Annotated in this window: 62 protein-coding genes (1 of these 62 cut by a window edge); 20 read left to right on the top strand and 42 right to left on the bottom strand. The window is 63.6% G+C overall.

Translation table 11 applies throughout. The features are described 5' to 3' along the window. The 3 genes from NKH02_RS10110 to ykgO form a co-directional block, all read right to left on the bottom strand. Positions 1-1,043, bottom strand: the 5' portion of a protein-coding gene (locus NKH02_RS10110; RefSeq protein ID WP_352878356.1) for an alpha/beta fold hydrolase. 25 nt of this gene lie to the left of the window's left edge; the window shows 1,043 of its 1,068 coding nt (coding positions 1-1,043); the start codon lies at positions 1,041-1,043; its stop codon lies beyond the left edge, outside the window. Between the two features lie 132 nt (positions 1,044-1,175). Then, complete coding sequence (locus NKH02_RS10105) at positions 1,176-1,781, bottom strand: tetratricopeptide repeat protein (RefSeq protein WP_352864759.1); 606 nt, start codon at positions 1,779-1,781, stop codon at positions 1,176-1,178. Positions 1,782-1,892: 111 nt separating this feature from the next. Beyond that, entirely contained in the window at positions 1,893-2,018 is a 126-nt protein-coding gene (gene ykgO, locus NKH02_RS10100) for a type B 50S ribosomal protein L36 (RefSeq protein ID WP_006327841.1), read from the bottom strand. A gap of 229 nt (positions 2,019-2,247) precedes the next feature. Here ykgO and NKH02_RS10095 point away from each other — a divergent pair, with 229 nt between their 5' ends. Further along, a complete protein-coding gene (locus NKH02_RS10095) occupies positions 2,248-2,670 on the top strand; it encodes a lysozyme inhibitor LprI family protein (RefSeq protein ID WP_352878355.1) in 423 nt (140 codons plus the stop codon). A 4-nt stretch (positions 2,671-2,674) separates the two neighbouring features. Here NKH02_RS10095 and NKH02_RS10090 read toward each other — a convergent pair whose 3' ends face one another. The 18 genes from NKH02_RS10090 to NKH02_RS10005 all read right to left on the bottom strand — a co-directional run bounded on the left by NKH02_RS10090 (position 2,675) and on the right by NKH02_RS10005 (position 18,812). After that, a complete protein-coding gene (locus NKH02_RS10090; protein ID WP_352864753.1) occupies positions 2,675-3,751 on the bottom strand; it encodes a 5-(carboxyamino)imidazole ribonucleotide synthase in 1,077 nt (358 codons plus the stop codon). Further along, positions 3,748-4,245: a 5-(carboxyamino)imidazole ribonucleotide mutase gene (gene purE, locus NKH02_RS10085; protein ID WP_352878352.1), complete on the bottom strand. Its 498-nt coding sequence runs from the start codon at positions 4,243-4,245 to the stop codon at positions 3,748-3,750. The genes NKH02_RS10090 and purE overlap by 4 nt, the downstream gene beginning before the upstream one ends. Before the next feature lie 102 nt (positions 4,246-4,347). Continuing rightward, a complete protein-coding gene (locus tag NKH02_RS10080; RefSeq protein WP_352878351.1) occupies positions 4,348-5,241 on the bottom strand; it encodes a ribokinase in 894 nt (297 codons plus the stop codon). Next, on the bottom strand, positions 5,238-6,113 hold the full coding sequence (locus NKH02_RS10075) for a MurR/RpiR family transcriptional regulator (RefSeq protein WP_352864744.1): 876 nt from the start codon (positions 6,111-6,113) through the stop codon (positions 5,238-5,240). The genes NKH02_RS10080 and NKH02_RS10075 overlap by 4 nt, the downstream gene beginning before the upstream one ends. Continuing rightward, positions 6,110-7,078 carry an ABC transporter permease gene (locus tag NKH02_RS10070; RefSeq protein ID WP_352878349.1) on the bottom strand — a complete coding sequence of 323 codons (969 nt, stop codon included), beginning with the start codon at positions 7,076-7,078 and terminating at the stop codon, positions 6,110-6,112. Before NKH02_RS10070 ends, NKH02_RS10075 begins: the two co-directional genes overlap by 4 nt. 10 nt (positions 7,079-7,088) lie before the next feature. Then, the gene (locus NKH02_RS10065) at positions 7,089-8,603 is read right to left on the bottom strand and encodes a sugar ABC transporter ATP-binding protein (RefSeq protein WP_352878347.1); all 1,515 of its coding nucleotides are present in this window, start codon (positions 8,601-8,603) and stop codon (positions 7,089-7,091) included. 69 nt (positions 8,604-8,672) lie between these two features. After that, positions 8,673-9,725 carry a sugar ABC transporter substrate-binding protein gene (locus tag NKH02_RS10060; RefSeq protein WP_352864736.1) on the bottom strand — a complete coding sequence of 351 codons (1,053 nt, stop codon included), beginning with the start codon at positions 9,723-9,725 and terminating at the stop codon, positions 8,673-8,675. Between the two features lie 44 nt (positions 9,726-9,769). After that, a complete protein-coding gene (locus NKH02_RS10055) occupies positions 9,770-10,759 on the bottom strand; it encodes a sugar phosphate isomerase/epimerase family protein (protein ID WP_352878344.1) in 990 nt (329 codons plus the stop codon). Positions 10,760-10,952: 193 nt separating this feature from the next. Then, positions 10,953-11,867: an anti-sigma factor family protein gene (locus NKH02_RS10050; protein WP_352878342.1), complete on the bottom strand. Its 915-nt coding sequence runs from the start codon at positions 11,865-11,867 to the stop codon at positions 10,953-10,955. Continuing rightward, positions 11,864-12,403: a sigma-70 family RNA polymerase sigma factor gene (locus tag NKH02_RS10045; protein ID WP_352878339.1), complete on the bottom strand. Its 540-nt coding sequence runs from the start codon at positions 12,401-12,403 to the stop codon at positions 11,864-11,866. Before NKH02_RS10045 ends, NKH02_RS10050 begins: the two co-directional genes overlap by 4 nt. Positions 12,404-12,449: 46 nt before the next feature. Beyond that, positions 12,450-12,794: a cupredoxin domain-containing protein gene (locus NKH02_RS10040; protein ID WP_352878337.1), complete on the bottom strand. Its 345-nt coding sequence runs from the start codon at positions 12,792-12,794 to the stop codon at positions 12,450-12,452. A 24-nt stretch (positions 12,795-12,818) separates the two neighbouring features. Further along, a complete protein-coding gene (locus tag NKH02_RS10035; RefSeq protein WP_352878335.1) occupies positions 12,819-13,766 on the bottom strand; it encodes a metallophosphoesterase family protein in 948 nt (315 codons plus the stop codon). A 156-nt stretch (positions 13,767-13,922) separates the two neighbouring features. After that, entirely contained in the window at positions 13,923-15,128 is a 1,206-nt protein-coding gene (locus NKH02_RS10030) for an aminotransferase class V-fold PLP-dependent enzyme (RefSeq protein ID WP_352878333.1), read from the bottom strand. A 23-nt stretch (positions 15,129-15,151) separates the two neighbouring features. Next, positions 15,152-15,613: a RidA family protein gene (locus NKH02_RS10025; protein WP_352605817.1), complete on the bottom strand. Its 462-nt coding sequence runs from the start codon at positions 15,611-15,613 to the stop codon at positions 15,152-15,154. Between the two features lie 37 nt (positions 15,614-15,650). Beyond that, a complete protein-coding gene (locus NKH02_RS10020) occupies positions 15,651-16,445 on the bottom strand; it encodes an amino acid ABC transporter ATP-binding protein (RefSeq protein ID WP_352878331.1) in 795 nt (264 codons plus the stop codon). A gap of 2 nt (positions 16,446-16,447) precedes the next feature. After that, the gene (locus tag NKH02_RS10015; RefSeq protein ID WP_352878329.1) at positions 16,448-17,098 is read right to left on the bottom strand and encodes an amino acid ABC transporter permease; all 651 of its coding nucleotides are present in this window, start codon (positions 17,096-17,098) and stop codon (positions 16,448-16,450) included. A 1-nt stretch (position 17,099) separates the two neighbouring features. Further along, positions 17,100-17,765: an amino acid ABC transporter permease gene (locus NKH02_RS10010; protein WP_352878327.1), complete on the bottom strand. Its 666-nt coding sequence runs from the start codon at positions 17,763-17,765 to the stop codon at positions 17,100-17,102. Positions 17,766-17,939: 174 nt separating this feature from the next. After that, complete coding sequence (locus NKH02_RS10005) at positions 17,940-18,812, bottom strand: transporter substrate-binding protein (protein WP_292643047.1); 873 nt, start codon at positions 18,810-18,812, stop codon at positions 17,940-17,942. A gap of 121 nt (positions 18,813-18,933) precedes the next feature. Between NKH02_RS10005 and NKH02_RS10000 the strand changes: the two genes are divergently transcribed. After that, on the top strand, positions 18,934-19,722 hold the full coding sequence (locus NKH02_RS10000) for an IclR family transcriptional regulator (RefSeq protein ID WP_352878325.1): 789 nt from the start codon (positions 18,934-18,936) through the stop codon (positions 19,720-19,722). A 23-nt stretch (positions 19,723-19,745) separates the two neighbouring features. On the opposite strand, the gene NKH02_RS09995 is transcribed toward NKH02_RS10000, so the two are convergent. Then, positions 19,746-19,949 (bottom strand): YdcH family protein, encoded by a 204-nt coding sequence (locus tag NKH02_RS09995; protein ID WP_023757446.1) that lies wholly within the window; start codon positions 19,947-19,949, stop codon positions 19,746-19,748. A 240-nt stretch (positions 19,950-20,189) separates the two neighbouring features. Here NKH02_RS09995 and NKH02_RS09990 point away from each other — a divergent pair, with 240 nt between their 5' ends. The 4 genes from NKH02_RS09990 to NKH02_RS09975 all read left to right on the top strand — a co-directional run bounded on the left by NKH02_RS09990 (position 20,190) and on the right by NKH02_RS09975 (position 23,769). After that, the gene (locus NKH02_RS09990) at positions 20,190-20,369 is read left to right on the top strand and encodes a YdcH family protein (RefSeq protein ID WP_013529217.1); all 180 of its coding nucleotides are present in this window, start codon (positions 20,190-20,192) and stop codon (positions 20,367-20,369) included. A gap of 333 nt (positions 20,370-20,702) precedes the next feature. Continuing rightward, the gene (ispG, locus tag NKH02_RS09985; protein ID WP_352878323.1) at positions 20,703-21,953 is read left to right on the top strand and encodes a flavodoxin-dependent (E)-4-hydroxy-3-methylbut-2-enyl-diphosphate synthase; all 1,251 of its coding nucleotides are present in this window, start codon (positions 20,703-20,705) and stop codon (positions 21,951-21,953) included. Positions 21,954-21,958: 5 nt separating this feature from the next. Further along, entirely contained in the window at positions 21,959-22,813 is an 855-nt protein-coding gene (locus NKH02_RS09980) for a transglycosylase SLT domain-containing protein (RefSeq protein WP_352878322.1), read from the top strand. A gap of 128 nt (positions 22,814-22,941) precedes the next feature. Next, a complete protein-coding gene (locus NKH02_RS09975) occupies positions 22,942-23,769 on the top strand; it encodes a Stf0 family sulfotransferase (RefSeq protein ID WP_352878320.1) in 828 nt (275 codons plus the stop codon). On the opposite strand, the gene NKH02_RS09970 is transcribed toward NKH02_RS09975, so the two are convergent. From NKH02_RS09970 to NKH02_RS09960, 3 genes are all read right to left on the bottom strand, one after another. Continuing rightward, positions 23,738-26,074, bottom strand: a complete 2,337-nt coding sequence (locus NKH02_RS09970; protein WP_352878318.1) for a response regulator — start codon at positions 26,072-26,074, stop codon at positions 23,738-23,740. The two genes, NKH02_RS09975 and NKH02_RS09970, sit on opposite strands and share 32 nt — an antisense overlap. 231 nt (positions 26,075-26,305) lie before the next feature. Then, positions 26,306-27,112 (bottom strand): class I SAM-dependent methyltransferase, encoded by an 807-nt coding sequence (locus NKH02_RS09965; RefSeq protein ID WP_352864705.1) that lies wholly within the window; start codon positions 27,110-27,112, stop codon positions 26,306-26,308. Positions 27,113-27,272: 160 nt separating this feature from the next. Continuing rightward, a complete protein-coding gene (locus NKH02_RS09960; RefSeq protein WP_352864703.1) occupies positions 27,273-28,190 on the bottom strand; it encodes a polyprenyl synthetase family protein in 918 nt (305 codons plus the stop codon). Between the two features lie 77 nt (positions 28,191-28,267). Here NKH02_RS09960 and NKH02_RS09955 point away from each other — a divergent pair, with 77 nt between their 5' ends. The 3 genes from NKH02_RS09955 to NKH02_RS09945 all read left to right on the top strand — a co-directional run bounded on the left by NKH02_RS09955 (position 28,268) and on the right by NKH02_RS09945 (position 29,996). Further along, on the top strand, positions 28,268-29,029 hold the full coding sequence (locus NKH02_RS09955; RefSeq protein ID WP_352878316.1) for a biosynthetic peptidoglycan transglycosylase: 762 nt from the start codon (positions 28,268-28,270) through the stop codon (positions 29,027-29,029). A 140-nt stretch (positions 29,030-29,169) separates the two neighbouring features. Next, positions 29,170-29,352 (top strand): 50S ribosomal protein L32, encoded by a 183-nt coding sequence (gene rpmF, locus NKH02_RS09950; protein ID WP_008834724.1) that lies wholly within the window; start codon positions 29,170-29,172, stop codon positions 29,350-29,352. 242 nt (positions 29,353-29,594) lie between these two features. Then, positions 29,595-29,996, top strand: coding sequence for a hypothetical protein (locus tag NKH02_RS09945; RefSeq protein WP_013529226.1), 402 nt, complete (start codon positions 29,595-29,597; stop codon positions 29,994-29,996). 73 nt (positions 29,997-30,069) lie between these two features. Here the strand turns inward: NKH02_RS09945 and NKH02_RS09940 are convergent, their stop codons facing one another. The 3 genes from NKH02_RS09940 to NKH02_RS09930 all read right to left on the bottom strand — a co-directional run bounded on the left by NKH02_RS09940 (position 30,070) and on the right by NKH02_RS09930 (position 31,495). Next, positions 30,070-30,501, bottom strand: coding sequence for a GlcG/HbpS family heme-binding protein (locus tag NKH02_RS09940; protein ID WP_352878314.1), 432 nt, complete (start codon positions 30,499-30,501; stop codon positions 30,070-30,072). Positions 30,502-30,661: 160 nt separating this feature from the next. Further along, positions 30,662-30,895 (bottom strand): hypothetical protein, encoded by a 234-nt coding sequence (locus NKH02_RS09935; RefSeq protein WP_352864693.1) that lies wholly within the window; start codon positions 30,893-30,895, stop codon positions 30,662-30,664. A 78-nt stretch (positions 30,896-30,973) separates the two neighbouring features. Next, a complete protein-coding gene (locus NKH02_RS09930) occupies positions 30,974-31,495 on the bottom strand; it encodes a winged helix-turn-helix transcriptional regulator (protein WP_352878312.1) in 522 nt (173 codons plus the stop codon). A gap of 99 nt (positions 31,496-31,594) precedes the next feature. On the opposite strand from NKH02_RS09930, the gene NKH02_RS09925 reads away from it, so the two are divergent. Further along, positions 31,595-32,431 (top strand): alpha/beta fold hydrolase, encoded by an 837-nt coding sequence (locus NKH02_RS09925; protein ID WP_352878310.1) that lies wholly within the window; start codon positions 31,595-31,597, stop codon positions 32,429-32,431. A gap of 118 nt (positions 32,432-32,549) precedes the next feature. After that, a complete protein-coding gene (locus NKH02_RS09920) occupies positions 32,550-33,206 on the top strand; it encodes a glutathione S-transferase family protein (protein WP_352878308.1) in 657 nt (218 codons plus the stop codon). A 146-nt stretch (positions 33,207-33,352) separates the two neighbouring features. Here NKH02_RS09920 and NKH02_RS09910 read toward each other — a convergent pair whose 3' ends face one another. From NKH02_RS09910 to NKH02_RS09900, 3 genes are all read right to left on the bottom strand, one after another. Then, entirely contained in the window at positions 33,353-33,616 is a 264-nt protein-coding gene (locus NKH02_RS09910; protein WP_352864683.1) for an ArsR/SmtB family transcription factor, read from the bottom strand. A 31-nt stretch (positions 33,617-33,647) separates the two neighbouring features. Next, entirely contained in the window at positions 33,648-34,895 is a 1,248-nt protein-coding gene (locus NKH02_RS09905) for an MFS transporter (protein ID WP_136618343.1), read from the bottom strand. A gap of 90 nt (positions 34,896-34,985) precedes the next feature. Then, positions 34,986-35,177 (bottom strand): DUF1192 domain-containing protein, encoded by a 192-nt coding sequence (locus NKH02_RS09900; RefSeq protein WP_023757432.1) that lies wholly within the window; start codon positions 35,175-35,177, stop codon positions 34,986-34,988. Positions 35,178-35,290: 113 nt separating this feature from the next. On the opposite strand from NKH02_RS09900, the gene NKH02_RS09895 reads away from it, so the two are divergent. From NKH02_RS09895 to NKH02_RS09885, 3 genes are all read left to right on the top strand, one after another. Then, positions 35,291-36,301 (top strand): NAD(P)H-quinone oxidoreductase, encoded by a 1,011-nt coding sequence (locus tag NKH02_RS09895; RefSeq protein WP_352878306.1) that lies wholly within the window; start codon positions 35,291-35,293, stop codon positions 36,299-36,301. Between the two features lie 182 nt (positions 36,302-36,483). Then, positions 36,484-36,624 carry a DUF1127 domain-containing protein gene (locus NKH02_RS09890; RefSeq protein ID WP_352864678.1) on the top strand — a complete coding sequence of 47 codons (141 nt, stop codon included), beginning with the start codon at positions 36,484-36,486 and terminating at the stop codon, positions 36,622-36,624. Between the two features lie 277 nt (positions 36,625-36,901). After that, positions 36,902-37,600 (top strand): DUF1013 domain-containing protein, encoded by a 699-nt coding sequence (locus tag NKH02_RS09885; RefSeq protein WP_352878303.1) that lies wholly within the window; start codon positions 36,902-36,904, stop codon positions 37,598-37,600. Positions 37,601-37,676: 76 nt separating this feature from the next. Here the strand turns inward: NKH02_RS09885 and NKH02_RS09880 are convergent, their stop codons facing one another. The 4 genes from NKH02_RS09880 to NKH02_RS09865 form a co-directional block, all read right to left on the bottom strand. Then, positions 37,677-38,396: a helix-turn-helix transcriptional regulator gene (locus NKH02_RS09880; protein ID WP_091578656.1), complete on the bottom strand. Its 720-nt coding sequence runs from the start codon at positions 38,394-38,396 to the stop codon at positions 37,677-37,679. Positions 38,397-38,476: 80 nt separating this feature from the next. Continuing rightward, positions 38,477-38,875, bottom strand: a complete 399-nt coding sequence (locus tag NKH02_RS09875) for a hypothetical protein (RefSeq protein WP_352878301.1) — start codon at positions 38,873-38,875, stop codon at positions 38,477-38,479. A gap of 74 nt (positions 38,876-38,949) precedes the next feature. Further along, complete coding sequence (locus NKH02_RS09870; RefSeq protein ID WP_352878299.1) at positions 38,950-39,540, bottom strand: DJ-1/PfpI family protein; 591 nt, start codon at positions 39,538-39,540, stop codon at positions 38,950-38,952. Between the two features lie 95 nt (positions 39,541-39,635). Then, on the bottom strand, positions 39,636-39,803 hold the full coding sequence (locus NKH02_RS09865) for a hypothetical protein (protein WP_352864666.1): 168 nt from the start codon (positions 39,801-39,803) through the stop codon (positions 39,636-39,638). 311 nt (positions 39,804-40,114) lie between these two features. On the opposite strand from NKH02_RS09865, the gene NKH02_RS09860 reads away from it, so the two are divergent. Then, positions 40,115-41,062 (top strand): ring-cleaving dioxygenase, encoded by a 948-nt coding sequence (locus tag NKH02_RS09860; RefSeq protein WP_352878297.1) that lies wholly within the window; start codon positions 40,115-40,117, stop codon positions 41,060-41,062. A 98-nt stretch (positions 41,063-41,160) separates the two neighbouring features. Then, positions 41,161-41,340: a hypothetical protein gene (locus NKH02_RS09855; protein WP_352871938.1), complete on the top strand. Its 180-nt coding sequence runs from the start codon at positions 41,161-41,163 to the stop codon at positions 41,338-41,340. Between the two features lie 25 nt (positions 41,341-41,365). On the opposite strand, the gene NKH02_RS09850 is transcribed toward NKH02_RS09855, so the two are convergent. From NKH02_RS09850 to tkt, 7 genes are all read right to left on the bottom strand, one after another. Next, complete coding sequence (locus NKH02_RS09850; protein WP_352871936.1) at positions 41,366-42,082, bottom strand: SGNH/GDSL hydrolase family protein; 717 nt, start codon at positions 42,080-42,082, stop codon at positions 41,366-41,368. Positions 42,083-42,141: 59 nt separating this feature from the next. Then, positions 42,142-42,882: a DUF899 domain-containing protein gene (locus tag NKH02_RS09845; RefSeq protein WP_352878294.1), complete on the bottom strand. Its 741-nt coding sequence runs from the start codon at positions 42,880-42,882 to the stop codon at positions 42,142-42,144. A gap of 251 nt (positions 42,883-43,133) precedes the next feature. After that, positions 43,134-44,159, bottom strand: coding sequence for a class I fructose-bisphosphate aldolase (locus NKH02_RS09840; RefSeq protein WP_352871933.1), 1,026 nt, complete (start codon positions 44,157-44,159; stop codon positions 43,134-43,136). 162 nt (positions 44,160-44,321) lie between these two features. Further along, positions 44,322-45,518: a phosphoglycerate kinase gene (locus NKH02_RS09835; protein ID WP_352878292.1), complete on the bottom strand. Its 1,197-nt coding sequence runs from the start codon at positions 45,516-45,518 to the stop codon at positions 44,322-44,324. Positions 45,519-45,662: 144 nt separating this feature from the next. After that, positions 45,663-47,552, bottom strand: a complete 1,890-nt coding sequence (locus NKH02_RS09830; RefSeq protein ID WP_352878290.1) for a potassium/proton antiporter — start codon at positions 47,550-47,552, stop codon at positions 45,663-45,665. Between the two features lie 217 nt (positions 47,553-47,769). Then, the gene (gene gap / locus NKH02_RS09825) at positions 47,770-48,780 is read right to left on the bottom strand and encodes a type I glyceraldehyde-3-phosphate dehydrogenase (protein WP_352871930.1); all 1,011 of its coding nucleotides are present in this window, start codon (positions 48,778-48,780) and stop codon (positions 47,770-47,772) included. A 153-nt stretch (positions 48,781-48,933) separates the two neighbouring features. Beyond that, positions 48,934-50,925, bottom strand: coding sequence for a transketolase (tkt, locus tag NKH02_RS09820; protein WP_352878287.1), 1,992 nt, complete (start codon positions 50,923-50,925; stop codon positions 48,934-48,936). A 263-nt stretch (positions 50,926-51,188) separates the two neighbouring features. On the opposite strand from tkt, the gene NKH02_RS09815 reads away from it, so the two are divergent. The 4 genes from NKH02_RS09815 (at position 51,189) to NKH02_RS09800 (ending at position 53,746) form a co-directional block, all read left to right on the top strand. Beyond that, on the top strand, positions 51,189-51,461 hold the full coding sequence (locus NKH02_RS09815; protein WP_013529251.1) for a DUF4164 domain-containing protein: 273 nt from the start codon (positions 51,189-51,191) through the stop codon (positions 51,459-51,461). A gap of 20 nt (positions 51,462-51,481) precedes the next feature. Further along, positions 51,482-51,847, top strand: a complete 366-nt coding sequence (locus tag NKH02_RS09810) for a cell division protein ZapA (RefSeq protein ID WP_352871927.1) — start codon at positions 51,482-51,484, stop codon at positions 51,845-51,847. Positions 51,848-52,068: 221 nt separating this feature from the next. After that, positions 52,069-52,728 carry a peroxiredoxin gene (locus tag NKH02_RS09805; RefSeq protein WP_352871926.1) on the top strand — a complete coding sequence of 220 codons (660 nt, stop codon included), beginning with the start codon at positions 52,069-52,071 and terminating at the stop codon, positions 52,726-52,728. A 145-nt stretch (positions 52,729-52,873) separates the two neighbouring features. Then, entirely contained in the window at positions 52,874-53,746 is an 873-nt protein-coding gene (locus tag NKH02_RS09800) for an MBL fold metallo-hydrolase (RefSeq protein WP_352878284.1), read from the top strand. The last annotated feature ends 324 nt before the right edge of the window (positions 53,747-54,070 follow it).

The following is a 54,070-nucleotide window of genomic DNA, read 5'->3' as shown; positions in this document are numbered from 1 at the left end:
GGCGCCTTGATATCAGCACATCCGCCGGCGCCGTAAGCGTCGCCGGCGACGCGCGCTTCCACAGCCTTCGCAATCGCCTGCAGGTCGATGTTCTTGCCGGCGACCTTCTCGATGGCGCCGACGGCCAGGTCGGGCGCGATCCAGTCCGGCTTGTGGCCGAGATTGTGCACCCAGATGAGTTCGGCGCCGGCAATGTCGCGGGCGAGGCCGATCGAGTGAATCTCCGCATAGACGACTTTGTCGCGATCGCCCGAAATGACCACGGTTGGCGCCTTGATCTGGTTGTAGTGCGGTGCGGCGCCAAGGGCGTAGCGATAGAGCCCGGCGACATCGGCGGCGTTGGCACGAAAGGCCGATGGTCGCAGTACCAACGGGATAGAGGCCGCGGCGAGATAGTTGTCCGGCACCTTGTTGGGCGAGAAGACGCAGGTCGTGGCGTCTTCCATCCGCAGCCTTCCCGTCGGATAGGTCAGCGTCTCGGAAAACAGCCAGCCGATCACCGGAATGGTCGTCAGATGGTAGTACCAGGAGGTTGCGCCGCCCGGCCACGGATGAGTTGCCGGCGCGAGAAAGACCAGGCCAAGCGTCCTGTCGGGATGCTCGCGGCCGAAAGTCGATGTCACCACACCACCGAAAGAATGACCGACGATAACAGCCTTCCTGATGCCCAGACGGTCCATCAACGCGGCGATGGTGTTGGCCTGAGCCGACGGGTCCTCGTTGTTGCCGGGACCACGACCCGACCAGCCGTGGCCTGGTCGGTCGAAGAACAGCATTTCGGCGCGACCTTCGAGCAATGGCCGCAGCGGCAGCATCTGATCCCTGAGATTGGCGCTGGCGCCGTGGATGAAGACGATCGGCGGTAACTCGGCGTTCGCGGATCCCGGAATATGGACATAGTGGATGCGGGCGCCATCGATGTCGGCGAATTCACCAAGCGACGGATTGCGGCGTTCGATCAGCCATGAACCGGCGCGGGTGACGCCGACAAAGCCGAAGGCAAGCGTCATCAGGAAGGCAAGAGCGGCGTAGATCAGGTTCATGGAGATGCGGGGGTGGAGGGGGATAAGTTGTGGAGTAGGGAATAGCGAATAGGGAATAGGGAATAGGCAGTGGGAATGTCCGCACGCTATCTGCACCTACTGCCTACTGCCTACTGCCTAATCCCTACTCCCTTAAATGCCTTCTCCGGCAAGCTCTTCCGAAAGCGTGCCAACCTGGTCCTGGGCGCTGCGCATCATCGGATAGATGGCCAGCACTTTCTGCCAGGCCTCGAGTGCCGATTGCTTGTGGCCGGTCAGCGCCATGATCTGCGCCAGGCCGGACAGCGCGCCGAAATGGCGCGGCTCGAGCTGCAGCGTATGGTCGATGTCGGACATCGACTTGCCGTAGTTTTTCATCATGAAATGCACGGTGGCGCGCCGGTTCCAGCCTTCGGCATAGGTTGGCTGCAAGGTCACCACCTGGTCGAGGAAATCGAGCGCGACGTCGAACTTCTGGCCTTCGACAGCCTTCTGCGACCACTGCATCATCAGATCGATCGAGGCGCTGCCGGATTGCGACCACTCATTCCAGATTTCGCCGGCAATGCGCTCGGCCGCCTTTTCGTTGCGCTCGCGCTTCAGGTCGTTGAACAGCTGGTCGAGACGGGCCTGCTTCGTCGTTGCGACCGGCGGCGCGTCCTGGGTGGCTGGCGGCGCGACAGCATCATCCGCCCGTGCCGGGCCATAAATGGCGCCGGAAACAAGCAGAGACGTCAAAAATGCAAAAAGAATCCGCATCGCGGGACACTAGCCCCGGGCGGCGGAACGTCAAAGTGATTTTAGCGTGAGAAGGCCGGCAGGCCGGCGACAAGCATCAACTGGTGGAGGCGATGCCTCCAGCCCGAAAACTCAGCCTTGGCGTGCCTTGTAGCGCGGGGCGGTCTTGTTGATGATGTAGACGCGGCCCTTGCGGCGAACCAGCTGGTTGTCGCGGTGACGCGCCTTCAGCGCCTTGAGCGAATTCTTGATCTTCATGGTCTTGCCTGTCGGTGTGGACCCGGTCTGGGTCGAAATTTTAAGGCGCGCCAGAAGACGCGCCTTTGAACTGTGGGTGGCTCATAAACGAGGAGCCTTGTCCGTGTCAACCGCAAGCGTGCTCCGTCTCTCCATATCATCAAATATCCGCCATGTCCGCCTTGCGGCATTGCGCGGGCTCCAGCCGGCTGGGATGATGCGGCCATCATGAAGTGATTTGGGGATGGATATGCGCCGAATTTTCCTGTCTGCCTGCATTCTCGTGCTGGCGGGAGCTTCGGTTGCCCGCGCGCAGGAATGCGATCGCGGCGACGACAGCCAGCAGATGATGAACATCTGCGCCGGGGAGGATTACCAGGAAGCCGACTCCAGGCTCAACAAGGCCTACCAGGACCTCATCAGCGCGGATGACGCCGACGACAAGAGACTGCTGCAGGTGGCGCAACGCGCCTGGATCGCTTTTCGCGATGCAGAGTGCGCGCATTCCACCGCGGCCAGCGCGGGCGGTTCGATCCATCCGATGGAAGTTTCGCAATGCCTGGCCAGGCTTACCAATGATCGCATCGAGCAGCTCGCCGCCGCCGCCAATTGCGAGGAAGGCGATGCGAGTTGCGCCAGCCCGGACGAGGACGAGAGCGACGAGGTGCAATAGGGAGTTAGGCGCGACGGCTGATCCGGGTGAAATGGCCCATCTTGCGGCCGGGGCGTGCCTCGGCCTTGCCATAGAGGTGCAGCATCAGGTCCGGCTCGGCGAGCAGGGCCGGAACACGCAGCACATCGTCGCCGATCAGGTTCTCCATCACGCAATCGGAATGACGGTGGGGATTCCCCAGCGGCAGGCCGGCAACGGCGCGGATGTGCTGTTCGAACTGCGAAACGATGCAGGCTGCTTCCGTCCAATGGCCGGAATTGTGCACACGCGGCGCGATTTCGTTGGCCAGCAGCGAGCCGTCGGCGAGCACGAAGAACTCGACGCCGATGACGCCGACATAGTTCAGCGCCGACAGGATCTTCGATGCCGCCATTCGTGCCGCTTCCGCGGTTTCGGGCATAATGGCGGCCGGCAAGGTCGATGTGTGGAGAATGCCGTTGCGGTGGATATTCTCGGCCGGATCGTAGGCGACGACCTCGCCGTCCAGCCCACGCGCCGCGATCACCGAAATCTCGCGCTCGAACGGCACGAAGGACTCCAGGATTAGCGGCACATTGCCCATTGCCTCGCAGGTGCCGGCGAAACCACCCGTTTCCATGTTGCGGAAGACGCGCTGGCCCTTGCCGTCATAGCCCATGCGGCGGGTCTTCAGGATGCCGCTGCCGTCGAACGCTTTCAGCGCTGCCGTCAGTTCGTCATCATTGTCGACGGCGTGAAAATCCGCAGTGGCAATGCCGATGCCGTTGAGGAATGTTTTTTCGCCCACCCGGTCCTGCGCTACTTCCAGCGCGTGCGCCGGCGGATAGACCGGAACCTTGGCGGCCAGCGCGCTGGCCGCCGCGACCGGCACGTTCTCGAACTCGTAGGTGACGACGGAACTCGACGCGGCCAGTTCCGCAAGTGCAGCCTGGTCGTCATAGGCACCTGTTATCTGCCGGTTGGCGACCTGCGCCGCCGGGCTATCGGCTTGCGTCTCCAGCACCACCGTGCGGTAGCCGAGGCGGGAGGCGGCAACAGCCAGCATGCGGCCGAGCTGGCCGCCGCCAATGATGCCGATGGTCGATCCGGCGGGCAGGCTCACGGCGTGTCCGTCGGTTCGGTCGCGACCTTGGCGGTCTGCGCGGCGCGCCAGACATCCAGACGGACGGCGAGCTTGTCATCGTTCAGCGCCAGCACGGCAGCGGCCAGAAGGGCTGCGTTGGTGGCACCGGCCTTGCCTATGGCCAGCGTCCCCACCGGAATCCCGGCGGGCATCTGGACGATGGAGAGCAGCGAATCCTGCCCGGAAAGCGCCTTCGATTCCACCGGCACGCCGAAAACCGGCAGCGGCGTCATCGCCGCCGTCATGCCGGGCAGATGCGCGGCACCGCCGGCGCCGGCTATGATCACCTTGTAGCCGGCCGCCTTGGCGCCCTTGGCGAAATCGTAGAGCCGGTCTGGCGTGCGATGCGCGGAGACGATCAGCCGCTTGTGCGGAATGCCCAGTGCTTCCAGCGTTTCGGCCGCATGGCGCATCGTCGCCCAGTCGGACTGGCTGCCCATGATGATGGCGACATCGGCGCGTTGATCGTCCAAGTCCGTGTTCCCCGGCGACAAAGGCGCGCCTTAGCGGAATTCGCGCCAAGCCGCAAGGATAGGCGGCCGCCGCAGCGGTTCGGCAAGGTGGAAACCAGCCAGTCAGATGCCGTCGCGCTCGGCCTCGGGTGTCGAGACCAGCAAGGCCGAAGCCGCATTGGCGGCGGTGACGGCCGCCAGCATGGTCTCCCCACGGGCAAGCGCCGCGGCCAGCGCACCGACGAATTCGTCGCCGGCGCCATGCGTGCTGACGACCTTGACCGGGATGGCAGGCAGCGCGAAGGCCTCGCCGGTCCGCTCGCAACAGGCGACGCCTTCGCCGCCCGCCGTCACGATCGCGACAGGGCAAAGATCGGCCAGCAGCCGTGCGGCTTGCGCGGCCCCGTCAAGCGTCTCGACCACCGCCGTACTGGCCAGGAACTCCGCCTCGATGGCGTTGACCACCAATATGTCGACCATCGCGATCAGATCGCCGGAGAGTTTGCGTGCCGGGGCCGCGTTGAGCACGACGCGGCCGCCCTGTGCCTTCGCCGCGCGTGCGGCGGCGATGTTGGCCGCTTCCGGCACTTCGTTCTGCAGCAGGAGCACCGCCGCTTGGGACATCATTTCGGAAGCGGCGGCAATGTCGGCATCGCCCAGAGTGAGATTGCTGCCCGAGACGATCACCGCGCCATAGTCGCCGCCCTGGTCGAAGATCGCCACGCTCATTCCGGAGCCGGCGCCAGCGGCCACCCGCACGAAGCGGCGGTCGACCCCGGCGCGATCGAGATTGGCCAGCAACGCCCGCCCGAAATCATCGTCGCCGACCGCGCCGATCATCGCCGCGCGCACGCCGGCCCTTGCCGCCGAGACGGCCTGGTTGCCGCCCTTGCCGCCGCATTTCGGGTGCCAGGCATGGCCGGTCACCGTCTCGCCCTTGCGTGGGCGGTCGGGCGCGTCGACCATGATGTCGTAGTGCAGGCTGCCGAACACGGTGACCAGCGGCGGTGTCGTCATGAGCCCCGGTCTTTTCGCTTCGATGCCACCGCCGACATGGTGCGGCCGAGGTTGCGCTCCGCCGCCTGGTAGTCGCGCTGTGCCACGGCGACGAACAGCGCGTCGAGGATGTTGAGCTGGGCAATGCGCGCCGCTGCGTTCTCGCCCATCAGCGGCGAGCCCTGCGCGGTCGAGCACAGCACGATGTCGGCAACGGCGGCCAGCGGCGAGTTGTCGTAATTGGTGATGGCCAGCGTGCGCGCACCGTTCTTGCGGGCCAGCTGAATGGCGTCGATGACGGCAGAGGTGTTGCCCGAATGCGAGAAGCCGACGGCGATGTCGTCGCCGCCGAGCAGCGAGGCCGACATCAGCATCATATGCGAATCGTCGTAGACGGATGCGCGGATGCCGATGCGCAGGAATTTGTGAGAGACGTCGCGCGCGATCTGCGCCGAGCCGCCGACGCCGTAGAAATCCCGGTTCTTCGCACGGTAGAGAAGATCCGCGGCGCGGTCGAAATCCTCGATGTCGAGGATCGCCAGTGTCTCCTCCAGTGCCTGGATGGAAGTGCGGAACACTTTTTGCACGATCTCGGCCGAACTGTCGTCGGATGACAGTTCCTGATGCATCTCGGCGGTCGGCAGGCGGCTGTATTCATAGACGGCGGTGCGGAAGTCGCGATAGCCGGAAAAGCCGAGCTTCTTGGCGATCTTGACCACCATCGCCTCGGATACGCCGGCCTCCTCGGCGATCTGCTTAAGCGGGATGCTCTCGTCAAAGCCGCGCCGGCCAAAGACGGTTTCCACCACCTTCGCCTCCAGCGGGGTGAGATGCGGCATCATCATGCGGATGCGCGGTCCTACCGCTTTCAGGTCCAGCCCGCTCAAGGTCATCCACGCCCCCTCGTCACGCGATCGATAAGCATCGCGGCGAGGATTATAAGACCAGTTGCCAGAAGCTGATAGAAGGACTGCACGTTCATCAGCGTCAAACCGTTGCGCATGGCGCCGAGGATGACGGCGCCCAGGATGGTGCCAACGACGCTGCCCTTGCCGCCCATCAGCGAGGCCCCGCCGATGGCCGCGGCGGCGATCGCATCGAGTTCCCAGAGATTGCCGAGGATGGGCTCGGCGGCACCGAGCCGGCCGATCAGGATCTGCGCGGCAAGGGCTGCCAGCAGCCCTGAGATCATGTAGGCGGCGATCTTGGTGCGGGCGATCGGCACGCCGGCGATGTAGGCCGCCTCCTCATTGCCGCCGACGGCGAGCAGATATTCGCCGAACGGCGTCTTCTTCAAAATGCCCCAGGCGACAACAGCCACGAAGGCGACGATGATAACCGCCAGCGGCAGTCCTAATAGCGAGCCGTTGAAGACGGCGCGGAAACTTGCCGGCAGGCCTAGCACCGGATTGCCGCCGGTGTAGATCAGCGCCAGCGCCCGGTAGGTGCTGAGCGTTCCCAATGTGACGATAAAGGGCTGCAGCCCGACATAGGCGACGAGGATGCCGTTGACGAGGCCGCAGGCAAGGCCAATGGCGAAGCCGGCGGCGATGGCGAGCGGAAACGGCACGCCGGCGACCATCATCGAGGCCGAGATGACGGCCGAGAGTGCCGCCGTCGGTCCGACAGACAGGTCGATGCCGCCGGAGATGATGACCAGCGTCATGCCCAGCGCCAGGCAGGCATTGATGCTCGACTGCTGCAGGATGTTGATCAGGTTGCGCTCGGCGAAGAAGCCCGGCACCAGCGCGCCGAAGACAGCGAGGATCACGACAAGGCCGATCAGCGTGCCGGCATCGCGCATGGAAATCCCGCGCAGGAATTCGACCCGTGGCCGCACCAGAGTGGTATCCGACATATCCGTCACCTTATTGCCTTGCCTGCTGTGCGGCCGGCGTTTGCGTCTGGGGGATGGCGTGTGCCGCGATCGCCTGTTCGCTGATATCGTCCCTGTGGAGTTCGGCCGCGATGGTGCCGTCGCGCATCACCAGCACGCGGTCGGCGAGCCGGATCACCTCGGGCAGCTCGGAGGAGACGACGATCACCGCATGGCCTTCGGCGGCGAGCTCCTCAATCAGATGATAGATCTCCGCCTTGGCGCCGACATCGATGCCGCGCGTCGGCTCGTCGAACAAAAGGATGCGCGTTCCCGCTGCCAGCCAGCGGCCGATGATCGCCTTCTGCTGGTTGCCGCCGCTGAACAGGCGGATCGGCCGGTCGAGCAGGAATGGGCGCAGGTTGACGCGGCCCATCTTGTCGGCCGCCACCTGTTTCAACCTGGCGTGATCGATGACGCCGCGCGGCGCGAATACGCCCATCGAGGCCAGCGCCATGTTGCTGGTGATCGAGCGCAGCGGCACGATGCCCTCACGCTTGCGCTCTTCCGGCACCAGGCCGATGCCGGCGGCAATCGCATCGCGCGGGCTTGAAAATCGGGTCGCCTTGCCATCGATTGCGATCGTACCGGAGGTGGCTCGATCCGCCCCTGCCAGAAGGCGCAGCAATTCAGTGCGGCCGGAACCGACGAGGCCGGCGATGCCCAGCACTTCGCCGCGATGCAGATCGAACGACACGTTGCGCACCTTCGTTGCCGAGGAGAGGCCACGCGCGCTCAGCATGACCTCGTCGGAGGCATGGGAGTTATGCTGTTCCTGCGCCAGTTCGCGGCCGACCATCATCGCCACGACCGCCTTTTCCGACAGGCCTTTCAGGTCGACGGTATCGATGACCACGCCGTCGCGCATGATGGTGGCGCGCCGGCAGATGCCGAACACCTCGTCCAGCTTGTGCGAGACGTAGACGATGGCGACGCCGTCTCGAGCGAGGCCGGTGATGACTTGCGCCAGCCGTTCGAATTCGCTCGGCGTCAGGCTCGATGTCGGCTCGTCCATGGCGACGATGCGGGCGCGATCGAGCAGCGCGCGGGCGATCTCGACGATCTGGCGCTGCGCCACCTTCAGGGTTCCGAGAGGAGCGGCTGGGTCGATGGACGGATCAAGGGCTGCAAGAGCCTCGGCAGCGCGGCGTTCCTGCTCTCCCCGGGCGACGAAGATACCGCCGCGCGTCAGCGGATGGCCGAGAAACATGTTCTGCGCGACGCTGAGCCGCGGCACCTGCTGCAATTCCTGATGGATCATGGCGATGCCCGCGGCGCGCGCCGCGACCGGATTGGCAAGCGTCACCGGCTTGCCGTCGATAAGGACGCTTCCCGCCGTCGGTCTGTAGACGCCCGACAGGATGCGCAGCAGCGTCGACTTGCCGGCGCCGTTCTCGCCGAGCAGACCGTGGATTTCACCGGCGCTGATCGAGAACGACACGTCGTTGAGCGCCCGCACCGCCGGAAACAGCTTGGAAATTCCCTGGAATTGCAGCCGGGGTGACATTGGGTTCTCTTTCCGGGCAATGGTGCCGGCCGGGAGCGAATTGCCCTGGCCGGCACTCGTCGATTGGCCTTACTGGCCCGCGGCGGCATCCTCGAGCAGCGCCTTGCGCGCGCCGGTGCCGGAATAGCGGTCGGCATTGTCCTTGGTGATCAGTGCCTGCGGCGTGGCGACGACGCGCGGCAGCTTTTGTCCGGCCACCAGTCGCAGCGCCGTTTCCAGGGCCACTTCGCCGGTCAGCACTGGGAAGCTATCGACCGTGCCGGTCAATTCGCCGGCGCGGATCGAGGCATAGGCGTCGGAAATGCCGTCAGTGCCGAACACGGCAACCTTGTCCTGCAGGCCGGCAGCCTTGACCGCCTCGACAATGCCCAGCGCCATGCCGTCATTGTTGGCATAGAAGCCGATCAGGTCGGGGTGCTGCTGCAGGATGTTGGTGGCCGCGTCATAGGAGGTCTGGCGGTCCCAGTTGCCGGGAACACTGGCGACGACCTCGAACTTGCCCCCTTCTGAGATGGTGGACTTGAAGCCGTCGGTGCGCTGCACGGCGGCATAGACGCCGGCCTGGCCTTCGACGATGGCGACCTTGCCGCCATCCGGACGGTTCTTGATGAACCATTTGGCGACGCGCACGCCATTGTCGCGCTGGACATTGCCGACATAGTGCTCGGACTGCGGGATGACCGCATCGTTGACGTTGACCACCGGCACATTGGCGGCCTTGGCCTGCTCCATGATCGGCTGCAGATTGGCGTCGGTCTGCGGCGAGACGAGCAGCACGTTGTAGCCCTGCGTCACAAGGCCTTCGGCGATGGTCAGCTGGCCGAGCTGGTCGCCCTCGCTCTGCGCCGCCTGGTAGACGACGGGAACGCCGACTTTGTCGCCGAACGCTTTGTAACCCTCGCCCAGCGAGCGCCAGTATTCGTTGGTTAGCGTCTTGGAGACGGCACCCGCCTTGGTGCCTTCGGGCAGTTTGGGGAAAGCGCCGAACTTGGCCTCGACCTGCGACCAATCGATGCGGTCCTTTTCCGTATCGGAATTCAGCGGCGCGAGATCTGTTGAAAAGGCCGAGCCGATGGACAGCGCCATCAGTGCGGCGGTAGCGGTGGCAAGCAGAAGTTTCATTGTATTCCTCCCTTGTTGAAAACGGTGATGGCCCGGCCGAGGCTTCAGCTATCCGGCCCGAGCATGATTTCCTGGATGATGGCCTGCGATGTCACCGCGTCCTGGCTGTCCATGGCGGCGGACAGGCGATTGTCCTGCTCCAGCCGGTCAACGACGCGCAGCATGCGCTTGACGGTGGCGATGTTGACTTCGCACTCGCGAACCGGATCGAGCCCGGTCATGTCGGGGAACGTGTCGAAATAGATGGCCCCGGCGTAACCGTCGCGGCGGATCTGCCTGAGCAGCTCGATGGTCTGCAGCGTGTGCACCGCGCCGACCATCAGGCCATCATCGCGCTTGGCGTAGCCGTCGTTGAGATGCACGCCGAGCAGCTTGCTGTGGCGCGCCACCAGGGCCGCGGCGAAGGCCGGCTGTTCGTCGGCATAGAGCACATGGGCGAAATCAAGCGTGACGCCGAGATTGGGCAGGCCGACATCGCGGATCGCCAGCAAGGTCGTCGCCGCGTCCGGCATCAGGCTGTAGGAGCGCGGCTCGTTGGGCTTGTATTCCAAGCTGATCTGGCAGTCGGGATCATGCGCGGCAACTTCACGAATCCCATCGATTTCGTGTTGCCAGAGCGTCGAATAGTCGGCCTGGAAGACGTAGTCGAAGCCATCCTGGCCGAGCCAAAGCGTCATCAGGCTGGCGCCCGCCTCCCGCACGGCATCGATGCCGGCCTTGGTCAGGTCGATTGCTTCACGGCGCACCGCCGGGTCCGGATTGGTGAAGGCGCCGAGCTTGAAGGCCGGGTTGGAGTAGTAACGCATGGCAAAGCCATTGATGGAAAGGCCGAGGTCGCCGAGTTTACGGGCGATTTCAGCAGGCTTTTCGCCGACATGGTCGGGGTAATTCAGATCGAGGTCGGTCAGCCCGGCAACCTTGGCGGCGCGCGCCGCCATCTGCAGCAGCGAGGGTTTGCCGGCGAGGTCAGGCCATTCGGCCTGTGGTCGCGAGGCAAAGGAATTCAAGCGCGTGGCGAAGCGATTGGCTATCATGATCGACCCTTCAATAGTCATAACTTCACATAAGAACGAACATTTGTAAAGTTGTTTTGCGGGACGATGAACAGCCGCAAGGCCGCCGTTGCGGCCGGCTGAGGTCAGGTAAGCGCGGGGCAGTTTCCTGGTTGGCGTCTTAAGCTGGAGCATCTGTCAGGCAGAGTGGATCTGCAACCGGGCAGGGCCGTCCTCACACCGCCGCCTTGCGGAAGCGGGCGACAAAGTCATCGAGTTCTGGCCGCTCCATGTCGGAGATTGCCCAATAGGAGAAGGCGCCGTCGCTCCAATGCACCAGCGAGAAGCCGCCCGACGAAAAATCGGCGGGCCCGGCGATGCCGCCGCCCTGCTGCGGTTCGGCGACCAGCGTGATCAGATGCTCGCGGTGGCGGTAGACCAGCGCCGGCACCGGCCGACCTGATATCACCTCGACCCGGCCACCGATGAGTGCATAGCCATCCTGGGCAAGGTCAGGCGCTGGCGGCGATACGCCGATCCGGGCGTCGAGCCATGGCTTGACGGTATGGCGGTCGGACGAGACGATGTCGATCGGGCTGGCGGCAAGCAGGCTGCGGCGATGGCCGCTGGCGACCGCCGCGGCAAAGCTGTCGGATGCCCTGTTGACCATCACCCATTGCGTCACCCCGCTGGCCAGCACCGCGCTGACCATCATCGAAGCGGCTAGTGTGCGCCAGTCGAGCGAACCGAAGCGGCGAGCCCTTGGCAGGGCTCGGGTCCGCGACGGACGTGTCCTGGCGTCCTGTCGCCGGCCGCCCCCGACTGGTGCACCCGCGATCAATCCCGATTGCTCCGGCGACGGGTCCCGCAGCGGCTCGGCTTCATCTTGCGCCGGCTGTGCCGTGCCTGTCGCACCAAGCGCGGCAATGCGCGCGCGAAAAGCATCGCTGACATCGGGGCGCGGCAAGCGGCTGAGCGCGCCCTGCAAGGCAATGATGCGGGCGTGTTCGGCGGCCAGTGTAGGATCGGCGGCGATGCGCCGCTCCATCGCCAGTGCGGCCGCTGCATCGAGTTCACCATCGACGAGGGCATGGATCATCAGCCTGATGCCCTCGGGATCGTTGGGCAGTCCGTCGTCATGATTGGTCATGGCGCTCTCCCCAGTGCAGATGCAAGCAGGCCGCGCGCGCGGGCCAGCCGCGACATCACCGTGCCCATCGGTACGTCCAGCATTGCCGCTACCTCGCGGTAGCTGAGACCGTTGATGTCGCGCAGCACCAGCGTCTCGCGGAACGGCTGCGGTAGTGCTGCGATCGCCGCCTCGAGGGCTGCCGTATCGGCCCTGGCGATCAGGCTCGCCTCTGGTCCGTCTTCGTCGGGCAGCATGGTGCCGTGCGCTGCCGCCATCTCGTCGAGATCGCCGAGGTCGCCGACGGCGAGCATGCCGCGCGGCCGGTTGCGCGACATCCAGGTGTAGGCGGTGTTGCGCACGATGGTCAGCAGCCAGGCGCGGGCATTGCCGCCGGCATAGCCTGATATGCCGGCATGCGCCTTCACGCAGGCTTCCTGCACCACATCCTCGGCGTCGGCGGCGTTGCCGGTCAGCCAACGGGCGAGCGCAAGTGCGTCGCCGAGATGGGGCAGCACCACCTCGCCGAAGCGCTCGGCCAGGGCCTTCTCGCTCAAATCAGCACCATGATCCGGCACTCCGGGCAGTATTTGTCGCGCCCGCTCAGGGAGCGACGGTGATTTTGCCCTGCATATGCGGGTGAAGTCCGCAGAAATAGGCAAAGTCGCCTGCTCTGGTGAAGCTGAATTCATATGTGTCACCGGTGTCAAGCGCCTTGGAGCGGAAGGAGGAATCGTTGGAGACGACCTGATGCGGGATGTCGTCGTCGTTTCTGAAGATCACGGTGGTGCCGGGCTTGACCGTCAGTACCGGCGGCGTGAAGGCGAAATTCTCGATTTTCACCATCGGCGCATCGGCCGCGCGCAGTGGCTGGCAGGTCGCCGTGGTCAAGGTGAAAGCGGTGAGGATCGCGGCCATGTGCCGGGCCGGAAGACGTATGCAAAGCATGGTGATTTCCTTTTCTGTTCAGGCTCAAGCCAGCGTCGAGTCGATGATGGCGAGGTCCTGACCACCTTGCTTCACGGTGACGCTGCTGGTGCCGAGCAGGCCGCGCAGTTGACCGGCCGGCACAGTCATCGGTCCGGGCGAGGCCGCGGTGCCGGGTGCGGGCTGCGGGAAGGCGGTAGAGCGCGCGGTGTGGAAGGTAACGTTGCCTTCCACCTTCTGCATGATCTGGTGGATGTGGCCGTTGAGCACGGTGACCGAGCCGAAGCGCTTGAGCAGGCCGAGCGCCTGTGCCGCGTCGTCGGTGCCCCAGCCCCATTCGGGATAGACGGCCCATAGCGGGATGTGAGCGAAGACGACGATCGGCGTCGAGGCGCTGACCGCTTTCAGGTCGTCCGCCAGCCAGGCCAACTGTTCTGGCCCGAGATTGCCGAGCCCGCCGGCCTTGAGGTTGACGACATTGACCAGTGCCACGAAATGCACGCCGTTCTGGTCGAACGAATACCAGCCGGCACCCCTGGTGCCCTTGCCGTAGCGGTCGAGATAGGCCTTGCCGTTGCCGTCGTCGATCAGATCGTGCTCGCCCGGCACGTAGTGCACGTCGAAGCCGGCGCCGCCGATGATCTCAGCCGCATTGTCGAACTGTGCCGGTTTGGAAAGATGGGTGATGTCGCCGGTATGGATCATGAAGGCCGGCTTTTGCGGCAGCGCCTGGATCTTGCCCATCGCTTCCTTCAGCGTGTCGATGGCATGCGGATTGGCCGCCTTGTCGAAGCCGATATGGCTGTCGGATATCTGCAGGAAGGTGAAGCCGGTGGCCATGGCTTCGGCAGCTTGTGCGGCGCCGAGCAGGTTAAGCGACACCGGTACGCCGCCTGAAATCGTCCACAGCACGCCGGTGCCGGCCCAGATCATGCATTCCAGCGCATGGCGGCGGCTGATGTGCCCGTTCTCGTCGTCGTGATGATGGGTCATGTCGGTCTCCCTCAACGCCAGGAGCGGCGTATGCTGAGGAGACCAGGGGCAGCGGCGGTTTATTCCCGGCTGGTGCAAATCCAGCCGTTCATGGTCGCGTGATAGCGTGCACTAATCGCGACCGGCACATTTTCAAGCAGCGGTCCGTCTCGCGTTTCAATCCGGCCAGCGCAAGACACCGGACGAATCCTTGCGGGCAGGCTTCATGGCATTGGCGGGCCGGTCGGCCGCGGTCAGTATGGCGCGCAGCCGTTCGGCGACGATCTCGGCCTCACCGGGATGAAGATTGCAGGGGTCGAGGAAGAAATGGCCGCGCTCCACCTCATGGTTGCGCACGATGATCGGCGGCGAGCCCGTCGCCAATGCCGAGGTGAGACCGGCCGCCGTGAACCGGCTTTCGGGCAACACAAAAATCTGCAACCGATCCAGAGGGTTGGCGGTGGGGTCGGGGATGATCTGCGCGACGATGCCCGGCAGCCCCTGCGACGTGTCCTTCCACAGGTTCAGTGCCGCTTCTTCGCGCCGGCGGATGCCGGCATGGTCGCGCTTTTCCCAGGCTTCCAGTGCGGCCATGGTGCCGGCGATGCTTTCCTTGCCGACCTTCATGGCGCGCGCGACGCCGCGGTTCTGCAAGTAGGCGGTTCGAACCAGATCCTTGCGCCCGGTGACGATGCCGCTGGTCGGCCCGCTCAGGAATTTATGTCCGCTGTAGATGACAATGTCGGCGCCGCGCGCGAGGAAGCCGCGCAGATCGTATTCGGAGGCCGCGTCGACGATCACCGGGACGCCCCTGGCGTGGCAGATCTCGCAGAATTCCTCCAATGAGAGCATGCCGTATTGCACGGTATGATGGGCGACGACGTAGAGACCCGCCGCCGTGCGAACGTTGATCGCCTCACGCACATGGTAATCCTGCGTAACGCTGACGGTGCCAGCCGGCACGACCTTTGCGCCGGCCAGCCGGACCGACTGGTCGATTGGCGCGCCGTAGTTGACGATGTGGCCGAGCTGGACGATGACCTCCGACTTCAGCCCTTCGGTGTCGTCCGGCAGCCGCTCGATGGCGAGCAGGTTGGTTCCCGTCATCGCGCCGGCGATCGCCATGGTGATGCCGCTGGCGCAGCAGGCGGTGATGAAACCGGCCTCGCCGCCGGTGAGACGCGCCACGATCATGCTTGCGGCACGCTGCAGATCATCCATCTCCACCCATTGCGAGGCCATTTCCGCCATGGCGCTGACCGCTTCAGGCACGATGATAGACGCGCCGAGCGCCGTCATCGTGCCGGAGACGTTGATGATCGGGCGAAGGCCGAGCCGTTCGCGGATCGTGGTGTTGGAGCCGTCGGTGGAAGTGGTTTTCATCTCTCGGATTCCATTTCTACGGGTCAGGCGGCGATCTCGACGACCGCCTCGATTTCGACGGTGATGTTTCCAGGCAAGGAGCCGACGCCGATCGCCGAGCGGGCATGGCCGCCAATGGTGTCGAACACATCGGCGAACAGATCGGAACAGCCATTGACCACTTTCGGGTGGTCGCTGAAGGTCGGTATCGCGTTGACGAAGCCGAGCAGCTTGACGATGCGCACGATCCGGCCAAGATCGCCAGTGGCTGCGTGCATCACGGCGAGCAGGTTGAGGCCGGTGAGGCGGGCGTGGCCATAAGCCTCTTCGACGGTGACATCATCTCCCACCTTGCCGGTGAACAGCGTGCCGTCGGTCCGCAGCGGCCCCTGGCCGGACAGGAAGATCAGCCGGCCGCTTTCGGCATGGGTGACGAAATTGGCGATCGGGGTCGGCGGCTCGGGCAGCGTCAGGCCCAACGCGGCGAGCCGGATATAAGGCGTCATGAAAGAAGGCTCCTTGCGACAGCGCTCGCTGTCCCGTTTAGAAATGCGATGCGCGGAAACGTGCCAGGAAGGTGCGCAGACGCTCATTGTCAGTGTCCGCCGCCAGGATTTCGGCGGGTGGACCCGCCGCGCTGACGCCGCCATCGGCCATGAAGATGATGCGGCTCGAGGCATCGCGGGCAAAGGCCATTTCGTGCGTGACCATCACCATCGTCATGCCGTCCTCGGCCAGGCTGCGCACGACCTCGAGCACCTCGCCGACCAGCTCCGGGTCGAGCGCGGAGGTTATCTCGTCGAGAAGCAGGATCTTCGGCCCCATGGCCACGGCGCGGGCAATGCCGACACGCTGCTGCTGGCCGCCGGACAGTTCGGCGGGCAGACTGTCGGCCTTGTGGGCAAGGCCGACCCGGCCGAGCCAGTGTTCGGCGATGGTGCGGGCCTCCGCACTGCTCTTGCCGCGCACCTTGGTGAGGCCAAGCATGATGTTGCCCGCCGCCGTCAGGTGCGGAAAGAGGTTGAAGCTCTGGAACACCATGCCGGTCTCGGCCCGCATCGCGGCGAGATCGCGTTCGCTGCGGCGCTGGCGGGCTCCGGCTTCGCGAAAGCCGACCTCCTTGCTGTCGATGCGGATCGAGCCGCTGTCGTAGCTTTCGAGGAAGTTGACGCAGCGCAGCAGCGTGGTCTTGCCGCTGCCGGAGGGGCCGATGACCGTCACCACCTCGCCGCGCGCCACCCGCAGGCTGACCGAACGCAGAACCTGGACGGTTCCAAAGGCTTTGGAGACGTCGCGGATGTCGAGAAGCGCCGGGGTGTCGTTCGAACCTGTGGACATTGCTAATCCCGAATGAAGGAGAAACGCCGCTCGAGCCGCCGGCTGGCCAGCGAGAGGGCATAGTTGATCGCGAAGTAGATGAGCGCGCCGAGGAGGTAGAGCGGCATCGCCTCATAGGTGCGGCCGATGACCTGGTTGATGGCCTGCATCAGATCGGTGATGCCGAGCAGCGACACCAGCGCGCTGCCCTTGACCGCATCCGTGACGCCATTGATCCAGGGCGGCAGGAAGCGCCTGAACGCCTGCGGGAAGATGACGTAGGCCAGGCGCTGGCGAAAGGTCAGTCCGATCGCCATTGCCGCTTCGGACTGCCCCTTCGGAATGGATCCGACCGCACCCCTGAGATATTCGACAACCTGCGCCGTCTTGAACAGGGTCAGCGCCAGGACGGCGGCCCAGAAGGATGGCAGATGAAGCCCGACGGCCGGCAGGCCATAATAGACAAAGAAGATGAGCACCAGGATCGGTATGCCGCGAATGGTATCGCTGAAGATGCGCACCGCCCATTGCAACGGTACGGGGCCATAGACGAGACCGACGCCCATGATCACGCCCGCGATCAGGGAAAACACCACGACGAGCAGGGATACCCACAATGTCAGGGCAAAGCCCTGGGCGAGGAAAGGCAAGGCATAGGCGATCTGGGTGAGCATGTCAGCGCGCCGCCCTAAACCGGCGTTCGACAAGCCGAAGCGCGAAAAGCAGTATGTAGCCGGTAAGCAGATACATCGCCGTGACCACGAGATAGACCTCGACGATCCGGAACGTGTTGAAGTTGATCCACTGGGCGCCGTAGGTCAGTTCCGGCACCGAGATGACGGAGGCGACGGACGTGTCCTTGAACAGCGATATGAAGGTGTTGGACAATGCCGGCAGCGTGATGCGCAGCATGGTCGGCAGCCGCACGTTGAGCAGCCTCTGCCAGGGTGTCAGGCCGATCGCCTTGCCGGCGTCCAACTGCCCGCGCGGAACGGCTTCGAGCCCGGAGCGGAACACCTCGACCAGATAGGCGCCGCTGTAGAACGAGAGCGTGACGACAAACGAGGTCGGCGCGCTGTAGGCGATATCGACCACCGTCGGCAGGCCGTAGAAGACGAGATAGACGAGCAGGATCAGCGGCACGTTGCGGATGAATTCGACATAGGCGGCGATGATGGTGCGCACCACACGCCCGGCAGACACGTACCAGACCGCCAGGACAAGGCCGATGACGATGCCGATGGCGATCGAGATGACGGCGAGTTCGAGACTGAGCAGCAGGCCGCCCCACAGCTTGTCGAAATGCCGCCAGATCAGGTTGAAGTTGAGGGCGTAGCCCATGCGTCCGCCTCGGTTGCCGCAGGCCTTAGAGCAGTTCACCGTTTCACGGAAACGGCAAACCGCTCTAACTCTTTGTTTTGACGCAATTCCGGACGGAAAACCGTTTCACACTTTTCCTGGAATTGCTCTAGGGAGGCGGAAGGGCGCTGGATACACCCTCCCGCCCGATGCAGGTCAAATGGCTGGGAAGCCCGGATGGCGCGCCGGCGGCTCCTGTCCGAAATAGTCCTTGAACGCGGCATCGTAGAGGGCGTTCTCGTGGCCGAACATGGCGATGGTGAAGGTTGAGTTGACGAAGGTCAGCCAGTCAAGGTCGCCTTGCCGCAGAGCCGCGCCATAAAGCATGCTCAGCCAGCTTTTGCCGGCATCGAAGTATTTGTCCGGATTGCGCGAGGCGAGCCAGCGCACCGTGGACAGGTCGACTGCGGCGGCGTCGACGCGTTTCGATTCCAGCGCCTGCAGCACGTTGGCCTGGGTATCGATCTGCATGACCTGACACTCGGGCAGCACCGAATGCACCTGCGCTTCGGCATCGACATTCTGCAGTATGGAGATGCGCGTTGCAGCGCCGCCGGCAAGCAGCTTGTCGAAAGTCTTGTTCTCGGCGGTCGGCAGGCTCAGCAGGGCAACGCCCTCGACATAATAGGGCCGGGAAAAGTTGACCAGCTGCGAGCGTTGGGCGCTCATGGTCATGAACTGGATGGTGATGTCGACCTTATTGGTGGTCACGTTCGGAATGCGCTGAGCCGGATCCTGCATGACGAATTCGACCTTGGTCGGATCGTCGAAAAGGCCCTTGGCGAGAATACGCCCCATGGTGATGTCCATGCCGACCAATTCGCCGGCATCGTTTTCGAAGTGCCAGGGTGCGTTTGTGCTGCCGGTACCGACGATCAGCTTGCCGCGATCGAGCACGGTGCGCAGCAGGCTGTCGGATGCTGCCTGGGCAGCGGCTTTCTGGGCATCGACGGTTGCCAGCACGCCGGCCGTGGCCAGCCCTGCCATTCCCAATTTCAGAAAATCACGTCTTCCGGATGTGTCGTTCACGGCGACCTCCTTTCGTGTTGTGTTCCCCTTGTGCACAGGCAAGACACGCGTCCGTGATTTTGTCTCTTACAAGGGACGAGTGTATCCTGTACAAGACAGATATTAACACCGGGAATCGACAATGCAAGATGGCAATGTTTCCGCGATTTCAGCCGGCGAGAAACTCTCGAGCTCCCGTGAAAAGGGCCTCAACCGAGTGCTCGAAATTCTGGAGTTTCTTCACACGACCCAGCGGGCGATCGGCATTGGCGACCTTGCCAAAGGGGTGAACGCACCCCGTTCGACGACCTACACGCTGGTGCGGTCGCTGGTCGACGCAGGCCTGCTGGAAATGGAAGGCGACGGCAATCGCGTCTATTTCGGCAAGAAGCTCTATCTCTATGGAATGGACTATGTGCGGGGCAACGACCTCCTCAGACGAGGGCGTCAGGAGGTCGACAATCTGTCGCGCGAGACCGGGGAGACCTCCGAACTGTGCATGCTGCAGAGCGGTCGCTACACGATCGTCCACGCGAGCCCGGGCACAAGGCCTTTCCGCATCAGCTCCGCCACCGGCTTGCAGATACCGCTGCCCTGGACGGCCTCGGGACGGCTGCTTCTGGCGGGGCTGGAGAGGGCTGAAATCGAAGCCATGGTGTCGGACGACGATCTCGTGCTGCCCGATGGTCGCAAACTGCGGCTTGACGATTTTGTCACCGACATCGCAAAGGCGCGAGTCGCCGGCTATTGCATCACCTCGGGCCTAGTCGATGCCTATACGAAATGTCTTGCCGCGCCGGTCTTTTCGGCGCCGGGCAAGGTCGAGGCGACGATGTGCCTGGTGGTCCCCATCGATACGTCCGAGGAGCGGACCGGCGAGCTCATCGGCCTGCTGCGTGATCGTGCCGCGAGACTTTCGACCGCGGCCTAGGACGCGAACGAGCGGATGCTCTCTCAGGCAATGATGTCGGGAATGATCTTGTCTTCCAGCGCCATCAGCCGGTCCTTGAGGAACAGTTTTTTCTTCTTCATGCGCTGGATCTGCAGTGGATCGCAGGCCATGGCGATCATCGCATTGATGGCCGCATCGAAATCGGCGTGCTCCTGCTTCAGCCGGGAATATTCGAGCCGGATATCAGCCTGTTCCTGATCGGACATTATCTACCGTCTGCACGTCTGCGGCGCCCAAAAATGGGCCTGATTGGGCGGGGCCGGTGGGATTTTGCAACCGGCGCGCAGCCCATATCACATTTCACATTGTCGTGGAATGCTACCACGGATCATTCGACATCGCTGCCGGAAGGTGACACACTGTCATTATGCCGTCACAGAAGCGAACCTGCGGTGGACGCGCCATGACGGCTGCAATCGAGGAAACCATGAAAGGGAGAACCAATCATGTCTCTTGCATCCCATCTTGATGAGTTGCAGCGGAAACACGGTGACATCGAACGTGAAATCGATGACGCGATGAACCATCCATCGGTCGACGACCTCGAAATCGTGAATCTCAAGCGACGCAAGCTGGCACTCAAGGACGAGATTGAAAAACTGAGAGGGAAACCGACCACGCATTGATGCCCTCCTGACATCGCCGCTCACCATCCGCGGCCTCTTTTCCCGGCGGCACCTGCCGCCGGCCTGGGGGTTTTCGATTTCCAGAGCTGGGCCATCGGCCTGAGCTGGACTTCCACCCGCTTAATTTCCGCTTCGGCCGTCGCCAGATTTCGCCAGATCATCGATCGTTTCTGGTCCTTGGCGGCGGGCCGATTCCGGCCAGTGGCGACCTGTCGCCATTGACAAGCCATCTTTGCTCATCCACCTCATGCCCGGACTTTAGCGCATCGGCCCGGGGCGTGCTCTGTGCGTCCAAGGGGACGTTCGGCGCTCCAGAGACAAAAGGCTGCCGGCATGACCGGATATTTTTCCTCTCCTTTCCCCCGCCGCACCTCGGTCGGCGTCGATGTCGGCGGCGTGGTCGTCGGCGGCGGCGCGCCCGTTGTCGTGCAGTCGATGACCAACACCGACACGGCCGATATCGACCAGACCGTTGCGCAAGTCGCGGCACTTCACCGGGCCGGCTCCGAGATCGTGCGCATCACCGTCGATCGTGACGAGAGCGCCGCCGCGGTGCCGCGCATTCATGAGCGGCTTCAGCGGCTTGGCATCAACGTGCCGCTGGTCGGCGATTTCCACTATATCGGCCACAAGCTTTTGGCCGACCATCCGGCCTGCGCCGAGGCGCTGGCCAAATATCGCATCAACCCGGGCAATGTCGGCTTCAAGGACAAGAAGGACCGGCAGTTCGCTGATATCGTCGAGATGGCGATTAGATACGACAAGCCGGTGCGCATCGGCGTCAATTGGGGTTCGCTCGATCAGGAACTGCTGACCCGGCTGATGGACGACAACCAGGCCCAGGGTTTTCCACTGACGGCGCAGGAAGTGACGCGCGAGGCGATCGTGCAGTCGGCCATCCTGTCGGCCGAGCTGGCGGAAGAGATCGGCCTCGGTCGCGAGAAAATCATCCTATCGGCCAAGGTCAGCGGCGTGCAGGATCTGATCGCCGTCTATACCGAACTCGCCACCCGCTCCGACCATGCGCTGCATCTCGGCCTCACCGAGGCCGGCATGGGTTCGAAAGGCATCGTGGCTTCGTCGGCCGCCATGGGCATCCTGCTCCAGCAAGGCATTGGCGACACCATTCGCATTTCGCTGACGCCGGAGCCGAATGGCGACCGCACGCGTGAGGTGCAGGTGTCGCAAGAATTGCTGCAGACCATGGGGTTCAGGCAGTTCGTGCCGATCGTTGCCGCATGTCCTGGCTGCGGCCGCACGACCTCCACCGTGTTCCAGGAACTCGCGCAGAACATCCAGGCGGATCTGCGCAAGAACATGCCGGTGTGGCGCGAAAAATATCCCGGCGTCGAGAACCTCAAGGTCGCGGTGATGGGTTGCATCGTCAACGGTCCGGGCGAGTCCAAGCATGCCGACATCGGCATTTCGCTGCCCGGCACTGGCGAGACGCCGACGGCGCCTGTCTTCGTCGACGGCAAGAAGGCGGCGACGCTGCGCGGGCCGTCGATCGCGGCGGATTTCGAGAAAATGGTCGCCGACTATATCGAGCAACGGTTTGGTCGCGGCAAAGCCGCGGCAGAGTAGGCCCGATGCGGCGTTTCCTCAGGGCTACGCTGGTTCTGCTTTGCGCCCTGGGTTGGTCGACGCTGGTTCAGGCTGATCCGCCGCAATCCGCCAAGCAGAGGCTTATCGACAAGGTCTGCAACCTGATCCAGGCGCATGCCGACCAGAACGGCCTGCCGAGGGATTACTTCGCCCGGCTGATCTGGAAGGAGAGCCGTTTCGATCCCGACGCCGTAAGCCCGGTCGGCGCCGAAGGCATCGCCCAGTTCATGCCCGGCACCGCCAAGATGCGCGGGCTGGCCAATTCCTTCGACATCAACCAGGCGATCCCGGCGTCGGCGAAGTATCTCGCCGAAATGAAAACCGGCTACGGCAATCTCGGTCTGGCGGCCGCCGCCTACAATGCCGGCGAAAGCCGGGTGTCGCGCTGGCTCAGCTCCGGCGGCTTCCTGCCGATGGAGACCGAAAGCTATGTCTTCGACATCATGGGCGAGCCGGCCGACAAGTTCACCGACCGGGCCTATGCCGGAAAGATCGAGCCGCTCGACGCGAAGGCGGATTTTGCCATCGCCTGCCGCAGGCTGCCGGTGATCATGTCACGGACCGTGGCGATGGCCTCTATCAACATAAAACCATGGGGCATCCAGGTGGCCGGCAACTTCCGCCGCAGTGCCGCGATCAACCAATGGCTGCGGGTAAGAAGCCGGTTCCCGGCCCTGCTCGACGGGCACGATCCGGTGGTCAGCCGGGTGCGCACGCCGATCGGCCGGCGCGGTATCTATGCGGTCAGGATCGGCGTCGACGACCGTGCCGCCGCCAATGTCATCTGCCAGAAATTGCAAAGCATCGGCGGGGCGTGCGTGGTGGTGCGCAACCGGTAGTTTCGTCCACCGCCGACAAGGTGTCTTGTCTGAGAGAGGCATTTGAAGGTGGCCGCCAAGACGTCGCATCCAGCAAGGATTTCAGCTATAGCGGCGGCCATCTTCACCCGGGGGCGGCAGCCCTACCTTTGACGACCAGCATGGGCCGCAACATGTTCGATGGATACATTATCTGCGGCACGCCGAGGACCGGAAGCACTTTGCTCTGCAAGCTTCTGGAGTCCGCGAGGACGGCCGGCACGCCCCACTCATTCTATCGGCGGCAGGACGTGTCGGAGTGGGCTGAAGAGTGGAAGCTGCCTGACCGCGACACGATGAGCGAGCTCGAATTCAATGCCGCCTATCTCAATGCGGCGATCGCTGCCGGCAAGGGTGGGACCGGCATCTTCGGCCTTCGTTTGATGCGCGAAAATCTGGATGAACTCTCGGCTATCCTCGACCAGATTTTCCCGCAGCTGCCATCCGACAGAGCGCGTCTTGAAAAGGCCTTTGGCCGCATTCTCTGCATACACCTCTCCCGGGAGGACAAGCTCGCGCAGGCTGTCTCCCTGATCAAAGCAGAGCAAACCGGGCTTTGGCATATTGCTCCTGACGGAACCGAGATCGAAAGGGTCGCACCACCGAAGGAACCCCAATATGATTTCGAGCGGATCAGACGTGAGGTCACGGAACTCGAGACCTATGATGCAGCCTGGAACATTTGGTTCGCGGAGCAAGGCATATCCCCGCTGCGGGTCGGCTATGAGCGTCTTGCCGCGAACCCGGCTGCGACATTGCTAGGCATCTGCGAAGCCCTGGGGGTCCGAGCACCCGACGCCGAGGATGTAAGCCCCGGCGTTGCAAAGCTCTCCGACGACACGAGCCTCGACTGGATGCGCCGCTATCGTCTGGACGCAGCCGTCCGACGCATCGGGCGGATGCGGGCTATGCCGTCTTCGCCACCACCGTCTCGCTGAGCCAGGTGCCGATCTTGGTGCCGAGGCGATCGGGCGAAACCGGCTTCGGCAGATAGTCGTCCATGCCCGCCTCGATGCACTTGTCGCGATCGCCCTTCAGCGCATGCGCGGTGACGCCGATGATCGGTATGTGGGTGCCCGCCGAGACCTCCATCGCCCGGATGGCGCGGGTTGCTTCGTAGCCGTTCATCTCCGGCATCGAAACGTCCATCAGGATCAGCTTGGGGCGCAGCGCCCGGTACATCTCGACCGCCGTGCGGCCGTTGCCGGCGATGCGGTAGCTGAGGCCCAGCCCATTGAGGATCTGGCCGAACACCAGTTGGTTCACGTCATTGTCCTCGGCAATGAGAATGTCGATCGGTCCGTTCGGCGTGGCCGATTCCGGCACCACCGCGACCGGCATCGCCGGGCCGCGGATGACGGTGAAGGCAGGTGCCGCCGCCGGGGGAGCCCGCACGATCGGTTCGCGGACGAACTGCGCCTTGCCGACCTGCGAGCGGGCCTTCTGCACGACCGAGATGACGGTGCCGAGCAAGATCGCGGAGCGTGCCGGCTTGGTCAGGTGCGCGGCAATGCCGAAGTCGATGATCATCTTACCGAAATCGACCTGGTCGACCGAGGTCAGCAACACCACCGGGATGGAGGACAGCCTACTGTCGGAGGCAATGGCCCTGGCGACGTCGGCCCCGTTCATGCCCGGCATCTGGTAGTCGAGGATGATGCAGTCGACGGCGGCGCCGAGCTGAAAGGCGCGATCGAGGAAGGCCAGGCCCACGGCGCCGCTTTCGGCGGCGGCACAATCGAAGCTCCAGCTTCTGAGCTGTTCGAGCAGGATTTCGCGGTTGACCGGATTGTCGTCGATGACCAGCACACGCGCGCCGGTGACGTCGACCGGCACGATCTCGTCGCGAGCCGCGGCCTGATGCGCCGGCAGCGGCACCGCGAACCAGAACACCGAGCCGCGGCCGATCTCGCTCTCGACGCCGATCTTGCCCGCCATCAGGTCGACGAGGCGGGCGGCGATGGCGAGGCCAAGACCGGTGCCCTCGTGGCGGCGGGTCGACGAACCGTCGACCTGGGCGAATTTCTCGAACACGTTCTGCAGCTTCTCGGCCGGTATGCCGATGCCGGTGTCCTCGACGCGAACCTTGAGCTGAACCACGTCGTTGACGATCTCGCCGCCGACATCGATCAGCACATGACCCTTCTCGGTGAACTTTACCGCGTTGCCGAGGAGGTTGGTGACGATCTGCCGGAACCGGCCGGCGTCGCCGACGACATGGGCCGGCAGGCGCGGGTCGACACGCACGATCAATTCGAGATTCTTTTCGGCGACGCGCGCCGATACCAGCGTCGCCACGTCCTCGACCGCCTCGGAGAGACGGAAGGGAGCGGGGTCGAGGGTGAGTTGCCCGGCATTGATCTTCGAGAAATCGAGGATGTCGTTGATGATGGTGAGCAGTGCATTGCCGGATTTGACGATGACGTCGGTGAAGGTCTTTTGGCGCGCCGTCAGATCGGTCTTGGCCAGCAGTTCAGCCATGCCGAGCACACCGTTCATCGGCGTGCGGATTTCATGGCTCATATTGGCCAGGAATTCCGACTTGGCGCGGTCGGCGGCCTCGGCCTTGAACAGGGATTCCGCGGATTCGGCAAAGGCGCGGCGGATTGCCACTTCCATAGGGCGGAAAATCCAGAAGGCGACGATGGCAAGGGCCGCGAACAGGATGCCGCTTGCCCACAGCAGAAGCCTGTCGCTGGAGGCGTCCGCCAGATGGCGCTCATCATCCATGGCGGTGCGGACGCGGACCAGCATGGGCTGGGCGAAGAGGTCGTTCTGGTTGCGGATTTCGCGATAGCTCCACTCATCGACCTTCTGCGCCACCGACATCAGGTTGAAGTTGCGCACCATGTCGCGCGGCGACCAGAACAGATCGCCGTTGACGGAAGCGGACTGGAGCTCGTTGGCGGTCTTGACCGACAGGCGCGGCTTGATCGCCGCGAGTTGCGCGGTCAGCGTCTCGATCTCGCCGGTCAGGCGTTCCGAATGGCCGCGCGCCGATGTGGTCAGCGCATCGCGTGTCTCCGCCCGCCAGGCTGTGCCGGTCGTCTCGGCAAAGCTGGTCGCGTTGCGCAGGTCGCGGGTGAAGACGACGAGGTTGCTGCTCAGCGCATCGATGTCACGGCGAAAGGAATTGACACGATCGAGCGCAACCACGATTGCCACGGAAGCCAGCGCGAAGATCAGCAACCCTGAAATATAGCGAACCCGGACTGACCGGATGAAGGACGAATATTCAGGCATGCGCAACCCCAACACATACGCACCATTTTATTGATCGGGATTACGCTTCATTTACATTAAAATTTCGTGTGGATAGCGAACCATGCGGACCACCGGATGGAGGACAGCTTTTTGAACGTCCTTTCGTCGCTAAGCGTGTTGCGTCCGAACGGATTCAGGCGACCCGCTTCAGGTCTTTGTTTTTATACATATCGTTCTCTCAAAACCGAGGTCGCTTTTGGGCGACATGCATCAAGCCGCCACCACGACGAGCGCGCGGATGCGGCCACTTACCGGCCCTTCCCCGAACCGCTTCCCCATGGCATGCGCCACGTGTCGCGTCGCCTCCTCCAGCGAGCCGCCGCGCGCCTCGATTTCGCCACGCAGGTTCGTGCCCTGGCAATAGGCCGCGGCCGCATCATACGGCGACGGAGCGGCGCTCACAGCACCCAGAGGCTCGACGGTGACGTCGCGAAAGCCAGCGGCATGCAGGTCGGCGCGGATGGTGTCCGCATTGTGATAGCCGTGCGGCGTCCTCGCCATGAAGCGAGGTGGATCGGCGGGGAAGAGAGTGCCGAGCGCCCGCGTCACTTCCTCGGCGAACTCATTCTCTTCGATGGCACTCCAGACATTGAACAGGAAATGCCCGCCCGGCCGCATCACCCGCCGGACTTGCCCGTAGGCGGCCACTCGATCGGGGAAGAACATCGCGCCAAATTGGCAGACCACGGCATCGAACCGGGCGTCCTCGAAGGGCAGCGCCTGGGCGTCGGCCTGCTGCCAGGTGATACGAGGATCGTCCGCCATCCGCGTGCGCGCGTGGTCGAGCATCGGCTGGTTAAGGTCGGTGGCCACGATGCGTGTTTGCGCCGGCAGTCTCGCTGCGAGCGCACGTGTCACCACACCGGTGCCCGCCGCCACTTCGAGCACCGATTGCGGCCCGAGCTTAGACACCCGCTCCGCCAGATCTCGTGCATATGGCTCGAAGATCAGCGGCACCATCGCCCGGTCGTAGACCTCGGGAATGGAACCGGTGAACAGGTTGTCGGTGGTCGACATGGCATCCCTCCAACTCTGTCCGCACCGCGTGGTTGCCGTGTGGATGGCAAAGCGATGTCGATCCTCTGCTTCGGCAGGCTTCCGTTCAAGTTCAATCTCTGAAGCGGCCGGCGGAGGACGCATGTGCCTTAGCCAGGACGATGTCTTGGTTGTCCCAACCTCAACTGGTACGGGTCGCGACGAATGCCGCCGCTTCCTTCAGCAGCTGGGCGTCGTCGCCATAGGGCTCAAGCAGCGCATGGGCCTGTTCGACGAGGCCGTGAAGCTGGCTGCGCGCCCAATTGGCGCCGTGCAGCGCCACCAGCGTCGCCTTGCCGGCGGCGGCATCCTTGCCGGTCGCCTTGCCCATCTGGCTGGCATCGGCGGTCAGGTCAAGGAGGTCGTCGGCAAGCTGAAAGGCCAGGCCGATCGCGGAGCCGAATTCGGCCAGCCGTTCACGGTCCTCGGCGGGAGCGCCGGCGATGAGGGCGCCGGCCTCGCAGGCAAAGCGGATCAGCGCGCCGGTCTTCATCGCCTGCAGCCGGATGATGCCGGCCTCGTCCGGCGGCGCCTGTTCGGCTTCGAGGTCGAGCTTCTGGCCGCCGACCATGCCGCCGGCCCCGGCCGCGCGGGCAAGCGCCAGCACCAATGCCGCCCGCCGCTCCGCCGGCAGCACCGTCGCCTCGCCCGCGATGATGTCGAAGGCAAGCGTCAGCAAGGCGTCGCCGGCCAGGATGGCGGTGGCCTCATCGAAGGCCATGTGCACCGTCGGCTGGCCACGACGCAAATCATCGTCGTCCATGGCGGGCAGATCGTCGTGGATCAGCGAATAGCAATGCACGCATTCAATGGCTGCCGCGACGCGCAGCGCCGCCTCGCCGTCAGCGGAAAAAATTGCCGCACTTTCCATGACCAGGAAGGGGCGCAGGCGCTTGCCACCGTTCAGCACGCCGTGGCGCATCGCCGCCATCAGCCGGTCAGGCCGGGCGATCTCGCCCGAAAGCGCGCGGTCGTCGAGCAGCCGCCGCAGCAGCACCTCGACGGCGGCTGCCCGTCTGATAAGCGCCATTTCGAACGCCATTTCGTCGTCATTCGTCATGGTCGGGACCGGTAGCCGACACTCAGACGTTGCGCAAGAAGCCAAGCGCCATTATGCCGGGGCAGGGAGAGCACGGATTGGGCGGCTTGGCGGAACCGATCGTCGATCATGAAACCGAAAAGCTGGACATGGCGACGAGATCGCGAGGCGTGAACCGCCGTGGTCTCAAACGCTGGGTCCGGCGCGGTATCGTCGTGGCCGCGGTGCTGGCGCTTATACCGACGGTGCTGACGCTCCTGTACCTGCCATTCTTCGTGCATCCGGTCTCGACGCTGATGCTGAAGGACCTGGCGACATTCTCCGGCTATGACCGCCGCTGGGTATCGATCGATGACGTGTCGCCGGTGCTGGCCAATTCCGTCATCATGTCGGAGGACGGGCAGTTCTGCTTCCATCGTGGCGTCGATCTCGGCGAATTGCGGGGCGTCGTCGACGACGCGCTGGCCGGTGAAGCAACGCGCGGCGCCTCGACCATCACCATGCAGACGGTGAAGAACCTCTTCTTATGGTCGCGGCCACTGGGTTCGATGCGCAAGGTGGTCGAACTGCCGCTGGCCGTCTATTTCGATGCGGTGACGTCGAAACGGCGCATCATGGAAATCTATCTCAACATCGCCGAGTGGGGGCCGGGAATCTACGGTATCGAGGCCGCGGCACGGCATCATTTCGGCGTTTCGGCAAAACAGCTGTCGCGACGGCAGGCCGCCCTGCTTGCAGTCTCCTTGCCAAATCCGATCGCCCGCAATCCGGCCAAACCCGGACCGGGCCTGAGACGGCTGGCCAATTTGATCGAGCGGCGCGCCGGCCGCTCCGGCGCCTATGTCGGTTGCCTCCGCTAGCCAACTCAAAAAAATTCGCGGCAGTGCTGGCCAAAACGGAACAGGGCGTGTATAGGCACCCGACTTTCTCAGATTTAGGCCCCGACATGGCCCTTTCACGAGGGCGGGCGGGGCTTTTGACCATGTAGTGGAGCATATCCATGGCCGTTCCGAAACGAAAAACCTCTCCGTCCAAGCGCGGCATGCGCCGCTCGGCCGACGCTCTCAAGGCGCCGACCTATGTCGAGGACAAGAATTCCGGCGAAATGCGCCGTCCGCACCACATCGACCTGAAGACCGGCATGTATCGCGGCCGTCAGGTGTTGACGCCCAAGGAAAGCTGAGACCAGCCTTTCCAAGGCTTGAATTACAAAATGACCGGCCAGTGGCCGGTCTTTTTGTGTTTGGGGGCCAGGTAGCGCTCGTCTCGAAGCGTGGGCGGCATCGGCGCAGTTCCCCAGGCGGGCAACCGGCTGACATGGTTGTTGCGTGCGGTCTTCGACCGTGTTCAGCGCTGCCACCGAAAAATCTTGACGGCGTGCCTGTGGCGCATTCTACAAAGGATTGCCCCACATGGAGACGCCAGATGTTCGGTGCCATTCCGCTGCTGATCGTGCCTTTCGTGCTCTACAATCTCGGACTGCTGGGAATATTCGGAAGCGGTGACGATCCGTGGGCGAGCGAGGTCTTCTCCTTCAGCATGATGTCGGGTGGCGTGTTCTCGATGACGCTCGGCGACCTGATGGTGCTGATCGGGCTGATCTTCCTGTTCCTCGAAATGGCGAAGTCGGTGCGCACGACCAATGCATCGATCATGGACCATCTTCTGTCGACGCTCGTCTTCGTGGCGTTCCTAGTCGAGTTCCTGCTGGTGAAGGGCGCCGCCCATTCCGTCTTCTTCACGCTGATGGTCATCGCGCTGTTCGATGTGCTGGCCGGATTCGCGGTGTCGATGCGATCGGCCAGCCGGGATATCAATTTGAATTAGGCCGCATTGACATTCAAGTGATGCCGGCCTGACCTAAATCTCGACACACTCTGGTTCCGATGCCGAGTGACGTTCAGCCCGGATCGGCGGAGAAACCGGCTGCCTCGATGCCGGCGATGGCCGCGGCCTCGTCATTGTCCGACGTGTCGCCGGAGATGCCGACGGCGCCGATGATGGCGCCGGCCTTGTCGCGGATCAGCACGCCGCCGACGACCGGCAGCACGCGTCCGCCCGAGACGTCCGAGATGCCAGCGACGAGGTGCGGACGCTCCTTGGCGAAGGCCTCGACCCGGCGCGAGCCCATGCCGACGGCGAGCGCGCCATAGGCCTTGCCGGCCGACATTTGCGGGCGCAGGAACGAGGCGCCGTCCTGACGCTGGAAGGCGACCAGATGCCCGCCGGCATCGAGCACCGAGACGCCGAGCGGCTTGAGCTTGAGATCGGCGCCCTTGGCAAAGGCGGCATCGATGATTTGCCTGGCTTTTTCGAGGGGCAGTGCGGTCATGGCGGTCTCCTGTTTGAAACGCGTCGATCATTGACCGTCGACGGGCGAGATAACATCCCCGTTTCGGTTGAAATTGCTTCGCGTGAAGAGGCGGGATGCGCCGACACCATCCGGATACGGCGTTGCCGCTTGTGTAAATTCAGACGTGTCTGGGGGATGGCTATTTTTTCTTGGCGCGGGCCGGCTTCTTGGCGGGCGCCGCCGGCGCATTGGCAAGATCTTCGGCTTCCTTGGCGAGACGGAGCGCCCGCAGCTTGTTGGTCTTGGCCTGGCGGGCGTCGCTCTCGGCGACGTATTCGGCCATCGCCTTCTGGCGGACGGTTGCCGCCTCTTCCTGCTTCTTGAAACGCAGCTCGGCGCGCGCGCGGGCAGCATCCCTAGAGTTCTCAACCAAGAGCTTTATCCAATCCCGTGAATCTTGATTTTCCGCCTCTTGTAGCAGAGCCGGTCCGAAAACGGGAAAATAAGTTGGTCAAGCGGCCGGGTTGGCGGCGGGTGCCTTGCTGGCAACCACCGCCTGATAGGCGGCCTGCAGGGTCGCGCGGACAGAAGGACCAGAAGCTTTGTCGAGCGGCACGCCGAGATGTTCGTGGCGTAACTCGTCCATGAACTTGTCCCACATCGGCTGTCCGCCCTTTTCCAAGAGCTCGGCGCGGATCGAGAGTTCTTCGCTGACCGGCAGCCATACGCGGCCCCAGGCGCCGAGATGGGCGAGGATCGGCACCAGCGTGATCGCCATCTCGGTCAGACTGTAGATCGCCTTCTGCTTGTGCGAGGGGTCGTCGGCCTTGGTCAGCATGCCCAGCTCCATCAGGCGCTTCAGCCGGTCGGCGAGGATGTTGGAGGCGATGCCTTCCATCGACCCGTTGAGCAGCTCGCGAAAATGGCGTCTGCCGCCGAAGATCATGTCGCGAAGGATGATCAGGCTCCAGCGGTCGCCGAACACTTCCAGCGACAGGTTGATCGGACATCCGGACCGGCGATCCATGCTCATAAGATTTTTCTCCAAAACCGGTTGCATTATCGTATCGGTTTTATTATCGTGCAACCGATTGCAAAATACAATCAGTATTACAACGGGGGAGACCGCGTCATGACGACGATCGAACGTCCCGTAATCATGTCCGAGGCCTTTGGTGATCCGGCGAACCCGCCACTGTTGCTGATCATGGGCGCGATGGCCTCCATGCTGTGGTGGCCGGAGGCGCTGTGCCGGAAGTTGGCCGATTCCGGCCTGTTCGTGATCCGCTATGACAATCGCGATACCGGCCGTTCGACCAAATATAGACCGGGCGAGCCCCCTTACACTTTCGATGATATGGCCGACGATGCGATGCGTGTCCTCGACGACCACGGCATCGGCAAGGCGCATGTCGCCGGCATGTCGATGGGCGGCATGATCGCGCAGCTTGTGGCGCTCAAGCATCCGTCCCGTGTCGCGTCGCTGACCGTGATCAGCAGCTCGCCGATAGGGATCGACACGTCGCATCTGCCGCAAACCAGTGATGCCTATGCCGAGCATTCAGCCGAGGGAGCCAAGGTCGATTGGTCGGACCGTGACCAGGTCATCGATTTCATCGTCAGGGACGCGCGGGCGATCGCCAGCACCGCGCACCCATTCGACGAGGCCCGGATGAGGGCGTTCGTCGAGCAGGACTACGATCGTTCCGGCGGCTTCCTGAGCGCGACCAACCATTTCATGCTTCGGGGCGGTGACGCATGGAAGGGCCGGCTGCACGAGATGACGGCGCCGTTGCTGGTCATCCATGGCACGGCGGATCCGATCTTCCCGGTCGAGCATGGCGAGGCGCTGGCCAAGGCTGTCGCCGGCGCGAAAATCATCCGCATAGAAGGCGGCGGCCATGAGCTGCATCCGGACGACTGGACGAAGATATCCGCCGCTATCGTCGCCCACACCCAAGCCGCTTAGGGCGACAAAAGCGGGCCTTGACGAACAGCGCCTGTCGCAAAGTTAATGCTTCAGTATTTGCCTCTACTCGGCAGCACAGCGCCGGCCATCGCCGAACCACGAGACAGACGAGCAAGACATGTCCCTGACGCTTCATTTCCATCCGCTGGCCTCCTTCTGCTGGAAGCCGTTGATCGCGCTCTATGAGAACGCCACGCCGTTTACGCCAGATATCGTCGATCTCGGCGACGAGCAATCGCGCGCGGCCTTCCTGAAGATTTCGCCGAGCGGCAAGATGCCGGCGCTGCGCGACGATGCGCGCGACCGCACAGTGCTGGAGTCGACCATCGTCGTCGAATATCTGGCCGCGCATTATCCGGGACCGGTCGACCTCGTTCCCGCCGACATCGATCTGGCGCTGGCAGTCCGCCAGGCCGATCGCTTCTATGATTTCTACGTGCAGGAGCCGATGCAGAAGATCGTCGGTGACCGGTTGCGTCCACAGGACAAGACCGATCCATTCGGCGTCGAGCAGGCCCGCGCTCTGTTGCGCAACTCCTACGCCATCATCGAAGAGGATATGCGCTCGAAGACCTGGGCGATGGGCGACACCTTCACCATGGCCGATTGCGCGGCGTCCCCCGCGCTGTTCTATGCCAACAAGGTCGAACCGTTCGGCGACAACTACCCGGCCGTGAAGCGCTATCACGACCGGCTGGTGCAACGGCCTCCCTTCGCCAGGGTGATCGAGGAGGCGCAGCCCTACTTCAAGTTCTTCCCCTACAATGACGGCTGATCGCGATGCTGCACGATCCTGCCCAGATTGATCGGATGTTCCAGGCGCTCGCCGACCCGGCGCGGCGGCAGATGATTGATCGGCTATCGCGCGGCCCCCTTCGGTCAGCCAACTGGCCGAGGGCACGGCACGTCCGACCGAACGGGTCAGGCTTCCCAGAACTGATCGAGCCAGATGTTGAGTTTGAGGAAGCCGGTATTGCTCACCGTATAGACGCGTCTTGTGCCTTCGGCTTTGGCGTGGACCAGCCCGGCATCGAGCAGTACTTTCAAATGCTGCGAAACGGCTGGCCGCGATACGGGCAAACCCGAAGCGAGTTCGTTGACGGTTTTCGGGCCGCGGCGAAGTTCTTCCAGAAGATGGCGCCGGTTGGGATCGGCAATCGCCATGAAGGCGTCGGAAAACATCATGCCTTATTTGTGGGGCAAAGCCTTTCGAATCTCAACCGTCTGCTTCTGCTTTTCTTCTGGGGTCAAGCCGCAATGCTTCCGGCGTCACCGAACGGTCGGCCGGCTGCGTCTTGAAGGCGTCACGATCGCCGATCGGTACCGGCGCGCGGCGGCTGATGCGCAGCAGCGTATAGCCGGCCAGGCAGAGATGCGCGAAGGCGGTCGCCAGGAACAGGCCTTCCGGGCGCATCCAGCCCATCAGGGCGGCGGCCAGCAAGGGGCCGATCATCGTGCCGAAGCCGTAGAGCAGCAGCAGGCCGCCCGACACCTTGACGAAATCCTCCGAGCGCGCGTGGTCGTTGGCATGCGCCACGGCGATCGAATAGAGCGTGTAGGCGAAGGCGCCATAGGCCGCGGTGAAGACGATGACGAAGACGCTGGAGCGTGGCTCGAACAGGAAGATCATGAGCGCGAACAGGGCCGCGCCGAAAGCCGCCCCCGCCAGCACGAAACGCCGGTCGGTCTTGTCGGACAGACGCCCGGCCGGAAGCTGCATGGCAGCACCGGCAACGACCACAAGGCTCATCATCAGGGCGATCTCGGCCGTGGAAATGCCGATGCGGGCCCCATAGACCGCGCCAAGCGTGCCCCAGGCGCCGTTGGCGATGCCGATCAATACGCAAGCGACGGCCGACACCGGCGAATTGGCATAAAGGCCTTTGACGTCGAGCGAGACATCCTGCAGCGGCTTGGGGTGGGAAGCGCTCGAGACCGCGGTCGGAATGAGCGACAGGCAAAACAGGATGCCGGTGATCATGAACAGCGACGCCGATTTCACGTCGCCACCGGCGACGATCATCTGCCCGCCCATGATCGAGGCATAGGTGACCATCATGTAGAGGCCGAAGACGGTACCGCGATTCTCGTTGGTGGCTTTCTCGTTCAGCCAGCTTTCGATGACCATGAAGGCGCCGGCCATGGTGAAGCCGGTGAAGGCGCGCAGCAGGATCCAGACATATTCGTCGATGATCAGCCCGGTGAGCAGCGCCACGATGGCGCCCGACGCGGCAAAGGCGCCGAAGGCGCGCACATGGCCCGCGCGGCGCACGATGCGCGGCGCGAAGAAGCAGCCGGTGACGAAGCCGCCGGCCCAGGCCGTGCCCATCAGGCCGAGCGATGCGGTCGAGAAGCCTTCCAACTGACCGCGCAGCGGCAGCAGCAGCCCGTGCAATCCGGACGCCGCCAGCAGGAAGGCGGTGCCGCGAAGCAGCGAGAGGATCGGGCGGTAGGTTGCGAACATTGTTTGATCCGGCTCGTGTTTGACAGGGGCGCTGGGTCTGAAGACCGTCGCATTCGGGCTTTTCGGCGGCGGGCCTTTGCGCCCGCGCTGCTATCCGCGGCGGAACAGCGCCTCGGCAGCCGATTTGGTGGTGTCCTTGGCCTTGAGCTCGGCCTCCAGCCTGGCGATCTCGTCTCGCAGGATGCCGATGCGTTCCGACAATTCACCGACGGAAAGCAGCGACAGGTCCTGCCCGATCTCATGCGGGCGCGCCTTCTTGGGTTCGTCGTCGAAGATCGCCATCGTCGCTCCTCCCTGATTTGGCCATTTGCCTGATTTGGCAATCAGCATACATAGGGCAGGGGCGTCGATGCAAACGGCCGATCGGATAACGGCGAGGAAAGACGGGAAATCTCATGGCGAGCGGACAGAAAATTCCGGCAAGAATGACGGCCATTGCGATCTCGGAGCCGGGTGGCCCAAGGGTGCTGAAGCCGGAAACACGCGACGTGCCGCAGCCCGGCCCCGGCGAGATACTGATCAAGGTGCATGCCGCCGGCGTCAACCGGCCCGATATCCAGCAGCGCAAGGGCGCCTATCCGCCGCCGCCCGGCGCCTCGGACCTGCCGGGCCTCGAGGCGTCGGGCGAAGTGGCGGCCGTCGGCGACGACATATCGCGCTGGCGCATTGGCGACCGCGTCTGCGCGCTCACACCCGGTGGCGGCTATGCCGAATATGTCAAGGTTCATGCCGGCAGCGTGCTGCCGCTGCCGGCCGGCTTCACCCACACCGAAGCAGCGGCCGTGCCGGAAAACTACTTCACCGTCTGGCACAATGTGTTCGAGCGCGGCGGCCTGAAGCGCGGCGAGACGCTGCTCGTCCATGGCGGTTCGTCCGGTATCGGCACCACGGCAATCCAGCTTGCCTCGGCCTTCGGCGCCTATGTCATCACCACCGCCGGCAGCAAGGAGAAATGCGATGCCTGCCTGAAGCTCGGCGCCGACCGCGCGATCAACTATCGCGAGGAGGATTTCGTTGCCGCGGTGAAGGAGGCAACGGGCGGCAAGGGCGCCAATGTCATCCTCGACATGGTCGGCGGCGACTATGTGGCGCGCAACTACGAGGCCGCGGCGGTCGAAGGCCGTATCGTCCAGATTGCCGTGCAGGCCGGTGCCGTGGCGAGCGCCGATTTCTCCAAGATCATGGTCAAGCGGCTCGTCCACACCGGGTCGACGCTGAGGCCGCGCACCGTCGAGTTCAAGGCGGCGATCGCGGCGGCGCTGGAAGCGCAGGTGTGGCCGTTGCTCGGTACCCGCAAGGTGGCGCCGGTGATGGACATGATCTTCCCGCTCAGCGAAGCCTGGCGGGCGCATGAGCGCATGGAAGACGGCGAGAATATCGGCAAGATCGTGCTGGACGTCGGCTAACCCGGCATCACTTGAAGCCGAATACGTCCCTGGCGTGCGCCTCACTGCCTACAAGATGAACAGATGCTTAATGCTGCAATGCAGCATTTGCATCATTGCTATGCAAAATCAGCCATTCAAGTCCTCATCGATGACGCCTATTTGAGCACCATCGAAAACGAACACCGATTTGGAGGACTATCATGAACCCGATCCGCGCTTACCGTAACTGGCGTATGTACAACGAGACCGTCCGCGAACTGAACCGCCTCAACGCACGTCAGCTCAGCGACCTCGGCATCAACCGCGCCGACATCGAAAAGATCGCCCGCAGGGCCATCTAACCGTCGAGCGTGACCCGCGAAGGTTACGCCTGGCAAGCCAGAGCCGCGTCAGACGGGATTCCCGTCGCGGTTCCGAGCCCGCTGGACACAGTCCGGCGGGTTTTGTCGTTTTGGGCGCAGTTTCGCTCGCGGCATTGGCGCGAGCGCCATCCAGTCATTGCTTCCAAAAACATTGCGAAACAACAATGGAACGGTTATACAGGCCGCGAATTTCCCATTTTGGTGGCTCCAAACCACCGCCCGCGCGGGAACGCGGGCGAACGAGAAGGATTTTTAAATGGCCAATACGCTGCTGATGCCCAAGGCGACCGCCGTCTGGCTGGTCGACAACACCGCGCTTTCCTTCGAGCAGATCGCGCAGTTCTGCGGGCTGCATCCGCTCGAGGTCAAGGCGATCGCCGACGGCGAATCGGCGCAAGGCATCAAGGGCATGGATCCGATCATGACCGGCCAGCTGACCCGCGACGAGATCGCGCGCGCCGAGAAAGACCCGAACCAGCGCCTGAAGCTTTCGGAGCCCAAGGTGCGGGTGCCCGAATCCAAGCGCAAGGGTCCGCGCTACACGCCGCTGTCGAAGCGGCAGGACCGGCCGAATGCCATTCTCTGGCTGGTGCGCAACCATCCCGAGCTCAAGGACGCGCAAATCTCGCGCCTCGTCGGCACCACCAAGTCGACGATCGAGCAGATCCGCGAGCGCAAGCATTGGAACTCGGCCAATCTGCAGCCGATGGATCCGGTGACGCTGGGCCTTGCCTCGCAGATCGACCTCGACATGGAAGTCAACCGTGCCTCACGCGGTCGCGAACAGGCGCAGCCGGTCGGTGACACGCTGCTGCCGGCGGCCCTGACCGAGCGGTTGGTGCCGGCTCCCGAGAAGCCGAAGGACGAGGATGCCGAACTCGACGCAAACGCCGTGTTCGCCAAGCTCTCGGCCTTGAAGTCGAAGAACACGGACAACGACGACGACGACGAGTAAGATTGTCCGACATTCCAAGAAAAAGCCCGCTTCGAGCGTCGCTTCGAGCGGGCTTTTTTGTGGGGTGCGTCAGGTCTCAGGTCCGCGCGGCGCGATCCGGCGCCATGCCGTAATCCTCGCTGCGCTCCACGGCCCGGTAGAAGTCGGCGAGCTGCTTGCCGCGCTCCGGCTTGAAGATGCGGCCGGCGATCACCACCGAGGCGATGCGGTCGATGCGGAAGGCGCGGAAGTCATCGCGCATCTCGCACCAGGCGACCAGCGTCCACACCTTGCCCCAGAACCACAAGCCAAGCGGACGGATATCGCGGGCGGTGCCGCGGCCGGCCTCGTCCGAGTAGTCGATGGTCAGCACCTGGCGCTTTTCGACCGCGCGCTCGATCAGGTCGATCGCCTCGCGGGCGGCATCACTGACCACCCACATCGGCGTATGGATCTCGGTGCGGGCGATGCGGTCCTTTTCGGCGTCGGGCAGTACGGCGCCGATCTTGACCAGTGCCTCGTCGGCGGCGCGCGCCATGGCGGCGCCGCCAAAGGCACGCACCATGCGGGCGCCGGCAACCAGCGCGACGATCTCGTCACGTGTGAACATCAGCGGCGGAAGGTCGAAACCCTCTCTCATCATGTAGCCAACGCCGGCCTCGCCGTCGATCGGCACGCCGGTCGACTGCAGGTCGGCAATATCGCGGTAGATGGTTCGCTCGGAAACCTCGAGCCACGTGCCGAGCTTCTGAGCGGTGACCAGACGGCCACCACGCAGATGCTGCACAATCTGAAAGAGCCTGTCGGCGCGGCGCATCGTTTGCTTCCCCAGTGTTGTTCCCATGCATGCCGTGGCTCCCGGACCGGGTCCACTTCCAGACGACATGCATTACGGCGTCAGCCCTTCGCATTTGCGCTGCGTGGCGACGAATGCCGCGCCGAAGGAAGTTTACTCGTTGTCGGCGTCTTCGCATCACGCACGCGCCAGAAGGGTGCTACGTCCCTCAGTGTCATGCCGTGCTCGAGATCCTCATTGGCGGCCTCCGCAACCGTGCGAAGATGATAGCCGATGGTGACAGGACATGTCACTTCGGCGCCATGCTCGATGGCGAGCGCCGTGCGCAACGCACGCACGTCCACCTCGACTCCTTCGGAAATCGAGCGGATGAAATCATCGACCTGACGCGGCGTCGGCACCAGCATCGACTGACCTTCGACGACATCGGCCATCGTGCGCGGCGTCGGCTTCACGCCGTTGCTGCCTGGTGTGTCCAGCCTGTCGTTCCAACTCTTCATCGATCGCCCTTTCGACCGCCGATGCGCAGTGTCTGAGGCTCGCACCATCGCACGTCCCTCCTGACAGCATACTGTCAGGAGGCTTCAGCATACTCCTTGGCGAACAGTGTTCGCATCTGGGCGAGATCGCTGCCTCTTTCCGGATAGAGTGTGTTGAGAAAGGCGAGTGCGAAGGTGCCTGGCGCCGAACCGGGCGCGGAAACAATCTTGCCGTCAGCCACGGCATACGGCACATCCTGATAATTGCTGTCGCCGGCATAGCCGGCCTCATGACCATTGATCCAGTCGCGGCCATTGCTGGTGTGCCTGGCTTTCTCGAACAGGCCGGCGCGGGCCAGCGCCAGCGTGCCGGCGCAGATACCGCCGACCACGCCGTCGCGCGATGCAACGGCGTTGAGCAGGTCGGTAACATCCGGCGGTGCCTTGCCAAACCACTGATCGGAGCCGATGACGGCGACGGCGTCGAGATCGGTATTCTCATCCGCCTCTGCCGAGCGATCGGGCGTCAGCCGGAATCCGCTGATCCCGGTCACCGGCTTGCCGTCGGGCGTCAGCGATACGGCGCGGGCGCCGAACCATTCGACCGCCGAGGCCGCCAGCAGCCCGTATTCCCAGTCGGCAAAGCCTTCGATGAAAAGAAAGCCGATTGTCTTTCGTTCAGGCATAAGCTCGCTCCATTCCTCGCGCGCCAAACCTTGCTGCTGGGCTTTTTATCTGGGCGTTGACGCGCCCACGTCCAACCGCCGGGTCGAAATTCGTCTCAATTGCCGCGAAAGCGACGGTCGGCATACATGTCCGGCCAGCCGATATCCTTGCGAATGTCCTCCGGCAGCGAGTTCATGAACCGCTGGGTGCGGATCTCGTTGCGCATCGTGCGGATCTTGCCGACATAGTGCTGCATGCCGCGCAGAATGGTAAAACCGTTCATGGCTAGTCTCCTCTCTGTGTATGGAGACACTATCGCATACCCCTCCTGACAGCAGTCTGTCAGGAGGGTGGCAGGGCACACGACAATAGTTCCGACCGGAACCTCCGGCAGGAAAAGCATCGTTTTCTCACCACATCAGACCGAGACCACGGCAGGCTCTTGGTTGGCGACCGTTCACCGCAAGGGGTGCCGGTCAAGGCGCTGCTGTTCAGCTTTCAGCGACGGACTGTCGGCACGCATGGTCTTCAGCGATGTGGCCGCGGTTCTGATATGAAGGGAGAAAATTCTTCCCCGAAAACAGGGAGACGACCATGAGCTTGCAACTGACAGGAATCCATCATCTGACCGCCATCACCGCCAATGCGCCGGGCAATCTTCACTTCTACACGAAGGTGCTGGGCCTGCGGCTGGTCAAGAAGACGGTGAACCAGGACGACACCTCGGCCTATCACCTCTTCTATGCCGATGGCGAAGCCACACCGGGCACCGATCTCACCTTCTTCGATTGGCCTGTCGGACGCGAGAAGCGCGGCACGCACAGCATCGTGCGGACCAGCCTCAGGGTCCGCAGCCAGGACAGCCTTGCCTGGTGGAAGCAGCACTTGGCGGACGAAGGCATCGCGACAGGAGAGATCTCCGACATCGGCGGCTACCCCAGTCTGGATTTCGAGGATCCCGAAGGCCAGCGCCTTCGGCTCGTCAGCGACGGCGGCAAGGGCGACAGCCATCCCTGGGCGCAAAGCCCGGTGCCGGCCGAGCATCAGATCCGCGGGCTCGGGCCGATCGTCATCAGCGTTCCTGATATCACCAACACCGAGGCGGTGGTGATCAAGGTTATGAACATGCGCGAGGCACGCAAGTATGTGTCGCCGGAAGGCCAGGTTCACGTCTTCGAAATGGGAGAGGGAGGGCCGGCGGCGGAACTGCATGTCCTGGTGCAGCCAGGGCTGGCGCCGGCGCGGCAAGGTGCGGGTGCGGTTCACCATGTCGCCTTCAGGGCGCCGGACCAGGAGACGCTGCATCGATGGACTGCCCGGCTGGTCGAATTCCGTCTGCCGTCGAGCGGCGAGGTCGAGCGCTATTACTTCCGCTCGCTCTACTTCCGCGAGCCGAACGGCATCCTGTTCGAAATCGCCACCGACGGGCCGGGATTCACCGCCGACGAGCCGCTGGAGGCACTGGGTGAAAGCCTGGCCCTGCCGCCCTTCCTGGAAGCGAAACGCGCCTCGATCGAGGCCGGCCTCAAGCCGCTGAAGTAGATCGCTCCCTGGTCGAAGGTGGGCGCCGCGTTCCGGTTCGGGATCGCGGCGCCCATTCTTCTCAGGCGACGAAGGACGCGCTTTGACAGCCGGCCGCGTTGCTGGTCAAAGGCGGCATGTCGAAACTCCTCGCGCTCGTCATTGTTGGCATTATGGTGATCCAGTTGATCAAGCCGCTCGGCTGGCCGGGGCTGAAACGGCGCGGCGACTTCTGGAAGCTGGCGCTGCTGGCAATGGCCGCGATTTCCATAACAGCTGTGCTTGGGCACTGGACCTAGGCCAGCACCGGCCAAGGCGGCCGCGTCAGCCTCTGGCAAGCACCGGGTCGACGAGATGCTCGGCCCAGGCGCGGTAGCCTGCTTCCGAGGCGTGAAAGCCGTCGGAGGCAAAGCCCGCCTCGGGATTTGTGATGGGCAGGCGCGCCGCCGGCACCGCACCGCGCTCCAGGCAGAGGCGTTCGCCCATCCGATTCATTTCGGTGGCGCGGATCTCGAGGATCTTGCCGAGGAGCGGCGGCATCGCCGGCGCTCGCGTGAACTCCAGCACCGGCGACCACACCACCCGTGCCTCCGGCCATTTGGCACGGAGCGCATAGAGCAGGCCGCCGAATTCCTTCTTGAAGCGCGGCACGGAATGAAAATTCTTGGTGTCGTTGGTGCCGATGGCGAGCACGATGTGCGTCCATGGATCGGCCGACAGATTGGACAGGACATGGTCGCGGATCTGGCCTGACGTCGCCGAATTGAAGCCGGCGGCTCGCCAGCGCACGGCGCGGCCGGTGTTTTGCGCAATCAGCACGGCGAGTTGCGCGGCAAGTCCGTTTTCCGAATTGCCGATGCCGACCGAAGCGGCGGAGGAATCGCCCAGCACCAGAAGCGAGATCGCCGGCGCCGTGCCTGATATTTCATGCATGACCGGCCCCTGCGCCGGCAGCATGCGCGTCGTGCGGCGGCGCACGCCGAGGCCTTGCCAGACATATACCGGGTAAGCGAGCCAGGTGAGGAGGGCCGGGAAGCGCATGGCAATACCGTTAACGATCAAGGCAGCCTTAGCGCAAGTTTGTGCCCGGTTGAAAGCCTTCAGTCGCAGCAATTCGGCTTTGCCGCCCGCCGGTCCTGATATTCGTCGTGCAGCCGCACCCAGTCCATCAAACCGTGATAGGGGCCGTTTTCGTTGCGGCCCTTCGGCGTCATGTCGAGATAGTCATATGTGCCGATCAGCGCCTCGCCGCCGCGGGCGCGCGACATGAAGGTGAGGAAGATGTCGCCGGTTTCGTTCCTGTAGAAAACGCTGGTGCCGGGAAGCTCCTTCGATGTCCGGGGACGGGTCTCGAAATTGTAGGTGGTGTCGCCGGCGGCGATCTGCCTGTCGGTGAACGAGACCTGCATGTCGAAGTTGAAATCCGAGGCATAGGACGACAGCCAGTCGAATTTCCAGCCCATGCGCCGCTTGTAGGGCAGAAGTTCCGCCAGCGGCGCGCGCGAGATCACGACCAGCGACACGTCGTGATGCCTGAGGTGCTGATTGGCGCCGTCGATATGGTCGGCAAGGAACGAGCAGCCCTCGCAATGATGGTCGCAACCCGGCCCGAACATGAAGTGATAGACGATCAGCTGGCTGTTGGCGCCAAACAGGTCGGTCAGTTTCCTCGGCCCTTGCTCTGTCTCGAAGACATAGTCCTTCCTGATCTTCAGCCAGGGAAGCTCCCGCCGCTCAGCCGCGATCCGCTCGCGAAGCCGTGTCAGTTCCTTCTCGCGCGCCAGATGCGCCTTGTGCGCCCGGAACCAGTCTTCGCGCGAAACGACCTTGTTGCGATGCATGACCCTCTCCGTGTCCGTGCCACCCCCAAGGACGTTCGGGATGGGCGCAAACCGACATCGCCGGCTGTTTGTCTGAGCATGATCTCTGGACAAACGGTTTCCGTTTGTCCGAGAAAACCGGATTCCATTTTTCGGGCTCCAGCGCCGTAAAGGAGATAGGGACGGGGAGGCTCCATCCCAAGCCCGGCAAGGCCGCAAATAAAAACCCGGGCGCATCGGCCCGGGTTCGAAGGAATATGGAAGCGCTGTGATCAGGCGGCCCGTTCGAGGCTCGCCTTCCATTTTCCAAGCGCCGCCAGATGGTTCATATGGGCGCGATGGGAGAAGGCGGCCTGGCCGGCGGCGACGTTCGACGCCTTGCCGCTCCAGGCTTTCTGCGGCGCGGCCTGCAGCGCGCGGCCGTAGGAGAAGGTCAGCTTCCATGGGTGCGGGCCGATGGCGTTGATGGCGTTGAGGTTGGCGGTCGCTTCCTCGTCCTCCTGGCCGCCGGAGAGGAAGGCGATGCCCGGCACGGCTGCCGGTACGGTCTCACGAAACAGTTTTATGGTCTTTGCCGCGACTTCTTCAGGGCTGCTCACCTTGCCCGATTTCTTGCCGGCCAGCACCATGTTGGGCTTCAGGATGGTGCCTTCGAGGACCACGCGCGCCGCATGGAGTTCGTCATAGAGCTTGATCAGCGTGGCCTTTGAGATTTCATAGCAGGTGTCGATGTCGTGGGCTCCGTCCATCAGCACTTCCGGCTCGACGATCGGCACGATGCCGGCCTCCTGGCAAAGTGCCGCATAGCGGGCGAGTGCGTGGGCATTCGAGTTGATCGAGTTGGCCGAGGGCACGCCCTTGGCCTGATCGATGTCGATCACCGCGCGCCATTTGGCGAAGCGGGCGCCGAGCTTATAATAGTCGGCAAGGCGCTCGCGCAGGCCGTCGAGGCCCTCGGTGATGGTGTCGCCGGGAAAGCCGGCCAGAGGCTTGGCGCCGGCGTCGACCTTGATGCCGGGTATGGCGCCGGCCGCCTTGATGATGTCGACCAGCGGCGTGCCGTCGGCGGCCTTCTGGCGGATCGTCTCGTCGTAGAGGATGACGCCGGAAATGTAGCGGGTCATCGCGTCCCTGGCGCGAAACATCATCTCGCGGTAGTCGCGGCGGCTGTCGGCGGTCGATTCGACGCCGATGACGTCGAAGCGCTTCTTGATGGTTCCGGAACTTTCATCGGCGGCCAGCAGGCCCTTGCCATCGGCGACGATCGCGGCGGCAATGTCTTCGAGACGTTCGCTCATTCTGCTTCTCCTGAAGGGGTTCGTTCCGCGCTTAAGGGAAGTCTACCGCCAAAGGAAGGGCATCGGAAAGCTCGAATCGATTGAAAGTCCCGGACGATCCCGCCCGTTCTCCATGTGTTGATCGGCTTGTTTGTTTGCCGCGTTCCGCGACGCCAAGCGTGTCTAGCGTTTGAGCACATCGACGCCGGGCAGCGGCTTGCCTTCCATCCATTCCAGGAACGCGCCGCCGGCGGTCGAGACATAGGTGAAGTCGTCGGCGACACCGGCATGGTTGAGCGCCGCCACCGTATCGCCGCCGCCGGCGACCGAGACCAGCTTGCCGGCTCTGGTGCGTTGAGCAGCGTGCTTGGCCGCCGCCACCGTCGCATGGTCGAAGGGCGCGATCTCGAAGGCGCCGAGCGGGCCGTTCCACACCAGCGTCGCGGCGCGGTCGATCCATTCGCCGATGGTCGTCACGGTTCTGGCGCCGACATCAAGGATCATGCCGTCCGCCGGCACATCCGAGATGGCGACGGTCTCGCAGGCCGCGCCCGCCTTGAATTCCTTGGCAACGACGCCGTCGACCGGCAGGATGATGGCGCAGCCGGCCTCGGCCGCCTCGATCATGATCTGCTTGGCGGTCGTGGCGAGATCATGCTCACACAGCGATTTGCCGACATCGGTGCCGCGCGCGGCAAGGAAGGTGTTGGCCATGCCGCCACCGATGACCAGCGCGTCGACCTTTTTCACCAGGTTCATCAGCAGGTCGATCTTGGTCGAAACCTTGGCGCCACCGACGATGGCAACGACCGGACGGACCGGTTTTCCCAGACCCTTCTCCAGCGCTTCGAGTTCGGCCTGCATGGTGCGGCCGGCAAAGGCAGGCAACAGATGCGCCAGCCCCTCGGTCGACGAATGGGCGCGGTGCGCGGCGGAAAAGGCATCGTTGACGAAGATGTCGCCATTGGCGGCGAGCCGTTCGGTGAAGGCCGGATCGTTCTTTTCCTCGGCCTTGTAGAAGCGGGTGTTTTCGAGCAGCAGCACATCGCCCTTGTTCATGGCGGCGACGGCGCTTGCCGCCGTGTCGCCGACGCAGTCACTGGCGAAGCCAACGGGGCGGCCGAGCACGTCGGCCGTCGCCTTGGCGATCGGCTCCAGCGAGAATTCGGGCGAGGGACCATCCTTGGGCCGGCCGAAATGGGCAAGCAGGATGACCTTGGCGCCTTTGCCGGACAGTTCGGCGATTGTCGGTGCAATGCGTTCGATTCGGGTGGCGTCGGTGACCTTGCCCTCAGTGACGGGCACGTTGAGATCGACGCGCACCAGCACGCGCTTACCGCTGATGCTGCCGATGTCGTCGAGTGTCTTGAAGGCGGCCATTCGGGTTCCTTTCGCGAAAAATCGGGGGACCATACCCCGCGCCAACGATGATGCAAGGCTTAGGCCGGGTTCGAAACGAATTTTTGAAGGCGGCACGATTTTGTGCCGTGGCCGGATGAAGGGCAGCGCCGACAATCGAAGCTGTCAGTTTCCGGGTGCCGCCTTTTCGGGCGCGGGTTCCGGGGTCGGCGTCTCGTCCGCCCGCGCCTCGGCCGCCCGCGTCTCGGTAGGCTTGCGCCAGTTGCGGATGAAGGTGGAGAGACGGTCGCCGATTTCGCCGGCGCTGAGGAAAACCGGCACCCGCGCCACCGGCGCGGTCGGCTCGAAGGAAAGGCCGAGGCCTGTGATCTTGCCCTTGTCGTCGACATCGCGAACGATCAGTTCGATCGGGCCGAGGAGCACCCGGTCGGCATATTCGGCATGGCCGCCGAGCCGCGCCGTGACCAGCGCGCCGACGGTCAGTTGCTGCTCCGCGTCGGTGAGGCCGGGCCCATAGGCCACTTCCAGTTCGGCGGCGGAGCGTGCCGGATCGACGGCGAAAGCGCCGAAGAAATCGGCGTCCTCGGGATCGACCACCGCGCGACTGGCGAACAGCTTGTCGAGCAGGCGCGGATAGCGATCCGGCACGAAGATGTAGACCTGGTCGCCGGCGGCGAGCCGGCCCATGTCCTGGAAGCGCATCGAGCGGCCGTCGCGCAGCACCAGCGAGGGCCGTGCCCAGCGCGGGATGCGCTCGCCGCGCGCCACCGGACTGCCGTGTGCGACGCGATAGGCGAGAAGCTCGTGATGCGCCGAGCCCGGCAATTCCAGCTCGACCTTGTCCAGCGGTCCAAGGCGCGCCGGCACGATCAGGCCGAGGCGGCGTGCCAGCGGCCCGACCGTCCAGCCCTGGATGACCAGCGACACCAGCACGATGATGAAAGCGGTGTTGAAGATGACACGGCCGTTTTCCAGGCCGCCGAGCAGCGGGGTGATGGCGAGCAGGATCGACACCGCGCCGCGCAGGCCGACCCAGGAAACGAAGGCGACCTCGGGACGCGGCAGGCGGAATGGGACCAGGCACAGCCAGACCGCGATCGGCCGCGCGACGAACATCAGGAACAGGCCGAGCAGCACCGCCGGCACCATGATCGCCGGAAACTGCGACGGCGTCGCGAACAGGCCAAGGATGAGGAACATGATGATCTGCGCCAACCATGACATACCGTCCTGGAAGCGCTTGAGGATGGTGACGGCGCGGATGTCGGAGTTGCCGGCGATGAGGCCGGCGATATAGACCGCCAGGAAGCCCGAGCCGCCAATGGCGCCGGCGGCGGCAAACACCATCAGCGACAAGGTCAATACGAAGATCGGCAGCAGGCCGTGGTCGAGATTGAGCCGGTCGACGAGGCGTACGATGGCGAGGCCGCCGAGCACGCCGACGATGGCGCCGAGACCCATGTTGAGGAGGAAGCCGAGGAACAGGCTGGTGACCAGGACATTTGTCTCTGGGTTGGCGTGGGCGGCGATGACCTCGACCAGGGTGATGGTCAGGAAGATCGCGATCGGGTCGTTGGTGCCGGATTCCACCTCGAGCGTAGAGCGCACGCGTTCGCGCAGATTGATCTCGCCTGCGCGCAGCAGGAAGAACACGGCCGCGGCATCGGTGGAGGCGACAGCGGCGCCGAGCAGGAAGGATTCCAGCCAGGTCAGGTGGAGCAGATAGTGGGCGGCGGCGCCGAACAGGCCGGTGGTGACAAGCACGCCGAAGGTCGCCAGCGACAGGGCCGGGCCTGCCGCCTGCCGCAAGGCGTTGAGTGGCGTGCCGAAGCCGGAATCGAACAGGATGACGGCGAGCGCCAGTGAGCCGGCAAAATAGGCGATGCGGGCATTGTCGAAATGGATGCCGAGACCGTCGGTGCCGGTGGCCAGGCCAATGCAAAGAAACAGGAGCAGAAGAGGGGCGCCGAAGCGGAAGGCGATCAGGCTCGAAAAGGCGGCGGCGACGACAAGCGCTGTACCGACCAGCGTGACGAGATAGATCGCATGCTCCATCCGTGATTTGCCCCTCGAATTCCTCTTTCTCTCGCTTTACGGCAGAGTGGGGCGAAGACATGACCACTGCAAGGCGGCGGGGTGGTTTTTTGCCTATGCCGCTGATTTTTGGATGTTTTGACGCTCAGGACACCAATTGTGAAGGCGCAAGGCGCACCCATGAAAAACGCCCGGACGAAGCCGGGCGTTTCAAGTCTCGAGAAAGAGGGGTCCGCGATCAGGCGATGGTCTTGCCGAAGGCGACTGCTGTGTCGCCCATGCGGTTGGAGAACCCCCATTCATTGTCGTACCAGGACAGCACCGAAACGAAGTTGCCGTCCATCACCTTGGTCTGGTCGAGCGCCACGATCGAGGAGCGCGGATCGTGATTGAAGTCGATCGAGACATTCGGGTGATGGGTGACGCCGAGGATGCCCTTGAGCTTGCCGTTGGAGGCGGCGATCACCGCGTCGTTGATCTCCTGCACCGTGGTCGCACGCTTGGCGATGAACTTGAAATCGACGACCGAGACGTTCGGGGTCGGCACGCGGATCGAGATGCCGTCGAGCTTGCCCTTGAGGTCCGGGAGCACCAGGCCGATCGCCTTGGCGGCACCCGTCGAGGTCGGGATCTGCGACAGCGCGGCGGCGCGGCCGCGGTAGAGATCCTTGTGCATGGTGTCCAGCGTCGGCTGGTCGCCGGTGTAGGAATGGATGGTCGTCATCATGCCTTTTTCGATGCCGACCGTCTCGTGCAGCACGGCGGCCAGCGGCGCCAGGCAGTTGGTGGTGCACGACGCATTCGAGATGATGATGTGGTCCTTGGTCAACTGGTCGTGGTTGATGCCGTAGACCACGGTGAGGTCGGCGCCGTCAGCGGGCGCCGAGACCAGCACGCGCTTGGCGCCGGCGGTCAGGTGCGCGGCGGCCTTGTCGCGGGCGGTGAAGATGCCGGTGCATTCGAGCGCGATGTCGATGCCGAGTTCCTTCCACGGCAGCTGCGTCGGATCCTTGATCGCGGTGACCTTGAACGTCTCCTTGCCGACGGTGATCTGGTCGCCGGACACCGAGACTTCATGCGGGAAGCGGCCGTGCACGCTGTCGTAGCGCAGGAGGTGCGCGTTGGTCTCGACCGGGCCGAGATCGTTGACGGCGACGACGTCGATGTCCTTGCGGCCGGATTCATGGATGGCGCGCAGGATGTTACGGCCGATGCGGCCGAATCCGTTGATGGCAACTCTGACGGTCATTATTCTCTCCCTGGGAGCTGGACGGCAGACAATGGGTCCGCGGTTTCATAGCGGCGGAAGCGGAAAGAATCCAGCCGCGGCGACGTGGATTTAAATCGATTAGGTTGGGCCAGCCCGGCGAAACCGCGTTGCGAGATTTCGCCGGCTTTGAACCTAATTGGCATGCAGGCGGGCTTCCGCCGCCTTGGCCGCAGCTTCGGCGGTGATGCCAAAATGCGGATAAAGCTGTTCGATGGTGCCCGAAGCGCCGAAGCCGGTCATGCCGATGAAGATGCCGTCGGAGCCGATCAGATGATCCCAGCCCTGGCGGATGCCGGCTTCGATCGCCATCTTGATCGGTGCGTTGCCGATCGTCTTCTTGCGATAGTCGGCGCTCTGCTGGTCGAACAGTTCGAAGCAAGGCACCGAGACGACGCGGGTGGGATGGCCATGCTTTTCCAGCAGGTCGCGGGCGCCGAGCGCGATCTCGACCTCGGAGCCGGTGGCGAAGATCGTCACCGCCGCCTCGCCGCTGGCCGCGGCCAGTTCATAGGCGCCCTGGCTGCTGAGATTCTCAGCGACAAATTCGTTGCGCACCGTCGGCAGGTTCTGGCGGGTCAGCGCCAGGGTCGACGGCGTCTTTTCCGATGCAAGGGCGATCTGCCAGCACTCGGCGGTTTCCACCGCGTCGGCCGGGCGGAAGACATTGTGGTTGGGGATGGCGCGCAATGCGGCCAGATGCTCGACCGGCTGGTGGGTCGGGCCGTCTTCGCCCAGACCGATGGAATCATGGGTCATGACGAAGATCGAGCGGATGCCCATCAGCGATGCCAGCCGCATCGACGGACGGGCATAGTCGGAGAAGCACAGGAAGGTGCCGCCATAGGCGATGAGGCCGCCATGCAGCGTCAGGCCGTTGATCGCGGCCGCCATGCCGTGCTCACGGACGCCGTAGTGCACATAGCGCTGGCCATAATCGTCCGACGTGATGTTCTTGGTCTGGCTGGTCTTGGTGTTGTTGGAGCCGGTCAGGTCAGCGGAACCGCCAATGGTCTCGGGCACGGCGCCGTTGATGACTTCCAGCGCCATCTCGGACGATTTGCGAGTGGCGACCTTCGGCTTGTCGGCGGCGAGCTTCTTCTTGTAGTCGGCAATGACGGCGTCGAAATTGGATGGCAGCTTGCCATCGATTCGGCGTTCGAACTCGGCCTTCAGCTTTGCGTCGGCCTTGGCCAGGCGGCCTTCCCAGTCGGTGCGCGCCTTGACGCCGGCCTTGCCGGCGGTGCGCCAGGCGTCGAGGATGTCTGCCGGGATATCGAAAGGCGGCGAATCCCAGTTGAAGAACTTCCGCGCGCCGGCGATCTCTTCGGCGCCGAGCGGCGAACCGTGCGCCTTGTTGGTGCCGGCCTTGGTTGGCGCACCGAAGCCGATGGTCGTCTTGCAGGCGATCATCGTCGGCTTGTCGGAATGACGGGCGGCTTCGATGGCATAGGCGATGGCTTCCGGATCGGTGCCGTCGATATGGCTGGCATTCCAGCCGGAGGCCTGGAAGCGGGCGACCTGATCGGTGTTGTCGGACAGCGACACCGGACCGTCGATCGAGATGTTGTTGTTGTCCCAGAAGACGATCAGCTTGTTGAGCTTGAGGTGGCCGGCAAGCGCGATGGCTTCCTGGGACACACCTTCCATCAGGCAGCCGTCGCCAGCCAGCACATAGGTGTAGTGATCGACGAGGTCGTTGCCGAAGGCGGCGTTCATGATGCGCTCGCCGAGCGCGAAGCCGACCGAATTGGCGAGGCCCTGGCCGAGCGGGCCGGTCGTCGTCTCGATGCCGGCGGCATGGCCGTATTCGGGGTGTCCGGCGGTCTTCGATCCCAACTGGCGGAAGTGCTTGATCTGGTCGATGGTCATGTCTTCGTAGCCGGTCAGATGCAGCAGTGAATAGAGCAGCATCGAGCCATGGCCGGCCGACAGGATGAAACGGTCGCGGTCGGCCCAGTGCGGGGCCTTGGGATCATATTTCAGGAAGCGCGTGAACAGTACCGTGGCGATGTCGGCGCAGCCCATGGGCAGGCCGGGATGGCCGGAATTCGCCTTTTCGACGGCATCCATGGAGAGAAAGCGGATCGCATTGGCCATCCGGTCATGTTGTTCACGCGACGTCATGGTTCCTCCAGAAGTGGGGGTTTGGGGGCTTGGGAGAGCCCTTGAAAAGGGTGCGCGACACATAGCAGGCGCGCGCTTTTAGTCAACAAATCGGGTGCACATTTGCCGGCCTTGTGATGCCGGCGGCGGGTCTACATTAGCGTTAGCAGGGGACAGTCGCGAGAGCTTTGTTGACGTTGCCTTCACCCGGTGCCTAATGTTTCCTGGATAACGCGTTCTGAACGCGAACGATTCGGTGATGGGCAGGGCACAGGACGAAGGCCATGACCGGGGAAGCCACACTCAAGGAAGTCATCGCCAGGCTGGGCAAGGCCATCGAGGGGCTGGAAAACGCCGTCGCGGCCAAGCTCGAGCATGAACGCGATTACTCGGAAGCCGAGGCCGAGGTGCAGCGGATGAATGCCGACCGTTCCCGGCTGGCGCAGGAACTCGACAATTCCGAAGCGCGCGCCGAACGGCTGGAAGACGCCAACAAGGAAGTCTCGCGACGGCTGGTGACCGCCATGGAAACCATCCGCGCTGTGTTGGACAGGTAGGGGGCTGGACAGGTAGGCTCATGGCTCAAGTCACGGTTTCCATCGACGGCAAACAGTATCGGATGGCCTGCGACGAAGGCCAGGAAGATCATCTGATCGACCTTGCCGAACGTTTCGACCGCTATGTCTCGCATCTGAAGGACTCCTTTGGCGAGATCGGCGACCAGCGGCTGACGGTGATGGCCGGCATCATGGTGATGGACGAACTCTCGGAGCTGCAGAAGCGCGTCAAGGGCATGGAGAGCGAAGTGCTGACCTTGCGCAAGACGCGCGACGATGCGCTGACCAAGGCCGACAAGAACGACAGCGTGCTGACCAACGCGCTTGGCGCGCTGGCACAGCGGATGGAAGACCTGACGGCGACCTTGGCGGTCAACAAGGCCTGAGGCAAAGCGCAGCTTTCGAGTTCAACCCCAGGCTCTCATCCGCTGGCGGTGCCGCCGGCAGCATGAAAATTCTCGCTCTGCCGCCGACAAGAGTTTGATATTATCTCGCGGCCGCGATTTTTGCGCTAAGATGCGGGGATTGCCGGAGCTTGGACATGTGATGGCGGCATGATCTGCCGCCTCTTGCTTCTAGCGGAATCTGTTTACAGGGGAGATATGCCATGAGCCTTCGTATCAACGATATCGCGCCGGACTTCAGCGCCGAGACCACGCAAGGGACGATCAAGTTCCATGAATGGATTGGTGACGGCTGGGCGATCCTGTTCTCTCACCCGAAGAACTTCACGCCGGTCTGCACGACCGAGCTTGGCACGATGGCCGGGCTCGAGGGCGAGTTCAAGAAGCGCAACGTCAAGATCATCGGTATTTCGGTCGATCCGGTCGAAAGCCATGGCAAATGGCAGGACGACATCAAGACGGCGACCGGCCAAACGGTGCAGTATCCGCTGATCGGCGACAAGGATCTCAAGGTCGCCAAGCTCTACGACATGCTGCCGGGCGGAGCCGGCGAGACGTCGGAGGGCCGCACGCCCGCCGACAACGCCACGGTACGCTCGGTCTACGTCATCGGACCGGACAAGAAGATCAAGCTGGTGCTGACCTACCCGATGACCACGGGCCGCAACTTCGACGAGATCCTGCGCGCGGTCGATTCCATGCAACTGACCGCTAAACACCAGGTGGCGACGCCGGCGAACTGGAAGCAGGGAGAGGATGTCATCATCACCGCCGCCGTTTCCAACGAGGATGCGATCAAGCGTTTCGGCGCTTACGAGACAATCCTGCCCTATCTCAGGAAGACCAAGCAGCCGTCGGCCTAGGTTTTCTCGACCGGGTCGTTTTCGATTTTTGTCCTGTTTCTGGCAAGGCGTGCTTGACGAGCTCGCCTTGCTAGATGACCATGCTCTTAGTTCATTCCGGCAGAGAAAATCATTCCTGCCAGAGCGATAGGCAGGGGGCCGGAAATTGGACGCAGCTTTGGCCAAGCCGCTGGTCAGCGGCTTTTACGACAAGCCGACCGGAGCCATACAGTATGTCGTCGCCGACCCGGCGACGAAGCGCTGCGCCATCATCGATCCGATCCTCGATTTCGACGAGAGATCCGGCGCGACGGCAACGAAAAGCGCCGATGCCTTGCTGGACTTCATCCGGGCAAACGGACTGGAACTCGAGTGGATCCTCGATACCCATCCGCATGCCGATCATTTCTCGGCGGCGCATTATCTTCATGAGAAGACCGGCGCGCCGACGGCGATCGGCGACAGGGTCATCGAGGTCCAGAAACTGTGGAAGGCGATCTACAACTGGCCGGATTTTCCCGCCGACGGCTCGCAGTGGGACAGGCTGTTTGGCGAAGGCGATACCTTTCGGATCGGCAGCCTTCCGGTCAAGGTGCTGTTCTCGCCCGGCCATACACTGGCTTCGATCACCTACGTCGTTGGCGATGCAGCCTTCATCCACGATACGCTGTTCATACCCGACAGTGGCACGGCAAGGGCAGACTTTCCCGGTGGCAGCGCGGCGCGGCTGTGGCGCTCGATCCAGGGCATCCTGGCATTACCGGACGACACGCGCGTATTCGTTGGCCATGACTACCAGGAGGGTGGCCGCGAGCCGCGTTGGGAGAGCACTGTTGCTGAGCAAAGGGCGAAGAATGTCCACCTGGTTGCGGCGCACACCGAGGCCGAGTTCGTCGCCTTGCGCGAAGCGCGCGACAAGACATTGCCGATGCCGCGGCTGATCCTGCATGCGCTGCAGGTGAATATGAATGGCGGGCGGCTGCCGGAACCGGAGACCAACGGCCGGCGGTACCTGAAGTTTCCGCTGAATGGGCTTTGAGGAGTATTTCTGTGGCGGGCGCGGCCGGTGAAACTGCCGATCTCCCCACCTGCGGGGGAGATGCCCGGCAGGGCAGAGGGGGGTGCTGCCCCTCCGACCTGTCAGTTAATTGTGGCTATGCCTTCAGTCTTTCGGTTGGGTGACTGACGCCGAAAAGTAGCGATCCTTCACCCCCCCTCTGTCCTACCGGACATCTCCCCCGCAAGGGGGGAGATTGGCTGTCGCCCGGGTTTTCGCCAATCGCCCGCGCACCCGTAGACACAAAAAGGCGGGGCCCAGGGTCAGGGCGCCGCCCGTTGGTTGGTGTACCAACACACGCCGCCC

The organism is Mesorhizobium sp. M1396 (assembly GCF_040317725.1).
Taxonomy (GTDB): domain Bacteria; phylum Pseudomonadota; class Alphaproteobacteria; order Rhizobiales; family Rhizobiaceae; genus Mesorhizobium.
This window is presented reverse-complemented; position numbering and strand designations above follow the sequence as displayed.

Excerpts from the sequence above, each read along its gene's own strand:
- NKH02_RS10105 (WP_352864759.1), bottom strand. The coding sequence starts at position 1,781 with ATGCGGATTCTTTTTGCATTTTTGACGTCTCTGCTTGTTTCCGGCGCC.
- ykgO (WP_006327841.1), bottom strand. The coding sequence starts at position 2,018 with ATGAAGATCAAGAATTCGCTCAAGGCGCTGAAGGCGCGTCACCGCGAC.
- NKH02_RS10095 (WP_352878355.1), top strand. The coding sequence starts at position 2,248 with ATGCGCCGAATTTTCCTGTCTGCCTGCATTCTCGTGCTGGCGGGAGCT.
- NKH02_RS10080 (WP_352878351.1), bottom strand. The coding sequence starts at position 5,241 with ATGACGACACCGCCGCTGGTCACCGTGTTCGGCAGCCTGCACTACGAC.
- NKH02_RS10075 (WP_352864744.1), bottom strand. The coding sequence starts at position 6,113 with ATGACCTTGAGCGGGCTGGACCTGAAAGCGGTAGGACCGCGCATCCGC.
- NKH02_RS10070 (WP_352878349.1), bottom strand. The coding sequence starts at position 7,078 with ATGTCGGATACCACTCTGGTGCGGCCACGGGTCGAATTCCTGCGCGGG.
- NKH02_RS10065 (WP_352878347.1), bottom strand. The coding sequence starts at position 8,603 with ATGTCACCCCGGCTGCAATTCCAGGGAATTTCCAAGCTGTTTCCGGCG.
- NKH02_RS10060 (WP_352864736.1), bottom strand. The coding sequence starts at position 9,725 with ATGAAACTTCTGCTTGCCACCGCTACCGCCGCACTGATGGCGCTGTCC.
- NKH02_RS10055 (WP_352878344.1), bottom strand. The coding sequence starts at position 10,759 with ATGATAGCCAATCGCTTCGCCACGCGCTTGAATTCCTTTGCCTCGCGA.
- NKH02_RS10050 (WP_352878342.1), bottom strand. The coding sequence starts at position 11,867 with ATGACCAATCATGACGACGGACTGCCCAACGATCCCGAGGGCATCAGG.
- NKH02_RS10040 (WP_352878337.1), bottom strand. The coding sequence starts at position 12,794 with ATGCTTTGCATACGTCTTCCGGCCCGGCACATGGCCGCGATCCTCACC.
- NKH02_RS10035 (WP_352878335.1), bottom strand. The coding sequence starts at position 13,766 with ATGACCCATCATCACGACGACGAGAACGGGCACATCAGCCGCCGCCAT.
- NKH02_RS10030 (WP_352878333.1), bottom strand. The coding sequence starts at position 15,128 with ATGAAAACCACTTCCACCGACGGCTCCAACACCACGATCCGCGAACGG.
- NKH02_RS10025 (WP_352605817.1), bottom strand. The coding sequence starts at position 15,613 with ATGACGCCTTATATCCGGCTCGCCGCGTTGGGCCTGACGCTGCCCGAG.
- NKH02_RS10020 (WP_352878331.1), bottom strand. The coding sequence starts at position 16,445 with ATGTCCACAGGTTCGAACGACACCCCGGCGCTTCTCGACATCCGCGAC.
- NKH02_RS10015 (WP_352878329.1), bottom strand. The coding sequence starts at position 17,098 with ATGCTCACCCAGATCGCCTATGCCTTGCCTTTCCTCGCCCAGGGCTTT.
- NKH02_RS10010 (WP_352878327.1), bottom strand. The coding sequence starts at position 17,765 with ATGGGCTACGCCCTCAACTTCAACCTGATCTGGCGGCATTTCGACAAG.
- NKH02_RS10000 (WP_352878325.1), top strand. The coding sequence starts at position 18,934 with ATGCAAGATGGCAATGTTTCCGCGATTTCAGCCGGCGAGAAACTCTCG.
- NKH02_RS09995 (WP_023757446.1), bottom strand. The coding sequence starts at position 19,949 with ATGTCCGATCAGGAACAGGCTGATATCCGGCTCGAATATTCCCGGCTG.
- NKH02_RS09990 (WP_013529217.1), top strand. The coding sequence starts at position 20,190 with ATGTCTCTTGCATCCCATCTTGATGAGTTGCAGCGGAAACACGGTGAC.
- ispG (WP_352878323.1), top strand. The coding sequence starts at position 20,703 with ATGACCGGATATTTTTCCTCTCCTTTCCCCCGCCGCACCTCGGTCGGC.
- NKH02_RS09980 (WP_352878322.1), top strand. The coding sequence starts at position 21,959 with ATGCGGCGTTTCCTCAGGGCTACGCTGGTTCTGCTTTGCGCCCTGGGT.
- NKH02_RS09970 (WP_352878318.1), bottom strand. The coding sequence starts at position 26,074 with ATGCCTGAATATTCGTCCTTCATCCGGTCAGTCCGGGTTCGCTATATT.
- NKH02_RS09965 (WP_352864705.1), bottom strand. The coding sequence starts at position 27,112 with ATGTCGACCACCGACAACCTGTTCACCGGTTCCATTCCCGAGGTCTAC.
- NKH02_RS09960 (WP_352864703.1), bottom strand. The coding sequence starts at position 28,190 with ATGACGAATGACGACGAAATGGCGTTCGAAATGGCGCTTATCAGACGG.
- rpmF (WP_008834724.1), top strand. The coding sequence starts at position 29,170 with ATGGCCGTTCCGAAACGAAAAACCTCTCCGTCCAAGCGCGGCATGCGC.
- NKH02_RS09945 (WP_013529226.1), top strand. The coding sequence starts at position 29,595 with ATGTTCGGTGCCATTCCGCTGCTGATCGTGCCTTTCGTGCTCTACAAT.
- NKH02_RS09940 (WP_352878314.1), bottom strand. The coding sequence starts at position 30,501 with ATGACCGCACTGCCCCTCGAAAAAGCCAGGCAAATCATCGATGCCGCC.
- NKH02_RS09930 (WP_352878312.1), bottom strand. The coding sequence starts at position 31,495 with ATGAGCATGGATCGCCGGTCCGGATGTCCGATCAACCTGTCGCTGGAA.
- NKH02_RS09925 (WP_352878310.1), top strand. The coding sequence starts at position 31,595 with ATGACGACGATCGAACGTCCCGTAATCATGTCCGAGGCCTTTGGTGAT.
- NKH02_RS09920 (WP_352878308.1), top strand. The coding sequence starts at position 32,550 with ATGTCCCTGACGCTTCATTTCCATCCGCTGGCCTCCTTCTGCTGGAAG.
- NKH02_RS09910 (WP_352864683.1), bottom strand. The coding sequence starts at position 33,616 with ATGATGTTTTCCGACGCCTTCATGGCGATTGCCGATCCCAACCGGCGC.
- NKH02_RS09905 (WP_136618343.1), bottom strand. The coding sequence starts at position 34,895 with ATGTTCGCAACCTACCGCCCGATCCTCTCGCTGCTTCGCGGCACCGCC.
- NKH02_RS09900 (WP_023757432.1), bottom strand. The coding sequence starts at position 35,177 with ATGGCGATCTTCGACGACGAACCCAAGAAGGCGCGCCCGCATGAGATC.
- NKH02_RS09895 (WP_352878306.1), top strand. The coding sequence starts at position 35,291 with ATGGCGAGCGGACAGAAAATTCCGGCAAGAATGACGGCCATTGCGATC.
- NKH02_RS09890 (WP_352864678.1), top strand. The coding sequence starts at position 36,484 with ATGAACCCGATCCGCGCTTACCGTAACTGGCGTATGTACAACGAGACC.
- NKH02_RS09885 (WP_352878303.1), top strand. The coding sequence starts at position 36,902 with ATGGCCAATACGCTGCTGATGCCCAAGGCGACCGCCGTCTGGCTGGTC.
- NKH02_RS09880 (WP_091578656.1), bottom strand. The coding sequence starts at position 38,396 with ATGCGCCGCGCCGACAGGCTCTTTCAGATTGTGCAGCATCTGCGTGGT.
- NKH02_RS09875 (WP_352878301.1), bottom strand. The coding sequence starts at position 38,875 with ATGAAGAGTTGGAACGACAGGCTGGACACACCAGGCAGCAACGGCGTG.
- NKH02_RS09870 (WP_352878299.1), bottom strand. The coding sequence starts at position 39,540 with ATGCCTGAACGAAAGACAATCGGCTTTCTTTTCATCGAAGGCTTTGCC.
- NKH02_RS09865 (WP_352864666.1), bottom strand. The coding sequence starts at position 39,803 with ATGAACGGTTTTACCATTCTGCGCGGCATGCAGCACTATGTCGGCAAG.
- NKH02_RS09860 (WP_352878297.1), top strand. The coding sequence starts at position 40,115 with ATGAGCTTGCAACTGACAGGAATCCATCATCTGACCGCCATCACCGCC.
- NKH02_RS09850 (WP_352871936.1), bottom strand. The coding sequence starts at position 42,082 with ATGCGCTTCCCGGCCCTCCTCACCTGGCTCGCTTACCCGGTATATGTC.
- NKH02_RS09845 (WP_352878294.1), bottom strand. The coding sequence starts at position 42,882 with ATGCATCGCAACAAGGTCGTTTCGCGCGAAGACTGGTTCCGGGCGCAC.
- NKH02_RS09840 (WP_352871933.1), bottom strand. The coding sequence starts at position 44,159 with ATGAGCGAACGTCTCGAAGACATTGCCGCCGCGATCGTCGCCGATGGC.
- NKH02_RS09835 (WP_352878292.1), bottom strand. The coding sequence starts at position 45,518 with ATGGCCGCCTTCAAGACACTCGACGACATCGGCAGCATCAGCGGTAAG.
- NKH02_RS09830 (WP_352878290.1), bottom strand. The coding sequence starts at position 47,552 with ATGGAGCATGCGATCTATCTCGTCACGCTGGTCGGTACAGCGCTTGTC.
- gap (WP_352871930.1), bottom strand. The coding sequence starts at position 48,780 with ATGACCGTCAGAGTTGCCATCAACGGATTCGGCCGCATCGGCCGTAAC.
- tkt (WP_352878287.1), bottom strand. The coding sequence starts at position 50,925 with ATGACGTCGCGTGAACAACATGACCGGATGGCCAATGCGATCCGCTTT.
- NKH02_RS09815 (WP_013529251.1), top strand. The coding sequence starts at position 51,189 with ATGACCGGGGAAGCCACACTCAAGGAAGTCATCGCCAGGCTGGGCAAG.
- NKH02_RS09810 (WP_352871927.1), top strand. The coding sequence starts at position 51,482 with ATGGCTCAAGTCACGGTTTCCATCGACGGCAAACAGTATCGGATGGCC.
- NKH02_RS09805 (WP_352871926.1), top strand. The coding sequence starts at position 52,069 with ATGAGCCTTCGTATCAACGATATCGCGCCGGACTTCAGCGCCGAGACC.